We start from the raw sequence: 44,854 nt of genomic DNA, 5'->3' as shown, positions 1-44,854 counted from the left end.
GAGGCACCCCGGCCGGCGGGGGTGCCTCCCCCCGGGGGCCGGCCCGACCGCAGCACCGCCTCGCGCAGGCCCAGCAGCCGCGCGGGGTCGGCCCCGGCCGCCTCCGCCAGCGAGCGCAGGGCCGGGCGCGGCGGAATCTGGCGGCCGCTCAGACAGCGCTGCCACGACGACTTCGAGTAGTGGGTCCGTTCCGCGAGGGCCGCCAGGCTCAGCCCGGTGCGCTCCTTCAGCAGCCGGCAGTGCTCGGCCAGCGCGCGGGCCTCCCGTCCCAGGTCCTCCGGCAGCGGCGCCCACTCCCCCATGCTCCGGTCCGCCACGTCGCTCCCCCTTCACGATCGCGCCCGACCATCGTCGTGGCAGCGGCGGGGGCCGTACCGTTCTCCCGCTCTGTTCGATTCCGCGGGCAGCCGGAACGCCGCCCGCGGCTACTGCACAACCCGCAGCCGCCGTACGGCCGTACGCCCGGGGGCACCGGCCCGGCCGCGTACGACGACAGCGCACCCGCCGTCCCCGTACGACGACGGCGGGCCGCCCCTCCCGAAGAAGGGGCGGCCCGCCGTGGTGCGGGTGCGACGGCCGTGGTCTCAGGTGCGGACCGTGAAGTGCAGCGTGTCGTCCAGGAACGGTATCTCCAGCCATGGATTGGGCTGGGCCATCATCGCGAGCAGCACGATGGCCAGGCCCAGGACGCCGTACGTCACCATGTCGGTGAAACGGGACCGCACGGCGAGCATGCCCACGTCGGGCAGCATCCAGCGCATCGCCGCACCGCCCAGCAGCGCGACGCCGATCAGGATGGTGCCGAGGCGGAACGCGTCCAGCGCCGTCACCAGCAGCCCCAGCCCGACGACGGCCAGCACCACGAGGATCGGCCACTGCCGGGCGGGCGCGGGCGCGTCACCGGGCGCGGCTCGGCCGCCGCCCTCGGGCCGCGCGGTGTCCCGGGTGATCCGGGGGAACCGCCGGGTCGTCCGCAGCGGCCGGCCGGCGGCGTCGGGGGCGCTGACCGCGTCCCGCACGACCGGCTCGGTCTCCTTGTCCCGGGTGCCCTCGGGCTCGCCGTCAGCCGACACTGCGCTCCGCCGCCTCGACCACGTTGACGAGCAGCTGGGCACGGGTCATGGGGCCCACACCGCCCGGGTTGGGGGAGATCCAGCCGGCCACCTCGGCGACGTCCGGGTGCACATCGCCGACGATCTTGCCCTCGGCGTTGCGGGACACACCGACGTCGAGGACGGCGGCGCCCGGCTTGACGTCCTCGGGCCGGATCAGATGCGCGGAGCCCGCCGCGGCGACGATGATGTCGGCCCGCCGCAGATGCGCCGAGAGATCGCGGGTGCCGGTGTGACACTGGGTGACCGTGGCGTTCTCGCTGCGCCGGGTCAGCAGCAGCGGCATGGGGCGCCCGATGGTCACGCCCCGGCCGACGACCACGACCTCGGCGCCCTTGATCTCGACGCCGTAGCGGCGCAGCAGGGTGAGCACTCCGTTCGGGGTGCAGGGCAGCGGCGCCGGCTCGTTCAGCACCAGGCGGCCGAGGTTCATCGGGTGCAGGCCGTCCGCGTCCTTCTCCGGGTCCATCAGCTCCAGGATCCGGTTCTCGTCGATGCCCCTGGGCAGCGGCAGCTGCACGATGTACCCGGTGCAGGTCGGGTCCTCGTTCAGCTCGCGGACGACCGCCTCGATCTCCTCCTGAGTGGCCGTCGCGGGCAGTTCGCGCTGGATCGACGCGATGCCGACCTCCGCGCAGTCGCGGTGCTTGCCCGCGACGTACTTCCGGCTGCCGGGGTCGTCCCCGACCAGGATCGTGCCGAGGCCGGGCGTGACGCCCTTCTCCTTCAGCGCCGTCACGCGGGCGGTCAGATCGGACTTGATCGCGGCTGCGGTGGCCTTGCCATCGAGAATCTGGGCGGTCATGTCTCCCATCCTCCCGGATGACCCGCCCCTGGTTCCAATCCGGTTCCCCTCCCGGCATCCGGCGGCCGTCACCGCCGGTTTCCGCCCGTGATCAAAGAGGTTGCGCTTGCACAACACATGCGAAATGCCGCTGGACAAAGGTATGGCCGGTTTAGAACGATGAACGGCGGTGTCGCGGGCAGTATCCGGGGGGGACGGGACCGCATCAGTAGAACTTTCCTCCGATCGGTGCCCCGCTCGTCCCCGCACTTGAACAGACCGGAGGAAAGACCGCTCATGAGTTTCGGTGAACCGAACAGCCCCTACGGCCCGCCCCAGGGCCAGCAGCAGCCGGGTTACGGCTACCCGCAGGGCCAGCAGCCGGGCTACGGCTACCCCCAGGCCCCGCCCGCGCCGGGGGGCTACGGCCAGCAGCCCTTCCCGACGGCCATGCCCGGCACCGTCTCCACCGCCCGTGTGCTGCTGTGGGTCATCGTCGGTCTGCAGCTGATCGGTGCGGGCCTGTTCGCCGTCGGTGCGGCGAGCGTCCACGCCGCCAAGAACGACGCGCAGCTGAAGGACAACTCCAGCTTCCAGCAGCTCGCCGACTACTCGACCGGCTGGCTGTGGGCGATCACGGTGTTCGCCCTGGCCTGGGCGGTGTTCGCGGTCGTGCTGGCCCTGAAGTTCAACACCGGTGGCAACGGTGTCAGGATCACGATCCTGGTGTTCGCGATCATCACCGCGATCCTCGGCATCTACCCGTTCATCATCGTGGGCCTGCTCCACACGGTGCTCGCCATCCTCATCGCCGTCTTCGTCGGCAACGCCAACGGCTCCGCCTGGTTCAACCGGCCCAAGCAGCCGTCGTACTGACCGGGAATCCCGTACCGCGGCCTCCGGCTCCCCGTGGGGAAACCGGAGGCCGCGGGTGTGTCCGGGCCGCCGGAGTCCGGTGCCCGGCCCCGCTCAGTGGAAGAAGTGACGCGTGCCCGTGAAGTACATGGTCACGCCCGCCTTCTGCGCGGCCTCCACGACCTGCTCGTCACGGATCGAACCGCCCGGCTGGACAATCGCCTTCACGCCCGCGGCGATCAGGATCTCCGGACCGTCGGGGAACGGGAAGAAGGCGTCCGAGGCGGCGTAGGAACCGCGCGCCCGCTCCTCGCCGGCCCGCTCGACGGCCAGCTTGCAGGAGTCCACCCGGTTGACCTGGCCCATGCCGACGCCGACCGAGGCGCCGTCCTTGGCGAGCAGGATGGCGTTGGACTTGACGGCACGGCAGGCCCGCCAGGCGAAGGCCAGCTCCTTCAGCTCGTCGGCGGTGAGCGCCTCGCCCGACGCCAGTGTCCAGTTGGCCGGGTCGTCGCCGTCGGCCTGGAGGCGGTCGGTGGCCTGGAGGAGGATGCCGCCGTCGATCTGCTTGGCCTCCACCCGGTTGCAGGGGCCGTTCGGGGCCTTGAGCACCCGGATGTTCTTCTTCTTGGCGAGGGCCTCCAGCGCGCCCTCCTCGTAGTCGGGCGCCACGATGACCTCGGTGAAGATGTCGGCGACCTGCTCGGCCATCTCCTTGCTGACCGGCCGGTTGACGGCGATGACACCGCCGTACGCGGAGACCGGGTCGCAGGCGTGCGCCTTGCGGTGCGCCTCGGCGACGTCCGCGCCGGTCGCGATGCCGCACGGGTTGGCGTGCTTGATGATCGCGACGCACGGCTCGTCGTGGTCGTACGCGGCACGGCGCGCGGCGTCCGTGTCCGTGTAGTTGTTGTACGACATCTCCTTGCCGTGCAGCTGCTCCGCCTCCGCGAGGCCGCCGCCGTTGCCGTCCACGTAGAGGGCGGCGGGCTGGTGGGGGTTCTCGCCGTAGCGGAGGGTGTTCTTGCGCTCGTAAGTGGCGCCCACGAAGTCCGGGAAGGCACCCTCGGCGTTCCCGTCGACAGGCGCGTACGAGGACGCGAACCAGGAGGCGACCGCGACGTCGTACGAGGCGGTGTGCTGGAAGGCCTCCGCGGCGAGCCGCTTGCGGGCGGGCAGGTCGAAGCCGCCGCCGCGGACCGCGGCGAGGACGTCGGCGTACCGCTCCGGGCTGGTGACCACTGCCACGGAGGGGTGGTTCTTGGCGGCGGCGCGGACCATGGAGGGGCCGCCGATGTCGATCTGCTCGACGCACTCGTCGGGGGACGCCCCGGAGGCGACGGTCTCCCGGAAGGGGTAGAGGTTGACGACGACGAGGTCGAACGGCTCGACACCCAGCTCGGCGAGCTGCTGGCGGTGGCTGTCGAGGCGCAGGTCGGCGAGGATGCCCGCGTGGACCTTGGGGTGCAGGGTCTTGACCCGGCCGTCCAGGCACTCGGGGAAGCCGGTCAGCTCCTCGACCTTGGTGACGGGAACGCCCGCGGCGGCGATCCTCGACGCGGTGGAACCCGTGGAGACGAGCTCGACACCCGCCTCGTGGAGGCCTCGGGCCAGCTCTTCGAGCCCGGTCTTGTCGTAGACGCTGACGAGCGCGCGCCGGATGGGCCGCTTGGTGCTCTCGGCGGTCACTGGATAACTACCTTTCGTCCCTCAATGCGATAGCCGTTGCGGGCGAGTCGCCCCACGACCTCGACGAGCAGCCTTCGCTCGACTTCCTTGATGCGCTCGTGCAGAGCGCTCTCGTCGTCCTCGTCCCGGACCTCCACCACGCCCTGAGCGATGATCGGTCCGGTGTCGACGCCGTCGTCGACGAAGTGGACGGTGCAGCCGGTGACCTTGGCGCCGTACGCGAGCGCGTCCCGCACACCGTGGGCTCCGGGAAAGCTGGGCAGGAGAGCGGGGTGGGTGTTGACGAACCGCCCGCCGAACCGCGCGAGGAACTCCTTCCCCACGATCTTCATGAAGCCCGCGGAGACGACGAGATCGGGCTCGTGGGCCGCGACGGCCTCGGTGAGGGCCGCGTCCCAGGCCTCCCGGCTCTCGTAGTCCTTGACCCGGCACACGAAGGTGGGCAGCCCGGCCCGCTCGGCACGGGCGAGGCCCTCGATGCCGTCGCGGTCGGCACCGACAGCGACGATCTCGGCCCCGTAGGCGGACCCGGCCCCGGCGATGGCGTCGAGGAGCGCCTGCAGATTGGTGCCGGACCCGGAGACCAGGACGACCAGGCGTTTGGCCGCGGACTCGGAGGCGGTCTCGGCCACGGACTCGGCCACGGCGGGGCCCTTTCTCGGGAGAGCGTTCGTGCGGTCGCTCGGCGAGCGGAATGCCCGGGAGAGCGTTTGTATGGTCGTACGAATGCTTCGCGCCCCCGAATACGGGGAAGTCTACGAAGCGGTCGACCGGCAGCAACGATACCGGCACTCCGGACGGCCCCCACGGGACGGGGGCGCGGCCGGAAGGTAGCGTCTGCGGGGGAACCGCCCGGGGAAGCGGATCGACGCGGGGGAACGACGCGCCTGCGCTGAACGTTGATCCGGACGAGAACGCCTGTCCGGGCGTGCCCGCCTCGCGGCACACTCCGCCGACGAGCCGCCCGCCAGAATCACCAAGGGGAAGACGCACACCTGATGCCGGACCGCAGTCTCCGACTCCCTCCGCTGCTGCTGCGCGAGCGGCACCCCTCTCCCGTGCCGCCACGGGAGAGCGACGAGACCCCTGGGAACGGGGGTGACTCCGCGAGCGGCGGGCGGGGCCAGGGCGCGCCCGCGGACGACAACCCCTTCGCGCCGCCGCCGGAGGGGACCCCGGACCAGCCCTGGCGGCCGCGCCACTCGGCGTCCGGCCGGGGCAAGGAACAGGACGGCTCCGACGACGAAGGCGGACCTTCCGGGTGGGGCAGCCAGTGGAGCGACCGCCAGCCCGGCCCCGCCTCGGGCGGCCGCTTCGGCGAGCGCCCGGGCGGCTCCGGCGGACAGGGCGGTCCCGAGAGACCCGGCGGTCCGGGCCCCGCCTTGCGCTGGGACCCCACGGACCCCGCCCAGCGCCGCGCTCGCTATGCCCTGCTGTCCGGCATGTGGGCCTTCTTCTTCGCCCTCTTCAGCTGGCCGTACGTGGCCCTGCTGCTGGGCGCGCTGGCGGTGTACTGGGGCGCGAGCGCCTTGCGCGCCAAGCCCCGCACCCCCGACCCGAACAGCCCGGCGCCCCCGGCCCGTCCGCAGACGACGGCGGCGATCAGCGGGCTGGTCACGGCGACCCTGGCGATCGCGATGGTGGCGGCCACGTTCACGGCCCAGCTGGTCTACCGCGACTACTACACCTGTCTGAACGACTCCTTGACGGCCGTGGCGAAGCACTCGTGCAACGACCTGCTGCCGAAGGATCTGCGGGGGGTCCTGGGCACCCAGGACTGAGCCGAGGGCCGGCCGTCCGGTACCCGGTCCCTGCCGTTCCGGGGCCTCTCAGAGGTGCGGTCCGGGGGGCGGCGGAGGCTCGATCCCCCCGAAGTCCGACAGGAACGGGTCCACCTCCCCCGACAGCACCCCGTACGGCTGGAGATCGGGGTCCTCCCACAGCACGTCGGCCGGTGTGCGGGCCCCGGCCGGTTCCGGGACCGTCGGTGACGGCACCGAGGGCGCGGGCAACGCGGGGGACTCCCCCGCCGGCCGGCGCCACGGCCACCACACCCGCCGCCGTCCGCTCCGCTCCGGCTTGACGCTGCCGCGCAGCCGCCAGGCGCGCACACCCAGCGCCACCGGCAGTCCCGCCGCCACCGTCCAGCCGGCCGCCACACCGCCCACCTGCCACCCCACCGGCCCGAAGTGCGCCAGCACGGCCACCCCGAGCGGCCCTCCGGCCGCCTCCGCGAGGCCGCCGAGCAGCGCCCCGCACACCAGCGCGGCCACCGCCGTCGCCGCCGCCGTCCGGCCTGCCGGCCACGCCGTGTCCCGGTCCCGCCGTGGCTCCCCGCCCCGGCACGCCGCACCCGCCACGAACCACCCGACCGTCACCCCCGCCACGGCCGGCACCGCCCCCACCGCCCACGACAGCGGCCCGCCGCCCGCGGCCGGCACCGCCGCCAGCAGCGGAAAGGGGGGCAGGGTCGCCGGGGGCCGGCCCGCCGACAGCGGCCCCATGGCATGCCCCGCCCCCAGCACGAACCCGGGCCCGAGCGCATAAGCCGCGCCCCACACCGCCGCGTTCGGCACCAGCGCCAGGGCCAGCAGCAGTACCGCGCACCGCCCCGACCACCCCGCTGTGAGCTGGAGGAACGACGCCCGCGTGGCCCCGCCGTGCCACACCAGTGACGCGCCCACGAGCAGCGCGCCCCCGCCGACGAGCACGGCCGCCCCGGCCAGGGCGGCCCGCACGGAGACCGCCAGCCACCTCCGCCCGTCGACGTCCGCGGACCCGCCGGTCCCCGGCCCGCGCCCGGCCGGGGAGAGCCAGGCGAGCATCCGGCGCACCCACACCGGACCGTCCGGCCGCCCGTGCGCCGTCCACACACCCGCTCCCACCGCGACCACGGTGACCAGCGGCAGGCAGAGCGCGGTCCAGGCCCACGACGGCCGCAGCGTCCCGCCGGAGGCGTACAGCGCCGCCACCGCGCCGACGCCGAGGTAGCCCGCCGTCACACCGGGCCAGGCCGTACGCGCGGGGACGAGCGGCACGTCACCCGCCGCGCCTTCGACGCCCTCCACGTCCTCCACGTCGTCCCCGGCCACCGCGTCGCGTCCGGCCCGGTACAGCAGCCACACCGGCAGCACGGCCAGCAGCAGCGGTGTCATTCCGACGGGCGCGGGCACGCCGGAGAGCGTCTCCGTGCGGACGAGGACGACACCGTGCGCCAACAGCCAGAGCGAGGCCGCGAGACGCAGCGCGCCGCCGGGACCGTTGTCGGGGAACGGCGAACTGATCCACAGCAGGATCACGAGCAGGGCGAGCGAGCCGAGCCCCAGCGCGGCGGCGACGGCGCCGCCCAGGAGACTGCCGCCCAGCCCGGGCCATCGGTCGCGCGACCGGCCGGGAAGGGGCGACGGCGGGGTTCGGCGGTCGGTCCATGGGATCACGCCCGCCATGCTCCCAACGACACGCGCTTTCCCGTCGTAACAGGGGAAGCACCGATGTGTCGCTCAATATATGTTTATGTACTTTTTTGCACGGAAGGCCGCAAGCCACCCTGCGACGCAGGGTTCCGCCTCCCCGCAACCGCGGGGCAAGCGGCCCCCCGTGACGCCTCCGAGGGCCTTCGACGCGTTGTACGAGTCCTGCGTCCCCACCCTCGTACGACAGACATATCTACTCACCGGCCGCCCCCTGCTGGCCCGCGAATCGGTCGAGCAGGCCTTCGAGCAGGCCTGGCGGCGCTGGCCCGAGGTGGCCCTGGACCCCGATCCCGCAGGATGGGTACGGGCCGCGGCGCACGACTGGGCGCTCTCGCCCTGGCACCGCTTCCGCCTCCGCCACCGGCAGCCCGGTCCGCCGCCCACCGACCCGGACAACCGCGCACTGCTGCACTCGCTGCTGACCCTGCCGCCCGCGCAGCGGCGCACGCTGTTGCTCTACGACGGCGTAGGCCTCGGTCTGCCGGAGGCCGCGGCCGAGACCCAGGCGAGCACGCCCGTCGCGGCGGGCCGGCTGCTGTCCGCGCGGGAGGCGCTCACCGCGCTGGTACCGGACCAGGCCGCACCGCCCGTGCTGCACCGCAGGCTGAGCGAGCTGGCCGCCGCGCAGCCCCTGCGCGCGGCCAGGCCGCCCACGGTCCGCACCCGGGGCGAGCGGCGCACCCGGCGGTGGACCCTCGCGGCCGTCGCGGCCACGACCGCGGTCGTCGGCGCGACCACACTGACCCTGCGGATCGCCCAGGACCACTACGAACGTCCTGTGGCCCGGGGGACGGAGATCCGGGACCTGCCGCCGCGGGGAGCCGAGGGGCCGCTGTCCGAGGAGCAGCAGGAGATCCGCGCACTGCTGCAGTCACTGCTCCTTCGCGGGCCGGAACGACTGGCACCGGAGGCGCGGTGACGGGTTTTCGGCTCTCCGAACTCCTCGGCTCTTGGGCTCTTCGGCTCTTCGGCTCTTCGACTCTTCGGCTCTTCGGCTCTTCGGCTCTTCGGCTCGTGGCACTCGGTACGGGCACCTTCGGCACCCGCGCCGCCGCAGGAACCGAGCTCGCCGAGGCCCGCCGGATCCTTGATCGCTTCGCTGACGCCGGCGAACCTTCATCGACACCGCCGAGAGCTATCAGGCCGGCGAGTCCGAGGAGGTCCTCGGCGAGCTGCTGACCGGGAGGCGTGCGCGGTTCACTCTGGCCACGAAGTTCGCCATCGGCGTCGGCCCCGAGGCGGGCCTCATGGGCACCGGCAACAGCCGCAAGAACATGGTGCGGGCCGTGGAGGACAGCCTCCACAGGCTGCGGACCGACTACGTCGACCTGCTGTGGGTGCACTTCCCCGACTCCGTCACGCCCACCGAGGAGATCCTGCGCGGACTGGACGACCTGGCACGCCAGGGGAAGATCCTTCACACGGGGCTGTCCGACTTCCCCGACTTCCCCGCCTGGCGCACCGCCCGCGCCGTCACCCTCGCCGAGCTGCGCGGGCTGAACCCGGTGATCGGGGTGCAGTTCGAGTACAGCCTGGTCGAACGCACCGCGGACCGCGAGATCCTGCCCATGGCCGAGGCCCTCGGGCTCGGCGAGGCCCTGTGGTCACCGCTGGGCGGCGGACTGCTCACCGGCAAGTACCGCACCAGCAGCGAGGGACGGCTGACCGACTGGAAGCGTCTGGTCCACACCGAGGACGATTAGCAGAAGACGGCCGTGGTGGACGCCGTCCTGGCCATCGCCGAGGAGACCGGCGCCCGTCCCGCCCAGGTCGCCGTGGCCTGGGTCCGCGAGTACGCCGCGCGCGCCGTCACCCCGCTCGTCCCCGTCATCGGTCCGCGCACGCTGCCTCAGCCGGAGGACTACCTCGAGGCTCTCGAGGTCCGGCTGGACGCCGGGCAGTTCCGGCGTCCGGACGAGGTCAGCCGCGTTCCTCTCGGTCAGCCCCACGACCAGGTCGCCGCCCAGCGGTCCGTCGTCCTCGGCGGCGGCGACACCGCGGCCCGGTTCCGCACCCCCGTCCTGCCCGTGGCGTGATCCCGGAGCCCGACCGCGTCGAGACCCGGCCCCCGGTCGCCGCCTGCACCGACCGCGCACACGCCCGGAAACGCCAGTGGGCCCGCGCTCCCCGAAGGGAACGCGGGCCCACCCGTGGTTCAGCCACTGTGGCGTTCAGCCGCCCGGGGCCGTAGGGCCGGAGCTGCGAACGCCGGAGAGGAGGACTCAGCCGGCGAGGATCTCGCGGGCCAGCTTCGCCGTCTCCGTCGGCGTCTTGCCGACCTTGACGCCGGCGGCCTCCAGGGCCTCCTTCTTCGCCTGGGCGGTGCCCGACGAACCGGAGACGATGGCGCCCGCGTGACCCATGGTCTTGCCCTCGGGCGCGGTGAAGCCCGCGACGTAGCCGACGACCGGCTTGGTCACGTTCTCCTTGATGAAGGCCGCGGCCCGCTCCTCGGCGTCGCCGCCGATCTCACCGATCATGACGATCAGGTCGGTGTCGGGGTCGTCCTGGAAGGCCTTCAGCGCGTCGATGTGCGTGGTGCCGATGATCGGGTCACCGCCGATGCCGACGCAGGTCGAGAAGCCGAGGTCACGCAGCTCGTACATCATCTGGTACGTCAGCGTGCCCGACTTCGAGACCAGGCCGATGCGGCCCGGCTTGGTGATGTCGGCCGGGATGATGCCGGCGTTCGACTGACCGGGGGTGATCAGACCGGGGCAGTTCGGGCCGATGATGCGGGTCTTGTTGCCCTTCTTGCCCGCGTACGACCAGAAGGCAGCGGAGTCGTGCACCGCGATGCCCTCGGTGATGACGACCGCGAGGGGGATCTCGGCGTCGATGGCCTCGATGACCGCGTCCTTGGTGAACTTCTCCGGGACGAAGATGACCGTGACGTCGGCGCCGGTCTTCTCGACGGCATCCTTGACGGAGCCGAAGACCGGTACCTCGGTACCGTCGAAGTCCACGACCTGGCCCGCCTTGCGCGGGTTCACGCCACCGACGATGTTCGTACCGGAGGCCAGCATGCGCTTGGTGTGCTTCTGGCCCTCGGAGCCGGTCATGCCCTGGACGATGACCTTGGATTCCTGGGTGAGGAAGATAGCCATGGTTGTCTGTGACCTCGTCCCTTACTTCGCGGCCGCAGCCAGCTCGGCGGCCTTGTCGGCCGCGCCGTCCATGGTGTCCACACGCTGCACGAGCGGGTGGTTGCGGTCGTCCAGGATCTGGCGACCGAGCTCGGCGTTGTTGCCGTCGAGACGCACGACGAGCGGCTTGTTGACCTCTTCGCCCTTGGACTCGAGGAGCTCCAGGGCCTGCACGATGCCGTTGGCGACCGCGTCGCAGGCGGTGATGCCGCCGAAGACGTTGACGAACACGGACTTGACGTCCGGGTCGCCGAGGATGATCTCCAGGCCGTTCGCCATGACCTCGGCGGAGGCGCCTCCGCCGATGTCGAGGAAGTTGGCCGGCTTGACGCCCTTGTGGGCCTCGCCGGCGTAGGCGACGACGTCCAGGGTCGACATGACCAGGCCGGCGCCGTTGCCGATGATGCCGACCTCGCCGTCGAGCTTGACGTAGTTGAGGTTCTTCTCCTTGGCTGCCGCCTCCAGCGGGTTGGCGGCGGCCTTGTCGTGGAGCTCCTCGAACTCGGGGTGGCGGAACTCGGCGTTGTCGTCCAGGGAGACCTTGCCGTCCAGGGCGATGACGTCACCCGAGGCGACCTTGGCCAGCGGGTTGACCTCGACGAGGAGGGCGTCCGACTTGATGAAGGTGTCCCACAGCGTGACCAGGACGTGGGCCACCTTGTCGGCGACCTCGGCCGGGAACTTGGCCGCGGCGACGATCTCCTGGGCCTTGGCCTCGTCCACACCGTCGATGGCGTCGATCGCGATCTTGGCGACGGCGTCGGGGCGGGTGGCCGCGACCTCCTCGATCTCCATGCCGCCCTCGACGGAGGCGATGGAGAGGAAGGTGCGGTTGGCGCGGTCGAGGAGGAAGGAGACGTAGTACTCCTCGACGATCTCCGGGGCGGTCTCGGCGATCATCACCTTGTGGACCGTGTGGCCCTTGATGTCCATACCGAGGATGTCCGTGGCACGGGCGACCGCCTCGTCCGGCGTGGCGGCCAGCTTCACGCCGCCGGCCTTGCCGCGGCCACCGACCTTCACCTGCGCCTTGACGACCGACTTGCCGCCCAGCCGCTCGGTGATCTCGCGCGCCGCCTCAGGCGTGTCGATGACTTCACCGGCCAGCACCGGTACACCGTGCTTGGCGAAGAGGTCCCTCGCCTGGTACTCGAACAGGTCCACGCGCTTCCGTCCCTATCAGTGATCTCGCGGTTCGTTGGATGCGTGGGCGTGCCGCGAAGGGCAACGTGACGTCCGCATGTGTCACAAGGGAGGCGCACACGGTGTCCGAGCGCGCGGCATGTCCGTCTCGCAGGTTATCGCCGCTTGCGGTGGGGCTCTAAATCGCAGATCACACCTGAGCGGTGATACCTGTCACACGTGCACATCGCGGAAAGGGTCCCACCGGGTTGGGGTTGGCCCGGTGGGACCCCTGTGCCGCCCCGGGAGGGGCGCGGAGCGAGTGGTCCCCACCCCAATGGGGCCACTCGCCCGGTCCGCGGGGTTCGGGTGGGGCAGGCCGACGGCTTTCGGCCTGCCCCCGTGCCTCATTCCCCGCGGAGGCGTTCGGACGCCGTACGACGGTGCCGCACGGCGCCGGTCTCAGAGGGAGTACGTGCCGTGCGGCAGGTACTCCGGGGTGACGGACGCGGCGACCTCCTGGGCGCCGGTCACCGCGTGGCCGGCCGACGAGCCGCCCGCGGACCCGGCCGTCCCGGCCAGATCACCGGCGAAGGGCGCCACGGGCCCGGCGACCCCGTCCGCGAACGAGCCGGCCGCGACCGCGGCCCCATCCGCGAAGGGCAGAACATCGCCCGTGACGCCGTACGCCGAACGGGTGGTGTCGTCCGTCACCGGGTGGACGACGGGCCGCACGGCGGCGTTCGCCGTCCGCACGACCTCCTGTGCCGACCCCAGGGCCTCGTGCGCCGTCGCCACGACAGGCCGCACCGAGCCGGCCACGCCCTGCGCGAACGGCCCGACCTCGCCGCCGACGCCGTACGCCACCCCCGACGCACCCGCAGCCACGCCCCCGGTGAACGGCGGAACCTGCGCGGCGGTCCCGTCCGCAAACGGCCCCACCTCACCCGTCACGCCGTACGCCAGCCCCGTCGCGTCCCAGGCGGCCTGCCCGACGACCGGCACGACCCCGGCCACGGCGGTACGGGCGACCGGCGGCACCACCGCGGCGGCCGTCTCGCCGACCACCGGGGTGACCGTCCTGTAGGCCGCCGACTGCGTGTCCGCGACCGCCCCGTACGCGAGCGTCGACGCATGGCCCTCCGCGTGCCGAGCGAGCGGCTGGGCGTCCGCGACGGCCCCGGCCGGCAGACCCGCCGCGCCGCCGACGGCATGAGCGGCGACCGGCACGACCCCGGCCACGGCGGTACGGGCGACCGGCGGCACCACCGCGGCGGCCGTCTCGCCGACCACCGGGGTGACCGTGCCGGGCACACTGCCGACCGTCCCGAGGACCTGCTGCCGCACGCCCAAGACGTCACCCGTGAGATGGCCCGGGACCGCGGCGACACCGGCTCGGGCGGCGGCCTGCGCCTCCCCGGCCCGGCCCTGCGCGAGGGCGGCCACGTCCGCCGTACGGCCCTCGGTCCCGGCGAGCGTCTGCCGTGCGGCGCCGGTCCCGGCTCCTGCGGTGCGGCCCGCGCCCGCGACCGTGGTGTGCGCCTTCGTACGGACCACTCCGTCGACGCCCTGCGCCTGGGCGCGCGCCGCGTTCTGCACGCCCTGGAGCCTGGTCTGCGCGGCGGCGAGCGTCTGCTCCAGTTCGGGGGCGAAGGCCGACAGCGGACCGAAGAGGTAGTCGATCTCGTGCTGCTGCGGCGCGGTGGTCGCAGTGGTCACATCGGAGATGCTGGTGGCGGCCGTGGCCCGGGGGTGGTTCGCGAGCGCGGCGGCCCGGCCCACGCCTGCGTGCGCGGGGCCCCTGAGGTGGGACGGCCGCGCGGCGGACACCTCGGCGTCGGCATGACGGCGAGCCTGGTCCACGACGGGCGCGGCCTTCCGGACCTGCGACCCGCACGGCCGCTCGGACCGGTTCCCGGCCTGGTGGGCGAGGTGGGCGGTGGCGCCGGCGGCGGTGTGCGTGCCGTCCGTGGCGGTGGTCGCGGCCCGGGTCGCGGTGTCCGTCACGGCCGTACCGTGCGCGACCCCGGAGACGGCGTCCTGCGCATCGGCGACGACACCGTCCACGGTGCCGGTGACCGCAGCGACCGTGTCCGAGGTGTCGATGCCCGCGTCGGGTGTGGACACGGAGGACGCCGGCAGCTCGTCCGCGCTGGCGACGGCCGAGCCGAGCGCCCAGGCGCCGGTGACACCGGCGGCTATGACGATGGAGCGGCGGATGTTCTTGTTCATGTGTGCGTCAGATCCTTCGGGATTCCGGAATTCGGGGAGTTCGGGACCACCGCTGCCGAGTCCTGAGGCCGGCGCCGGCGTGGGGCCGACGGATCCATGGGCGATCCGGGGGACCGGCGGCCATGGAGGTGATCCGGCTGTGCGGCTCGGCCCGATGGCTTCCGTCCGGGGATGGCGGCAAAGGCGGGTCCGGACGGCGGGCTGACCTGTTTCGCCCCCGCGCGGCAGATCTCGCGGGGAGGAGGTGCTGCTGCCCTAGCCGGGGAACTCGGGAATGTCCCGGTGGCGGTCCCGGGTCGCGTCCGCGGTGACGACCGCGGTGGCGCCGGGCAGAAGCCGCAACGGCGCCCGGTGGTTGAACGCGACGGCGTGTCCGTCACTGTGTCGCGGCACACCGTCGTCGCCGACCGGCTGCGTGCCGGACACGCCCGACGGTGCATCGCCGGGCGACTGGTGCAGGGGCGCGTGCGCGGGCCGGGGAAGGCGGAGGGCGCGGTGCGCGTACTGCCCCGCCGCCGCATCGGCCACGGCGACCCGCGGCCCGGCCTCCCGCCGCTCCCCCGCCCGGTGGTGCTCAGCCTCGCCGGCCGCCCGGTCCCCGACCGACTGCCCGGGCAGGGTGTGCCCGGACGGCGCCGACACCCCGGGCACGCCCGGCAGCCCCGGCTCGCCCGGAAGCCCGGGGAGTCGGGGAAGTACGGGGAGCCCAGGCACCGACGGCAACGACGGGGCCGAGGGGAGGGCGGAGACGGACGGAAAAGCAAGGGAGGAGAGGGGCGGGAGGGACGGAACAGCCGGGAGGAGCCAGGGTGACGGTGCATCCACTTGTCCCCCGGACACCGTCCGCACCAGGGTGTCCCCCACCGGCCGCACAACCGTGGAGACCGCCCGGGTCACGGAGGTGACTCGAGTGACGGGCTCGACGGGCGCTCCGAGCGCCGGGGACACGAGTCGAACGGCGGACGCGGATCGGCCGCCGGACGTGGGGCCGGTGTGCGGCGTGGGCCCGGTGATCGGCATGGGCCGAGCAGTAGGCGTGCGGCCGGTGTTCGGCGCGGGGCGGGTGGCGGACGTGGAGGGGTGGGCGAGGGGGGAACCCTGCCGCAGCGCCCGTCCGACCGTGCCGCTGACGGCCCCTTCGATGTGCAGGACCGCCCGCTGGACCGGTTGCCGCGCCTCGGCGTGAGCCGGGGTGCGGGTCGCGGCGGGAGCCGTCGGAGACGTCGCGGCGGCAAAGGTTCCGTCCGCCGCGTGGGCCTGCCCCTCGCAGAGGAGCCCCAGTGCGAACAACCCGCCGACCAGCACCGCCAGATGCAGCGCACGTCGCCCCGCCGCTCCACGCATCACGCGCAGTGCGGCACCGGCGAAGGGCAGTGCGGCGGGCAGAGTCACGACGGGGGAGAGCCTCCGTGCGGCGGAACAAGGCGGTACGGACGACACGGCGCACCGCCGAGGTCGAAGCGCCGCCGATCCTCGCACGGCCCTCCCTCCGTTGCGCAAGTCCCCTGTTACCGATGGGTAGTCATGTCCGCTTTCCTCCTTGCATCAGACAGTGTCCTGTTTGTGTCGGACGGCGCCCTCTTTGCGAGGTGTCCCTCGCCCTGCTCAGACGGTCTCCGGCACCGGCAGGGGCCGCTTCTCGATCGCCGCCGCCATCACCTCCGGGAAGAGATCGGGCGTGCACGCGAACGCCGGTGTTCCCAGTGCCGCCAGCGCCGCCGCATGATCACGGTCGTACACGGGCGCCCCCTCGTCGGACAGCGCGAGCAGCGCCACGAACTGCACCCCCGACGCCTTCATCGCCGCCACTCGCTTGAGCATCTCGTCCCGGATCCCCCCTTCGTGCAGATCGCTGACGAGGACCACGACCGTCTCAGCGGGTCGGCTGATCCGCGACTGGCAGTACGCCAGCGCCCTGTTGATGTCCGTACCGCCGCCAAGCCGGGTGCCGAAGAGGACGTCGACCGGGTCGTCGAGCTGGTCGGTGAGGTCCACGACGGAGGTGTCGAAGACGACGAGCCGGGTCGCGAGGGACCGCATGGACGCGAGGACCGCCCCGAACACCGATGCGTACACCACCGACGCCGCCATCGACCCCGACTGGTCGATACAGAGGATGACCTCCTTCTTCATGGACCACGACGCCCGTCCGTACCCGATCAGTCGCTCCGGTACGACCGTGCGGTGCTCCGGCAGATAGTGCTTGAGGTTGGCGGCGATCGTGCGGTTCCAGTCGATGTCGTGGTGGCGGGGCCGGCGGACCCGAGCGCTGCGGTCGAGGGCTCCGGTGAGCGTGGCCCGGGTGCGGGTGGCGAGCCGCTTCTCAAGATCCTCGACAACTTTGCGCACCACCGCCCGTGCCGTCTCCCTGGTGGTCTCCGGCATCGCCTTGTTCAGCGAGAGCAGCGTGCCGACCAGGTGCACGTCCGCCTCGACGGCCTCCAGCATCTCCGGTTCCAGCAGCAGCGTGGACAGACCGAGGCGGTCGATGGCGTCGCGCTGCATGACCTGGACGACGGACGACGGGAAGTACGTCCGGATGTCCCCGAGCCAGCGGGCGACGGACGGCGCCGACGCCCCCAGCCCCGCCGAACGGTCCCGGCCCTGACGCTGCGCGTCCCCTTTTCCGTACAGCGCGGTCAGCGCCCCGTCCATCGCCGCGTCCCGCCCGGCGGGCCCGTGCCCGGTCCCGTCCGCCGAGCCACCGCCGAGCACCAGCCGCCAGCGCCGCAACCGCTCGTCGGACCCGGCCGCCCCGGTCGCCCCGGTCACGCCGGTCACGCCGGTCACGCCGTCGCCCCGTCCCCGGGAGGGTGTCGCCGCCCCGCTGCCGATCGCGTCCGTGCTCATCGAGTCACCCCCACCAGTTCGCCGCCGTCTCTGCCCCCGGTGCCGTCGAGATCGCTGCCACCGGGCTCGCCCCGCTCACCGCCCCCGGGACCGTCCAGTCCGAGCAGCAGCCGTATCACCGGGACCACCGCGTCCGCCCGCCCGGCGTCCGGGTCGGGCGCGAACCCGGGCACGCCCGCGCCGACGGCCACCGCGCCTCCCTGCGCCTTCGGCCCCCGTCGGACCAATTCGCCGAGGGTGCGTCTGACTCCCGGCTCGTACGCCGAGAACGTGCGCCGCAACAGCGGCAGTACGCCGGTGAACGCCTCCGGCGGCACCCCCGTCAGCCAGGCGTCCACCAGCCCGAGCAACCGCTCGTCGTGCACCAGCAGCATCCCGCCGGCGCCGCCCCCGACGAATCCCTCGATCCACGCGGCCGCGTCCGCCGGAGCCGTACCCGGCGACAGCGCGAGCCCCATGAGCCGCGCGGCATCGTCCGGCGCCAACTCCCCGTCGTCCAGCAGAAGTCGCACGGCGCGCCCACGGACGATCCCCGCTACGGTGTTCCGGTCGGACAGCACCCGCAGCACGGAGCGCCACCGCCCCCGTATCTCCCCGCCGGCCGCCGGGGCTCCCTCCGCCAGCAGCCCCACCGCTCCGTGCACCGCGTCCACATGACGGCGCATCTCCTCGGCCGCCTCCGTGTCGAGCGCGGCGCACGCCGGTGGCAGCCCGACGAACACCCGCTCCGCGAGACCTGCCGCGACCTCGGCAAGGGCCCGGGTGTCCGTGCCGCGCACATCTCCGTAGCGCAGGGAGCGGACCAGGGCGGGCAGGGCCCGGGCGAGGTGGCCGACGTCGGTGTCCAGGGCCGCCCGGTCGGCGAGCACCCGCATCACCACGGGCAGTGCGTCCGGGAGTTCCGCCAGGAGGCAGCGCTCGGCGAGCGTCGTGACATCGGCGAGCACCCGCGCGGCGACGGCGTCCGCCTCGGCCTTGGCGGTCGCGGCGCCGAGCACGGTCGTCCCCCACACCCCCGCCTCCGCGACCCGCACCGCCGACTCCGGCTCCCAGCACAGCCGCCAGGTCTCCCGGAACGTGCCCGTACTGCCGCGCGAGACCGTGGGCTCGCCCCAGCCGACACCGAGGAGACACAGCCGGTGCAGCAGCCGACTGCGCCCGGCGTCGGTGTCCTTGCGCAGGTCCAGCTCCAACTCCCGCTCCAGCGGCTCCGGTTTCAGCCGCAGCCGCTTCTGAAGCCGCGCGAGGTCCCGCTGCAAGGGCACGGCGGGCGCCGTTGCCGGAACTTCCCCCAAAACGTCGCCGACCACTAGGCGGTCGTGCACCAGCGCGAGCGGCACGTCGGAGCCCTCGCACATCACCGCCCGGGCGGCGTCGGTCGTCTCGGACAGTCCCGGCAGCGGGCGCCCGCGCAGCGCGGCGAGCGTGTCGGCGAGCCGCACCGCCTCGATGACATGCGCGGACGACACGATCCGGTCCTCCTCCCGCAGAAGTCCGGCGACCTTGGTCAGCCAGCGCTCGACGGGACGGTCGGGCGCGGCGAACAGATGCGCGTACCAGCCGGGCGACTCGATCCCCGCGCCGTAACCCCCGGCCCGGGACAGCCTCCGGTGGGTCCAGGGCACCCAGGTCATGTCCGTCCGCACCTTGGGCAGCCCCTTCAGCAGGGCACGGTCCGCCGAGACGGTGGTCCTCCGGCGCAGCGCGGGCACATGCCACGCCCCGCACACCACGGCCACCCGGGGGCCGAACTCCCGCAGAGACGAACGTACCTGGAGGCGCATATACGCCTCGCGCACGGTGTCGCGCCGGTGTCCCCCCGTCCCGTACTCCTCCCGCAGGGCCGCCATGGCCTCCTCCAGGACCGTGAACGGCGCGCGCGGGTCCCCGCTGCCCGAACCCCGGTGCTCGACGACGTCCTCCCACCACCGCTCGGGGTCGTCGTACCCGGCGGCCTCGGCAAGCACGGCCAGGGGGTCGACGCGGAGAGCATCACCGGAATCGTGAACCGAGCGGGACGCCTGGCCTCCGGGCACCGCCGCGGCGTCCCCGGGCACACCGGCCAACGCTCCGGGCTCGATGTCCCCAGGCGTCTCGTCTCCCGGCTCGCGCTCGACGTCCGCGGGCACTCCGTCCACCGCCCCGGACTCGACGTCTCCGGGTTCCCCCGCCGTCGTCGGCCCTTGCCCCTTGTCCCAGGCCAGCGTGTGTGTCGCCGGCAGATCGATGAAGCGGGCCGGGACTCCGTGCTCCAGGGCCCAGCGGAGCGCCACCCATTCCGGGGAGAACTCGGCCAGCGGCCAGAACGCCGAGCGGCCGGGTTCGTCCACGGCGTGGGCGAGCAGGGCCACCGGTGGGCGCATCTCCTCGTCCATCGCCAGCGGGATCAGGGCGTCCGCCTCCGGTGGCCCTTCGATCAGCACGGCCCTCGGCCGCGCAGCCTCCAGCGCCGCCCGCACCGCACGGGCGGAGCCCGCCCCGTGGTGCCGGACCCCGAGCAGCAGCGGCCCCTCAGCGGCCGACTTGCCCGGAGGCCAGTCCACGCCTGTCATGTGCTCCCTCTCACGCACCCGGACACCCCCGGTCCACCTGCCCCCGCCGCTGGGGCGCCGAACTCCCCCGCACCTGTCGGTCCCCTCGCCCCGCTCGCAAGACCCCCTGCGGGACGGAGCTCGCCGTTCATACGGTCACCTCCCGGCAGGCCCGGTAGAAGTCCGTCCAGCCGTCCCGCTCCCGGACCACCGCCTCCAGGTACTCCCGCCAGACGACACGGTCGGCCGCCGGATCGCGGACGACGGCGCCGAGGATGCCCGCGGCGACGTCACCGGCGCGGAGCACGCCGTCGCCGAAATGGGCGGCCAGGGCGAGCCCACCCGTGACCACGGAGATGACCTCGGCGGTGGACAGCGTCCCGCTGGGCGACTTCAGCTTCGTCCGGCCGTCCGTGGTGACTCCGTCACGCAGCTCGCGGAAGACCGTGACGACGCGCCGGAGCTCGTCCATCCCGTCGGGCATCACCGGCAGGTCGAGCGAGCGGCCGATCTGCTCGACCCGGCGGGAGACGATGTCCACCTCCGCGTCGGCGGTCTCCGGAAGCGGCAGCACCACCGTGTTGAACCGGCGGCGCAGGGCGCTCGACAGCTCGTTGACCCCGCGGTCGCGGTCGTTGGCCGTCGCGATCAGGTTGAAGCCGCGGACGGCCTGCACCTCCTGCCCCAGCTCCGGTATCGGCAGGGTCTTCTCGGACAGGATCGTGATCAGCGTGTCCTGCACATCGGCCGGGATGCGGGTCAGCTCCTCGACGCGCGCGACCCTCCCCTCTGCCATGGCCCGCATGACAGGGCCCGGCACGAGCGCGTCACGGCTGGGGCCGTGCGCGAGCAGCCGCGCGTAGTTCCAGCCGTAGCGGATCGCCTCCTCCGGCGTGCCGGCCGTGCCCTGGACGAGCAGGGTCGAGTCACCGCTGATGGCCGCCGCCAGGTGCTCGGACACCCAGGTCTTGGCCGTGCCGGGCACACCGAGCAGAAGCAGCGCGCGATCGGTGGCGAGGGTGGTGACGGCGACCTCGACGATGCGGCGCGGACCGACGTACTTCGGAGTGATCACCGTGCCGTCCGGCAGTGTGCCGCCCAGCAGATAGATGGCGACGGCCCAGGGCGACAGCCGCCATCGGGCCGGGCGGGGCCGGTCGTCCTGCGCGGCCAGCGCGGTGAGTTCGGCCGCGAAGGCCTCCTCGGCGTGCGGCCGCAGGGCCTCGGCCGGAACGGACTCGCTCAAGTTCGGTTCGACGGACATCGGATCAACGGACACACGCATGGCCACATCCCCCTCAGCTCGGCCGGTTCGGATCTGTCACCAACCGTGCACCACCCCACTGACAATGCGTGGTGACCTGCACAGACGTCCCTCGACCGGCGATTGTCAGTGCCGGGACCTACCTTCGAGACATGACTGAGCAGGGGGTGCGCTGGACCGCGGAACAGGTGCTGGCACTGGCGCCTGACGCCGCGTCCCACAAGGCGGGGAGCGAACTCGGCGCGGCCGGGCCGTGGTCGGAAACGGGTAGTTCGGACGAGGGGGCGGTGTGGGGACTGTGCAAGGGCAGCGGCAGCAGTCCGTACCGGACGGTCGTCGACCTCGCGGACCCGGGCGGTCCGGCGTACAAGTGCAGTTGCCCGAGCCGCAAGTTCCCGTGCAAGCACGCGTTGGGACTGCTGCTGCTCCGGGCGGGCGAGGACGGGACGGTGCCTCGGGGGCCGGCCCCGGACTGGGCGGAGCAGTGGATCAAGGGGCGTCGACAGCAGACAGGGAAAGAGCAGCCGGTCAGCGGCGCGGACTCCACGCGGACCGCTGATCCGGAGGCGGCCCGCCGCAGGGCGGAACGACGGGCCGAGCGGATCACGGCGGGGGCGACGGAGCTGGAGCAGCGGCTGGCTGACCTGCTGCGCGACGGCCTCGCCACGGCCGACCGGGACGGGTACGGCACCTGGGACGAGACGGCGGCCCGTATGGTCGACGCACAGGCCCCGGGACTGGCCGCGCGGGTAAGGGAGTTGGGGGCGCTCCCGTCGTCGGGTCCGGGCTGGCCGGTGCGCCTGGTGGAGGAGTGCGCGCTGCTGCACCTTCTCGACCAGGGCTGGCTGCGCCGCGAGCGGCTGCCGGACGGGCTGGCGGCGACGGTCCGTACCCGGGTGGGCCTTCCGGGCTCGCCCGAGGGTCCGCCCGTTCGTGACCACTGGCTCGTCCTGGCCCAGTACGACACCTCGGACGCCCGGCTGACGACGCGCCGCATCTGGCTGTGCGGCGCACACTCGGGCCGCACGGTGTTGCTCCTCTCTTACGGGGCGGCCGGACGTACCCCGGAGCCGACGCTGCCGGTGGGCCTGACGCTGGAGGCGGAGGTGTCCGCGTATCCAGGAGCGGGGCAGCTGCGGGGCGCTCTGGGCGAGCAGTTCGCGCCCCCGGGACCGGCGGGGATGCGGCCGCCGGGCGTGACCACGCCGGAGGCGGTGGCGCGGTACGGGCGGGCGCTGCGGGAGGACCCGTGGCTGGAGTCGGTGCCGGTGACCCTGGGCCGGGTCATACCGACGCCGGCCGAGGACTCCTGGCAACTGGCGGACGCGGACGGTGACACGGCGCTCCCCCTCACCCGTACGGCCGGTGCTCGCCCGGGCCTGTGGCGTCTGGTCGCCCTGTCGGGCGGAGCTCCCGTCACGGTCTTCGGCGAGTGCGGCCACCGCGGCTTCACCCCGCTCACCGCCTGGCCCGAGGGCGCCGGAGAGGCGGTCCCGCTGTGCTGACGACACCGAAGCGATACGCGAACAACAGGGAAGGGGCCGATATGGCCGGGATCACCGCCGTGCCGGACACGCCCTCCGCCGTGCCCTGGGATGAGCTGGTGACCGCGGCCCTGCTGGGCACCGACCGGCGCGCGCCGTCCTGGGCGTCCGGCCGTGAGGCGCCGACGGCGCTGCTGGACCTGGCCGCCGTGGAGACCGTGCGCCGCAGGGCCGGGCTGCGCCCGGCTCCGGCCGGGGCCAGGCCGGAGCCGGCAGCACCGGACCCTCGTCCGCCGCTGCCGCCCGCCGCGGCCCGCAGACTGGCCCTGCTGCTGTCCGAGCGCCCCGGCACGGGCGGCGGAGGCCGCCGGGGGGCGGCGCCCGACCTCATGGAGCTGCTGCCCCAGTGGCTGGCGCTGGCCGACGCGCGCGGTTTCGCGCCGCCCCCTCAGGCGCTGCCCGCGCTCCTGGACGCGGCCCGCGGGCGCACGGACCTGCGCCCCGCGGTGCTGTCCTTCGCCGGCCCGCGCGCGCTGTGGCTGGCCCGGCTCAATCCGGACTGGCGGTTCGCGCTGCGCTCCGCGCCCGGCGGCGGGTCCCCGCTGTCGCCGGAGGATCCCGAGCAGGCCCACCTTCTCTGGCAGCAGGGGCTGTTCGCCGAGCGGGTGACCCTGCTGGGCGCCCTCCGCGCCCGACAGCCCGCCGCCGCACGTGACCTGCTGGCCGGGACCTGGGCGACCGAGCGGGCCCAGGACCGCTTGATGTTCCTCGACTCCCTCCGCGCGGGTCTGGAGCCCGCGGACGAGCCGTTCCTGGAACAGGCGCTGTCCGACCGGAGCCGCAATGTGCGGGCGACGGCGGCGGAGTTGCTGTCGGCGCTGCCGGGTTCGGCCCTGGCGGGGCGGATGGCGGCGCGGGCGGCGGTCTGTGTGGCGGTCGACCGTACGGCGGGGGAGCCGGCGCTCGTGGTCGAGGCGCCGCACGAGTGCGATCCGGGCATGGAGCGCGACGGAGTGGTGCCGAAGCCACCGGCCGGGCGGGGGGAACGGTCGTGGTGGCTGGGCCAGTTGGTGGAGGCGGCCCCGCTCGGCACCTGGACGGCACGATGGAGACGTACGCCGACGGAGATCGTCGCGCTGCCGGTGGCGGACGACTGGCGGGACGAACTGCACGCGGCCTGGTGCCGGGCGGCGGTCCGACAGGGGGACCCCGACTGGTCCCGGGCACTGCTCGGGCCGCCTTCGGCACCGGAGGCCGGGGGTCCGGGCGCGGTCTCCCTGGCCGAGCGGGCGAAACTGCTGTCGACGCTGGGCGCGGACGAACGGGCCGAGTGGGTGGCCGGGTTCATCGCCACGCACGGACTGTCGGAGGCGTTCCAGTTGCTCGGGGTGTGCGCGGTCCCATGGGCCGCCCCGCTGGGCCGGGCGGTGGTGGACGCGCTCAACATCGCGCGGGACGCGGGGAATTATCCGTGGAGCTTCAGCGGGGTGATGGGGCTCGCGGAACGCTGTCTGGATCCCGCGGAGGCAGGCCGCCTCGCGGCGCTGACAGCGATACCCGACGAGCCGGAGGACGCGTCGCCGGGAGCGGTCGGCTACTGGGCCGAGGCCTTCCAGCGACTGACGACGACGCTGCGCCTGCGCGCGGCGATGAGGGAGGAGCTGGGAGGGCCGTGAACCGGCCCGCCCCAGGGGGTCCGGGGGCCCGGCAGGAGGTTGCCCGAACACCCGGACCCGGGCCCCGGAGGACTCAGGGCCGGATCCCGGCCCATGACCCCCGACGCCGTAGGGCTCAGGGCCGGACGTGCCGCCGAGGGACTCGGGCCCCGTAGGGCTCAGGCCCGGCAGGCCTCAGGCCCCGTAGGCCTCAGGCCCGGCAGGCCTCAGGCCCCGTAGGTCTCAGGCTTCCGCAGGCTGACGCACGTTCGCGCGGACCCAGTCCACGATCGACGCGGTCGTCGCGCCGGGCGTGAAGATCTCCGCGACGCCCTTCTCCTTGAGCAGCGGGATGTCCGCCTCCGGGATGATCCCGCCGCCGAAGACCAGGATGTCCTCGGCCTCGCGCTGCTTCAGCAGTTCGATCACCGCGGCGAACAGCGTGTTGTGCGCACCGGACAGGATCGACAGTCCGATCGCGTCGGCGTCCTCCTGGATCGCCGTGTCCACGATCTGCTCGGGCGTCTGGTGGAGGCCGGTGTAAATGACCTCCATACCCGCGTCACGCAGCGCCCGTGCGATCACCTTGGCCCCGCGATCGTGGCCGTCGAGCCCCGGCTTGGCCACCACCACGCGGATCGGACCGGCTGCCACACCCATCACTGCCTCCATGAAGCGACTACTCCACCCTGTACCCGATGTACCGCCCCGCCGCCACACCACGCACCGGTCGACACACGGGCCGCGAGCCTCGCGGCCCAGGCGTCCCGCGCCGCACCGACCCGGGAAGTGAACGAACGTTATCGCCAGCATCCCGCAACCGGCAGTTTCGCGGTGGTCACCGAGGGGGAAATCACACAATGGGACACGTTCGCCGCGCAGGGTCCCCCCTCCCCGCGGCACACGCGCCGCAGCATCAGCGGCCCGCGCGCCGTGGTCCGAGGGGATCGTGCGCACGGAGAGCCGCTTCAAGGCGGCCACCCACCGTCGGCCGGGCGCCGGGTGGCTGGCCCGCCGGCGAAAGGATTGCAAGGGCACGACGACAGCGGGAGCCGCACCCGTACGAGGAGGACGGGACTGCATCACGCGGACGGCGGGCATCTTTCGTCATCATGACGAGAAGGGTCACCCGCCGCGCCACCGGCTCATATGCCGCATTCGCGGTACGGCCGTAGCCACGGCAGCTGCCCCGCAGGACACCGCCAGACGGCTTTCCACAAGGGCACACGGGGGACGCAGGCGTCCTCGCGTGCGCCGACGGGAGGTCGGCCATGATGGTCACGCGGGCAGTGCAGCCCTTGCTTCCGCTGTGCCAGCGCATGTTTCCGAGCAGGCTGGCCGGTCTCTCCATGGCCCTGCTGAAGGCGACCGCCCTGGAGCTCGCGATACTCGCCGGACATCTGCTCCTCTACCCCTCGGGCATCATCCAGGAGCGCCATTCCTCTGCGCTCCCCATCCCACCGGGTGCCGCGACGCTGCCGACCGAGGCCAAGCCGCCGGTCATCCTGGTCCACGGGTTCATCGACAACCGTTCGGTCTTCGTCCTGCTGCGCCGCAACCTCACCCAGCACGGCCGACAGCACATCGAGTCACTCAATTACTCGCCGCTGACCTGCGACATCCGCACCGCGGCGAAACTGCTCGGCCGTCATATAGAAGAGTTGTGCGAGCGCACCGGGCAGCCGCAGGTGGACGTCGTCGGCCACAGCCTGGGCGGACTGATCGCGCGGTACTACGTACAGCGCCTCGGCGGTGACCTCCATGTCCGTACGCTCGTCACACTGGGCACGCCCCACTCCGGCACCCGGGTGGCACCCCTCGCGAACGCGCACCCCATCGTCCGCCAGATGCGCCCGGGCTCCGAGCTGATCGAGGAGCTGCGCGAGCCGGCACCCGGTTGCCGTACGCATTTCGTGAGTTTCTGGAGCGATCTGGACCCGCTCATGGATCCGCTGGAGACGGCCTGCGTCGACCACCCGGACCTGCTGGCGCACAACATCCGGGTGAGCGGGATCGGCCATCTGGCCCTGCCGGTCCACCCCGCGGTCGCGACCGGGATCCGGCAGGCGCTGGATCTCGCGCAGCCGGCGGCACCGACGGACGCCCCCGCCGGGGGCCTGACGGTGGCGTGACAGCCGCCCCGACACCTCCCGGCCACCCTCCGACCCTCGAACGTTCATCGAACGCAAAGCCAAACCCTTGCCGGGGACCGCCGAAACACGGCCGATTGCCCGTTTCCTGACGCAGGGAAACCTGCGGAAGATTGTCGCGCCCGCGTACCGCCGGGTACAGTCACCGCACTGCTCTGCCAGCCCCTGCTGTCGAGGCGAAAGAGAAGTTGGTGAACGACCGTCACCCGTCGGGGACCGCGACGCCCCCGACTCCGGCCCCCGATGCCACCTCGGCGCACTACGCGCCGTACGGCGTGCAGGGCGGCCAGTACGGTGAGTTCACTTCGTACGCCGATCCCGCCGCGAGCGCGTTCGGCGCCCACGGCCACACGGCGACGGCCTTCTCGGCCGATCCCCTCTTCGGTGACCTCCCGGGCCACGGCGCGACCGGCTCGTACGACACCTCCGCGTGGTCGACCGCCGGTCACCCGGGCCACGGCGCGGACACCCAGCTGCACGGAACCGGCACGCACGAGACGCTGCACTACGACCCGTACGCCGCCCAGCATCACGCCGCGTTCGACACGGGCAGCCATGACACGACCGCCTGGGCCGTCGGCTATCAGCACCTCGCCGCGGGTATCCCCGCGCAGGCCGGGCCCCCCGAGGCCACAGGCCAGTGGGACGCGGGCGCCTGGCGCGAGGCCGGCCGGTCCCACGGGACCCAGCAGTGGGACTGGGGCACGCAGGGGTTCGACACGGGGGCGTACGACGCCACCCAGTGGAACTCGGGCGCCACCGCCGAGCACGAGACACACGACCCGCAGACGGCGGCGACCGGGCACTTCGAGCAGGCCGAGGCCTTCGACCCGACGGGCACACAGGCCTTCGAGCACCCCGAGACACAGGTCTTCGACACCGCGGACACCTTCGACCACCAGGCCACCGCCGCCTTCGAACAGCTTCCGTACGAGCAGCACGCCGCGGACGACGAGTCGGAACCCCGGCAGGAGCCGTCCGGTGACGCGCCTCTGCTCGACGACCAGGAAGAGATCACTCTCGCGTCGGCCTCGCGTGCCGCGTCCCGCACGGCCGGCCGCTCCCGGCGCCGTACCCCGGCGAAGCGCTCCGCGCTGCTGACCGTCGCCGTGCCGTCGGCGTGTGTGATGGGGGTCGCGGGGATCGCCGCCGCGACCGTCGGCGTCGGCGGCGGGAGCGACCACAAGGAGACGACGGCGAGCGCGTCCGACGCGGCGCCGGTGAAACCGTCCACCGCGAACATCAAGCTGGACTCCCAGCTGCAGAACCTGTCCGCGGGCGCGAACGACTTCGCGGACCGGGCGAGCCGTACGCAGGAACGCATCGACCTCAAGGCCCAGCAGGTCGCCGAGCAGAAGAAGGCGGCGGCGGAGGCGGCCCTCAAGGAGCGGCTGCGCCCGAAGTTCGTACTGCCGGTCACCCAGAAGGGGCTCAGCGCCTACTTCGGCCAGGCCGGAGTCAACTGGATGTCGGTGCACACCGGTATCGACTTCCCCGTCTCGTACGGCACGACGGTCATGGCCGCGACCGACGGCACGGTCCGCACCCAGTGGAACAGCGCCTACGGCAACATGTTGATCCTGACGGCGAAGGACGGCACGGAGACGTGGTACTGCCACCTCTCCAGCTACCGCGTCGCGTCCGGGGCGGTCGTGAAGGCCGGCCAGCCGATCGCGTATTCCGGCAACTCGGGCAACTCCACCGGCCCCCATCTGCACTTCGAGGTACGGCCCAACGGCGGCGCCGCGATAGACCCGCTGCCCTGGCTGCGCAGCCACGGGCTGGACCCCACCTGATCGACCCACAGAGGTGAGCCCCCGTCGTTCGGCGAGGGGCTCACCTCTGTGGTCTACAGCTTCTCCACCGGCGCGTACCGCAGCAGCAGCCGCTTCGGCTTTGTATCCCCGAAGTCGATCGTCGCCTCCGCGTTGATGCCCGTACCCTTCACGCCGACCACCGTGCCCAGGCCGAACTGGTCGTGCGTGACGCGGTCGCCGACCGCCAGGGAGACCACCGGCCGCTCCGTCGCACCGCCCCGGCGCGTGGCGAAACCGGACGCGCCCGCGGCCGAGGACCGCGACCGGGCCGACGACAGCGAGGAGGACAGGGAGGCCGCCACACCCGAGACGGGACCCGAGGAGACCGGCGCGGACGAGGCGCCCGTCCGCTTCCACTCCACGTGCTGGTCCGGGATCTCCTCCAGGAAGCGCGAGGGCGGGTTGTACGAGGGCTGGCCCCAGGCGCTGCGCAGCGCGGACCGGGTGAGGTAGAGCCGCTCCCGTGCGCGGGTGATGCCCACGTACGCCAGGCGGCGCTCCTCCTCCAGTTCCTTGGTCTGGCCGAGCGCGCGCATGTGCGGGAAGACGCCGTCCTCCATGCCGGTCAGGAAGACCACCGGGAACTCCAGGCCCTTCGCGGTGTGGAGGGTCATCAGCGTGATGACGCCGCCGCCCTCCTCCTCGTCGGGGATCTGGTCGGAGTCGGCGACCAGGGCGACCTGCTCCAGGAATTCGGACAGCGTGGCCCCCGGGGTTCCGGCCCCTGGTGCCGCCGCGGCCTCGCCGCGCTCCTGCTCGAACTCCAGGGCCACGGCGGCGAGTTCCTGGAGGTTCTCGATGCGGGTCTCGTCCTGGGGGTCGGTCGAGGACTGGAGTTCGGCCAGATAGCCCGTGCGTTCCAGGACGGCTTCCAGGACCGTGGCCGGGCCCGCGCCCGACTCCACGATGGTCCGGAGGTCCTCCATCAGCGCGTTGAACCGCTTGACCGCGTTCGTCGAGCGGGCCGCCATGCCGTACGCCTCGTCCACGCGGCGCAGTGCCTGCGCGAAGCTGACCTTCTCCCGCTGGGACAGGGCGTCGATCATGGCCTCGGCGCGCTCGCCGATGCCCCGCTTCGGCACGTTCAGGATGCGCCGCAGCGGAACGGAGTCCTCCGGGTTCGCCAGCACCCTCAGGTAGGCGAGGACGTCCCGGACCTCCTTGCGCTCGTAGAAGCGGACGCCGCCGACGACCTTGTAGGGCAGGCCGACGCGGATGAAGACCTCTTCGAAGACACGGGACTGTGCGTTGGTGCGGTAGAAGACGGCGACGTCGCCCGCCTTGGCCTCGCCCCGGTCGGTGAGGCGGTCTATCTCGTCGGCGACGAACTGCGCCTCGTCGTGCTCCGTGTCGGCGACATAGCCGGTGATCCGCGCGCCCGCACCCGCGTTGGTCCACAGGTTCTTGGGGCGGCGCGACTCGTTGCGCTCGATGACCGCGTTGGCGGCGCTCAGGATCGTCTGCGTGGAGCGGTAGTTCTGCTCCAGGAGGATCGTGGTGGCGTCCGGGTAGTCCTCCTCGAACTGGAGGATGTTGCGGATGGTGGCGCCGCGGAAGGCGTAGATCGACTGGTCGGCGTCACCCACGACACACAGCTCGGCGGGCTGGAGGTCGTCCCCGCCGGGCGGTACGTCCACAGGGTGCTCGGACGTGCCGACCAGCTCGCGGACCAGGGCGTACTGGGCGTGGTTGGTGTCCTGGTACTCGTCGACGAGGACGTGGCGGAAGCGGCGGCGGTAGTGCTCGGCGACGTCCGGGAAGGCGCGCAGCAGGTTGACCGTCGTCATGATCAGATCGTCGAAGTCGAGGGCGTTCGCCTCGCGAAGCCTCGACTGGTACAGCGTGTACGCCTGGGCGAGGGTCTTCTCGAAGCCGTCGGCGGCCTGCGCGGCGAAGTCCTCCTCGTCGATCAGCTCGTTCTTCAGGTTGGAGATCTTGGCGCTGAACGACTTGGGCGGGAATCGCTTGGGGTCGAGGTCCAGGTCACGGCAGACGAGCGCCATCAGACGCTTGCTGTCGGCGGCGTCGTAGATCGAGAAGGAGGACGTGAAGCCGAGCCGCTTGCTCTCGCGGCGCAGGATGCGGACGCACGCGCTGTGGAAGGTCATCACCCACATCGCGTTCGCGCGCGGGCCGACGAGCTGCTCGACGCGCTCCTTCATCTCGCCCGCGGCCTTGTTGGTGAAGGTGATCGCGAGGATCTGCCCGGGATGCACACCCCGCTCGGCCAGCAGATAGGCGATGCGGTGGGTGAGCACCCGGGTCTTGCCGGAGCCGGCGCCGGCGACGATGAGCAGGGGAGAGCCGGCGTGCACGACCGCCGCGCGCTGGTTCTCGTTCAGCCCCTCCACCAGGGCGCGGGGGTCGAGGACCGGGCGGGGCGCGCCGTCGCGGTAGTGGGTGTCCCGGGCCGGCGGCGCGTCGAAGCGCCCGCCGAACAGATCGTCCGGAATCGGCTCCGGAGTGTGATCGTCCTCGGGCGGCGGGGACTCCTCCTCCGGGGCCGAGTCGGCCTGAAGGTCCGCCAGGAAGCTGTCGTCAAAGAGGCTGCTCATCGCTCTCCGAGTCTAGGGCGCTCCACCGACAACCGGCCGCCGTCCCGGAAACTCCGCGCCCGGACCGCACCGGCGCCGCACGCGTCACCGTACGGGCCTGCCCGCTCACGGTACGCGCCCGGCGCATGCCTCCGTAGCCGAGATCACGGAAATGTATCGGGCATATCTCGCATCAACCTTCACAGGAGCCACAGCAGTTGGCTAGCGTGCGGGCGGGCCGCACGACCCCCACCGGCGAACGTCGCCGGGCCGTGCGGCCTCCGCCGAGTCCGGTGCGCCGTGTGGCGGCCGGAGCCGGGGACCCACCCGACCTGGGGTGAATCGGCCGAGTGTCCTCGGGGACTCGGCCGTAGGGCACACACCTTCCGAACCACCCGCCCGAACCCGACAGCTAACCCGGTAGGCGGTGCACGGAAGGAGACGCCTTTCATGGCGCCGCACCGCAAGTCCCGCCCCTCGGGCCCACGCCTCGCGGGCATACGCACCCCCGCCCTCGCGACGGCGGCCCTGACCTCCGTGGCGCTGCTCTCGCAGACGGCCCAGGCCGCGCCCTCCGCCGACGGCAAGCCCGGCATCGAGGAGGTCGAGAAGAAGGTCGACGACCTCTACCGCCAGGCGGAGTCGGCCACCGAGAAGTACAACGCGGCCAAGGAGCGATCGACCGAGCAGCGCAGACACGTCGACAGGCTCCTCGACGACGTCGCCCGGCGCACACAGAAGCTCAACGACGCGCGTGAGCAGCTGGGTTCGTTCGCCGCCGCGCAGTACCGGACCGGGTCCTCGGCCCCCGACACGGCCACCTTCCTGCTGGCCGACAACCCCCAGGACTACTTCGACCAGACGCAGCTGATGAGCCGGCTCACCGGCCGTCAGAAGGAAGCGGTCGACCAGTACGTCACCGACCAGGCCGCGACGATGAAGAAGCGGCGGGAGGCCGCCGACAGCCTCCGGACGCTCACCGAGTCGCAGACGGCCCTGCGGACGGCCAAGACGGACGTCCAGGACAAGCTCTCCGCCGCACGCCGGACGCTGTCCGAGCTCAACGCTCAGGAGAAGGCGCGACTCGCCACCCTGGAGAAGCAGAAGCAGGAGGAGGCCCAGCGCCAGGCGGATGCGCTGGCCCGGCAGCAGGCGGCCGAGCAGAAGGCAGCCCAGCAGTCGTCGCCGAGCGCCTCGACCGGCTCCACGGGGTCCTCCACCACGAACCCCTCCTCGGGGTCCGCCGCGACGGACTCCTCGAACGCCACGCAGGCCGCGAAGGTCCTCGCCTTCGCCCGCGCGCAGATCGGCAAGCCGTATGTGTGGGGCGCGACGGGCCCCGGGTCCTACGACTGCTCGGGCCTGACCCAGGCCGCGTGGAAGACCGCCGGGGTCACGCTTCCGCGCACCACGTACGACCAGGTGAACGTCGGCACGACGGTGCCGCTCGCCGACGCCCGGCCGGGCGACCTGATCTTCTTCTACGACGACATCAGCCACGTCGGCATCTACATCGGCAACGGCATGATGATCCACGCTCCCAAGCCGGGCGCCTATGTCCGCGAGGAGTCCGTCTACTACGGCGGCGCGTCGATCATCCACAGCGTGGTGCGGCCGGCCTGAGTCCTACGGCGCCGGGTGCTGTGCGCCGCGCGGGCACGGCCGGGTGCGCGGGGCTGCCTGCGGGCTTCACGCGCGCGTGGGGTTGTTTTCGGGCTTCACGCGCGCGTGCCCCGCACGCAAGCCGGGCGCACGTCCCTAGCATCGGGCGCATGTCTGGCACCTCCGCGCTCCGCACCTGGCGGGCGCAGCGCCCGCCCGCCACCGGGGCCGCCGTGATGGCGACCGGCATCCTGTCGGTCGGGCTGCACCAGACCGGGTACGAGCTACTCTCCCGTATCGCCCTCGCGCTGGCGGGCGTCGCCTGGCTGGGAGTGGCCGCCGTCATCGCTCTGCGGCTGCTGGGGGCGCGCCTGGAGTGGCCGGTCGGCTCCCCGGCCGCGCTCGCGGTGGTCCCGGCCACCGCCGTGCTGGGCACCCGGTTCTCACTCCTGGGCCGGCAGCAGCTCGCCGAGGCGCTCTTCGTGCTGGCCGTCGTGCTGTGGGCGGCCCTGGTCCTCCCGGTCGTACAGGACTGGGAGCGCGGTATGTCCGGGGCGGTGTTCCTCGGCTGTGTGGCGGCGGAGGCGATCGCGGTGCTCGGGGCGGTGCTGGCCGCGGCTGTACGGGTGACCTGGCTCGCCCATCTGGCGCTCGTGTTCTTCTGGTTCGGACTGGTGTTCTACCTGATCGGGCTGTGGTGCTTCGACCGACGGCAGGTGACGGCCGGGGCGGGCGACCAGTGGGTGGCGGGCGGTGCGCTCGCCCTCTCCGCGGTGGCCGGGTCGCGGCTGATCCACGCCGCCCACTCCGGCCTCTACCTCTGGAACATCGACGACACCGATGTCCTGCGGAGCGTCACCATCGCCCTCTTCGCCCTCGCCTTCGTCTGCTACTGCGTGCTGGCGACGGCCGAGCTGCGCCGGCCGCGCCCTCGCTACGACGTACGGCGGTGGTCGACCGTCTTCCCGATGGGGATGACGGCGGTGGCGGCGTTGTCCGTCGCCGGCGCCCTCAACGCGTCCTGGCTGCGCGGCCCCGGTCAGGTGCTGCTGTGGATCGCGGTGGCCGTCTGGTGCGCGGTCCTCGTGGGAGCCGCCGGGTCCGTGGCGGGCGGCGTCAGGTCCACAGCACGGCGATGAAGACGTTCACCGTGGTCAGCGCGCCGACCAGGGCGAAGAGGGGCTTCTCGACCTGTTCCTCGTCGCGCTTCACATAGACCAGGCCGAGGATCACGATCAGCAGGGCCAGCTTGATGCCGATCTTGATGGTGTTGATGTGGTGGTGTTCCGCCTGGTTGAGGCCGACCAGCGCCACACCCGTGACCAGCATGGTCAGCGCACCGTGCAGCATTCCGGGCACGAAGCGGGCGGTGCCCCGGCCCATCGCCTTCATCTGGGTGAGGAAGCCGCCGAGGAGCGCGGCGATGCCGACGATGTGCAGGCCGACGAAGAGATGGATGAGTACGTCCATGAAGCCGGAGCCTAGTGAGGGGCGCGAAAGGCTCTGACACCGGGCCACGAGGTGTGACGGCGGCTACAGCGCTGGGGGCGGCACGGTCTCCCGGACGCCGCCCCGAGGCACCCGCGAGGGCGCATATATGCGGCCTATAGCACTCCGCGACCTCCCTGTGTCGCGGAACCGCCGCAATGGTCATCGCACAGCGTGAAGTCGGCGGCCTCGGATCGGGATCGCGGTCGCATACGGTCACCGTCAGTCCGCTGGAGCCACTTCCGTACATTGCGTCACGGTGCGGTCACGGTCCGGTTTAGCGTCCTCCACCAGGTGACCGGCTCCCCACCGCCGCCCGCGCCAGGGGCGGCCGCCGGGACCACCGCCGAGAAGGTCCGGCGGCGGCCTGCTCCCCCTGTGCGGGCCGCCGCCGGACGCGTGGCCCCGTCCGTCGCCCCGGCGGTCGTAGGAAAGGACGTGACGGTTCAGGTGGCAGCGCACCGTAAGCCCAGGCAGCGTTCGCTCGGCGGGACCACGGTCCGGACCGCCGCCACGATCGCCCTCGCGGGAGCAGCGACCGCGACCGGCTTCGACGGCACCGGGTACGCCGAGCCCCCGCTCTCCCCGGCCCAGGCCAAGGCCGAGGTCGACAGGCTGTACCGGGAGGCGGAGGTCGCGACCGAGAAGTACGACGGGGCGAAGGAGCAGGCGGACGGGGCCCAGCGACGGCTGGGCGCGCTCCGGGACGAGGCGGCGCGTCGCATGGACCGGCTGAACTCGGCCCGCGAGGCGCTGGGTTCCGCCGCGGCGGCGCAGTACCGCGGGGGCGGTGTCGACCCCACGGTGCGGCTCCTGCTCTCCTCGGATCCCGGACGGTACCTCGACGACGCCGCGTTCGCCGAGCGGATCGACGGCCGGCAGGCGGCGGCCGTCGCGCGGGTGCGCGCACAGTTGCGGGAGATCGAGCGGCTGCGCGGAGCCGCGCGCGTGGAACTGGCCTCGCTGACCTCGCGCCAGGCGGAGCTTCGGCGGCAGAAGCGGACGGTCACCGAGAAGCTCGGCGAGGCGCGGCTGCTGCTGTCCCGGCTGACGGAGAGCCAGCGCGCGCAGCTCGCGGGGCCCGTGTCCCCGTCCGCGGGGCGCGGCCTCCTCGGGGCGGTACCGGCGTCCCAGGCCACCGCGGGGGCACCCGACGCCCGGGCGGCGGCCGCGGTGTCGTACGCGTACGGCAAGCTCGGCAGCCCCTATGTCTGGGGCGCCACCGGGCCCCACGCCTTCGACTGCTCGGGACTGGTGCAGGCCGCGTACCACGCGGCGGGCATCTCGCTGCCCCGGACGACCTACGCCCAGATCGGCGCGGGCCGCCGCATCCCGCGCTCCGCACTCCTGCCCGGCGACCTCGTGTTCTTCTACTCCGGGGTCAGCCATGTGGGCATCTACGTGGGACACGGCCAGATGATCCACGCACCGAACCCCTCGGCGCCGGTGCGGCTGGCACCGGTCGACGAGATGCCGTTCGCGGGGGCCACCCGGGTGGTGTGAGCCCCCGGCTCCCGGGCGACGGTCCGTCAGACCAGTCGGCGTGCCGTCGCCCAGCGGGTCAGTTCATGGCGGTTGGACAGCTGGAGCTTGCGCAGGACCGCCGAGACATGCGACTCGACCGTCTTCACCGAGATGAACAGCTGCTTGGCGATCTCCTTGTACGCATAGCCGCGGGCGATGAGGCGCAGGACCTCGCGCTCGCGCTGGGTGAGACGGTCGAGGTCCTCGTCGACGGGCGGGGCGTCGGTCGAGGCGAAGGCGTCGAGGACGAAGCCGGCCAGGCGCGGGGAGAAGACGGCGTCGCCCTCCTGGACACGGAAGATCGAGTCGACGAGGTCCGAGCCCGTGATCGTCTTCGTCACATACCCTCGGGCACCGCCCCGGATCACCCCGATCACGTCCTCCGCCGCGTCCGAGACGGACAGCGCGAGGAATCGGACCGGCCGCTGGGCGTCCGCCGTCAACGCGGCACAGCGGCGCAGCACTTCGACACCGCCGCCGCCCGGGAGATGGACGTCGAGGAGGACCACCTCGGGCCGTGCCTCGGTGATCACCGACACCGCCTGGTCGACGTCCGCGGCCTCCCCCACGACCTCGACGCCGGTCCGCTCGGTCTGCCCTATCTCCGCCCGGACGCCCGTACGGAACATACGGTGGTCGTCGACGAGCACGACCCGCACGCGCCGCTCCCCCGTGGCCTCGCCCGCGCGCTCCGGCTCCACCGGGCCGGCCGGCTCGTTCGCGTCGCTCATGTCGTAGTCTCCGCCCTCTCCATCTCCAGCTCGACCTCCGTGCCGCCGCCGGGCACCGCGCGCAGCCGTGCGGTGCCTCCGTGGCGCTCCATACGGCCGATGATCGATTCTCTGACACCCATGCGGTCCGCGGGTATCGCGTCGAGGTCGAAGCCGGGGCCCCGGTCGCGGACGGACACGAACACGGTCCTTCCCTCGACCTCGGCGTAGACCTGGACGGCGCCGCCCTCGCCACCGTACTTGGCGGCGTTCACCATCGCTTCGCGCGCGGCCTGCATCTGCGCGCCCGTCCGTTCGTCGAGAGGGCAGTCGCCGACGACGACGACCTCGATGGGGACGCCGTGCTTGTCCTCCACCTCCGCCGCGTTGCGACGGACGGCCTCCGCCAGAGTGCGGGGCTCCTCGTCCTCGTCCTTTCCGGTGCCCTCCGGTTTGTAGAGCCAGGCGCGCAGGTCGCGCTCCTGGGCGCGGGCGAGGCGGCGTACCTCGCCCGCGTTCTCCGCGTTGCGCTGGATCAGGGTCAGGGTGTGCAGGACCGAGTCGTGGACGTGGGCGGCGACCTCCGCGCGTTCCTGGGCGCGGATGCGCATCAGCCGCTCCTCGGACAGGTCCTGGGACATCCGCACCAGATACGGTCCGGCGAGCAGCGCTATGCCGACGAGGACCGCGAGCGCCGCCTGCAGGACGGAGCCGAGATGGGCCGCGGAGCCCTGCAGCACGAAGATGCCGGAGACGCCGGCGGTGACCAGCAGGACACCGGCCGCGGCGCGCAGCAGGGTGAGGGTGCGCCGACGGCCGCCGACCTCCATCCAACGGGCCCGCCGTGCGTTGTCCGCCTGGCGCCAGACCAGGGCGACGCCCGCCGCCACGAGGACGGCCGGGATCAGATAGGCCTTGGCGCCGCCGCCGAGATTGACACTGCCGACGAAGGTCAGCGCCACGACGACCATGAGGAGCAGGGCGACGATCTGGCCCCGGTCGGGTCTGCGCGCGACCAGTCTGCGACGGCCGTCGGGCGAGGTCTCGGTGCCGACCAGCGACGGGGAGCGGCGCTCGTCGACGCCGCCGACGCCGAGCGGGACGAAGAACCAGAACGCGGCGTACAGCAGTGCGCCGAGGCCGTCCGCCATCATCAGGCCCACGAACACGAGGCGCACCCAGACCACGGGCAGCCCGAGATGCCCGGCGAGCCCCCGCGCCACTCCTCCGAGCCAGCGTCCGTCGCTGCTGCGGTAGAGCTTGCGCGGCGGCCGCGGTTCGGCGAGGGGCACTCCTGCGGCGTCCGGCATGCCATCGATGGTCACACGAGCGGTCGGCCGGGACATCAGGGTGGACCCCCTAGACTCCCCTGATCTTCGCATCGGGGCGGTCGAACACTTCCCTTGACGGTTGTCAGGGCAGATTTCAGGGTTCGGCCAGGGTCGTCCCGACTGCCGCGAGGCGGCTGCGGAGGCGACCATGGACGCATGACGGATCAGCGGCACTCGGCAGCGGGGCGAGGTCCCGGCACGGGGCACGGCTCCGCGGCCGGTCATGCTCCGGATGCCCGGGGAGAGGAGCCGCGCGCACACGAGGACCCGACCGTAGGGCAGGATGCGGCCGTGCGGGAGAACGGGGCCGAGTACGGGAACGCGGGCGACAGCGTGAGCAAGGACAGGCACGAGGACGCGGCCCGAGACCCGGACCCGGCCGGGCGCGAGGACGCGGGCACGCACACCACGGCGACCGGACGCGAGGACTCGGGCCACGGCTCCGACGGGGCCGGACGGGAAGGCGCCGGCGTGCGCGAAGAGAGCGGGGCGCGCGGGGAGGCGCCCGGAGGCGAGGGCACATCCCCCGAGGGCGAGGCCGAGACGGCCGAGGGCGAGGGTCCCTTCCGGCGTGACCGGCGGTACAAGATGCTGGCCGGCGTCTGCGCCGGGCTCGGACGGCAGTGCGACATGGACCCGGTGATCTTCCGGATCGGGCTGGCGGTGCTCTCCGCGGCGGGCGGCCTCGGCCTGATCTTCTACGGCTTCTGCTGGCTCTTCATCCCCTACGAGGACGAAGAGGAGAACGAGATCCGCAAGCTGCTGACCGGCCGCGTCGACGGACAGGGCCTGGCGGCGGTGCTCTTCGCCCTGGTGGGCTGCGGGGTCTTCCTGTCGATGCTCAGGAACGGCGGGGTGCTGGCCTTCGCCGCCGTCCTGTCCCTGCTCCTCGCGGGCGCGGGGTACTGGTCGCGGCAGCGCGGCGCACCCGACCCGGACCCGCTGGCCGCCCAGGCGGCGGCCGACGCACCCCCGGAGGCGACGGCACCGCCCGTCCCCGCCGGCTCCCCCTCCTGGTGGCGCGACCCCATCGTCAAGGACGGCACGCATGTGGGGGGCACGGGTTATCTGTGGGGCCCGAGCGACACCCCCGGCCGTGATGTCGCGGCGGCGGTCACCATCGCCCGCGGCACCTCGTACGGACAGCAGACCCGCACCAAGCCCCGCCCCGAGCCACGCGGTCCGCGCTGGATCGGCGGCTGGGTGTTCCTGTTCGCGCTGCTCGCGGGCGGCCTCGGCACCGGCCTGACGTGGCACGGCCAGGCCCTCGGCACCAGCCTGCAGACGGGCCTGGCGTGTGCGCTCGTCGTGTTCGGCACGGGCATCGCGATCAGCTCGTTCCTCGGGCGTACGGGTGCGGGCTCGATCTTTCTCGCGATGCTCACGGCGGCGCTGCTCGCCGCGTCGGTGGCGCTGCCCAAGGACATCGGCACTCACTGGACGCACACGACATGGGCGCCGGTCTCGGCGGCCGCGGTCCAGAAGCGATACGACCTGGGCACCGGCGAGGGCACCCTCGATCTCAGCCGTGTGAAGCAGACGGGGAACCGGACGGTGACGACCCGGGCGGAGGTGGGCGTGGGCAAGCTGAAGGTCGTGATCCCCGAGGACGCGACGGTGAGACTGAAGATCGACACCGGCGTCGGCGACATCCGGTTGCCGGGCGACTCCAGAAGGGACGTGGACGTGGAGACCGGCAAGCACAAGCAGCTGACGCTCTCTCCCCCCGCGGGGACCAAGAGCATGGCCACACTCGGCCTCAGCCTCGAGGTCGGACTGGGCCGAGTGGAGGTGACCCGTGCTGCGTCATGAGTTCCAGCCCGGACGGCTGGTCGCCGGTGCCTTCCTGGTCGCCGCGGGTGTCGTCTTCGTCGGCGACGCGAGGGGGGCCTGGGAGACGCCGTGGTTCGCGATCGTCCCGATCGTCTGCGGCGGGCTCTGTCTGGCGGCCGTGACGGGGATGCTGGCCCGCGCGATACGCAGGGGCCGCTCACCCCGTCGGCAACCGCACACCGAGCGGGGCGGGGCGTCGACTCCGTAGCCGACGTCCGCCCCGCCCCTCGCGAACTCCCCGGGCTCAGCGGTAGAGGTCCGGGCGCTGGCGTTGGCGGCGGCGGCCGCGGAGGGCGGCGTCCAGGGAGAGGACCGGGGCGCCGGCGAGGACCAGCGGCAGCCAGGCCATCAGATAGGCGAGGTCGTTGCCGTAGTAGTAGGGGCTGGAGGCCCAGCTCACGGTCAGCCACAGGCTCAGGGAGATGAGCGCGCCGCCGAACGCGGCGAGGCGGGACAGCAGACCGACGAGCGTGCCGAGGCCGACGGCCAGCTCACCGAAGGCCATGGCGTATCCGAAGCCGGAGGGGTTCTTCAGCGCGAGATCGACCAGTGCCGGGATCGCGGAGGAGTCGCGCACGGCGCGCATCAGGTCGCCGATCGAACCGGAGCCCGAACTGTGCAGGAAGGTGCTGCTGGTGAGCTTGTCCAGGCCCGCGTAGATGAAAGTGACGCCAAGGAAGATCCGCAGGGGAACAAGTGCGTACCGGGTGGCGGTGTCCCGCCAGGAGCGGTTCTCCTCGATATACGAAGTGTGCGAGTCCGTACGCATGCCTTGAGCCATCGTCTCCGCCGCCTCTCGCCTGCCAGTGGTTGACCCCTCAACAGACCATACGTGCGAAAGGGGACGACCGCTCAACCGGTGTGCGCCGACTTTTCGGGATCCCGTGTCCGGAAGGCTCCTTACCCGGACTGCCGTCGGCGCGAGCGGCCCCGGTCCCGGGCCCGCGTTCCTTCTCCTTCCCCAGCGTTTCACCGTGGCGGGCCGGTCGTCGCCCGGAGTGGGCCGAAAGGCGGAAGCCGGTCTCCGTCACTCCGCCCCGTCACACCGCCCCGTCACTCCGTCACTCCGTCACGTCGATCGTCACGCGGTTGGTCTCCACCCCGGCCGCAGTGACCACCTGGACGTCGACCTTGCCGGGTTCCACGTCGGCCGGTACCGGGACCGTCAGCAGCGTGTCCGTCGGGTTGCTGAAGCCGCCCGGGACCGGGACCAGGGGCACATGGACATGGACCGCGCCGATACGAACCGCCATCCGGGACAGCCGGCCCGCCGACTCGGCGCCCGGCGGCACGAAGCCGGCGCCGCGGATCTCGATGTCGTCGCCCGTACGGATCGGCGCGTCCAGATCGCCCGCCTCCCGTGCCCGGACCACCGAGAGGACCACCGGGCGGCCGCCCTCGGCATACTTCCCGGCGAGGTAGGTGGCCGCGGAGACCAGGACCAGCAGAGCGAGACCCCACGGCAGATCGGGGAGCTGGTCGGGGCGGCGCGCCAGCCGCACCGCCGCGAAGACCAGTGCGACCCCGCTGATCAGCAAATACTGGGTGTCCGCGAAGCTGCCCCGGCCGGAGTCGTCCGTGAGCAGGTCCGCCGCACGCGGCCGGTCGGCCCGTACCTTCTGCAGACGCTGGCCGAGGACCCGCAGCCCCACCACCCGGCGGACCAGGACCGCGATCCCGCACACCACGGCGACCACGGTCACCACGCCCGCCCCGCGCGCGAGGTCGAGCCCGGCGATCAGCGCGTCGCGCCGGTCGTGTGCCGAGGCCACCGCAAGCTCACCGATCAGCACCAGCAGCGCGTACACGACGAACAGCACCCAGGCCGCCGCCACCGCACGCGAGGTCGACAGCCGGTTGTCCTCGCCGATGACGGGCGCGAGCGCCCCGCCGCGCGCCCGGTGCAGATATCCGGCGGCGGTCAGCGCGGCACCGGCCAGCACGGCCGCGACCAGTCCGGCGGTACGCGCCGCGGTCCATCCGGCCCCGATCGCCGTCAACGCCTGCGCCAGCAGCAGGATCCCCACCGCGCCCCACACCACGATCGCCGTGAGCCGCCACAGGCGGGCCAGCCAGGCCTCCCCGTCGGCCCGGCTCCGCTCGGCGACCAGGTCCGCGGACTGGGTCAGTTCGTCGGACACCCACTGGCGGGACGCGGACGCGGAGTACGCGACCGCCGGGGGCAGTCCCCGCCCGGAGGCGAACTCGTCCCGTTTCGCCAGGAATTCGGCGACCGCGCGCCGGTGTCCCTCGCGCGCGCCGTGCGGGCAGTCCCCGCAGGTGCAGCCACCCTGGTGGGCACCCGAACCGCTGCCGCGCCCCGCACCCTGTCTCGCCTCCTGCACCGCCACGACCGCTGCCGCCTTCCCGCGCCACATCACACGTCGCATCCGTCACCGCAACTGGCATGCGACGACAGCGAATTGTGCCGTACGGAACACACCTCGCGTCCGTCAGGTCCGGTCAGGGCGGGTGAAAGAACAACCGCTCGATTGACAGACGGCAGACGACAGACGCCGTCCGCCGTCGAGAACTCCCGAACGGCGTGGGCCCCGACTCCGAGCCCTGGACCGTCAGCTCAGCAGATCGGGCTCGCTGCGGCTGATGTCCTGCCACAGCGGCTGGTAGTTGATCCAGGCCACCAGGTCCCCGCCGAGCTGCTCCCGGGTCGCCACCGCCTGCCGGTGGTCGATCAGCACGGGCCGTCCCGCGGCCTTCGCGGTCAGCTGCACCTGGCAGGAGCGTTCCATCGACAGAAACCACCAGGCCGCCGCGTCCACCGAGTCGCCCACGGTCAGCAGCCCGTGGTTGCGCAGCACGAGTGCCTTGCGGGTGTCGAGCGCGTTCGCGATCCGGCGGCCTTCCTCGGCGTCCACGGTGACGCCGGTGTAGGCCTCGTAGACGGCGTGGTCCTCGTAGAAGGCACAGGACTCCTGGGTGATCGGGTCCAGCAGATCGCCGAGCGCCGCGAGCGCCCGCCCGTGCACCGAGTGGCAGTGGGCGACGGCGACGACGTCGGGGCGGACGGCGTGCACCTGGGCATGCATGGTGAACGCCGCCTGGTTCACGTGGTAGCGGCCCTCGATCACCTGCCCGTCCTGGTTGGCGAGCACCAGGTCGCTCACCGTGACATGCCGGAACGGCATGCCGAACGGGTTGACCCAGAAGCAGTCGCTGAACTCCGGGTCGCGGGCGGTGATGTGCCCGGAGACGCCTTCCTCGAAGCCGAGCCGTCCAAAGATCCGCAGTGCGCCCGCGAGCCGCTCCTTGCGGTGCGCCCGTTCGTCCTCGACCGACTCGTGCATCGGCGGCATGGCGAACGTCAGCCGGTCGGTCGGCAGGGGCGGGGGCGGAGTGGGGCCGTGCATGGGTCCTCCGGCACTGGATTGCTTGACGGGCCGGAAGTTACCGGCGGTCAGGCCCGGATGACAGCGCGGGTTTGTAAAGATGACGCACCCACCTGATATCCGACAGAAGATGTCCGGATTCGGCGCAAGACTCGCCCCATGACGACAACAGACCCCATGGGGGCGAACTGGGCGGCCTTCGCCGCGGCGGAACCCGATCTCGCCACCACCGTCGAGGCACGCTTCAAGGCGTTCACCCACCATGTCCTCGCGACCCTCCGCAAGGACGGCTCGCCGCGCAGCACCGGACTGGAGGTGCGCTTCGTGGACGGCGAGCTGTGGTTCGGCATGATGCCGGACTCGCTCAAGGCGCTGGACCTGCGCCGAGACCCGCGTTTCGCGCTCCAGGCGAACCCGGGGCCGGGCACGGAGATGGGCGGCGGGGACGTGCGGATCAGCGGGCGGGCCGTCGAGGTCGAGGACCCCGCGACGAAGGGCGCGTATGCGAAAGAGGTGGAACCGCCGCAGCCGTTCCACCTCTTCCGCACCGAGCTGACGGAGGTCGTACGGATCTCCGTCGAGGACGACACCTATCTGGTCGTCGAGGCCTGGACGCCCGGAGAGCCGGTGCGCACTCTCAGGCGGACATGACCCGGGAGGTCCCCGGGATCACTCCCACTCGATGGTCCCCGGCGGCTTCGAGGTCACGTCGAGGACGACCCGGTTGACGTCGCGCACCTCGTTGGTGATCCGGGTCGAGATCTTCGCGAGCACCTCGTACGGCAGCCGCGACCAGTCGGCGGTCATGGCGTCCTCGGACGAAACCGGGCGCAGCACGATCGGGTGGCCGTACGTCCGGCCGTCGCCCTGGACGCCGACGCTGCGGACGTCGGCGAGCAGCACCACCGGGCACTGCCAGATGTCGCGGTCGAGGCCGGCCGCCGTCAGCTCCTCGCGGGCGATGGCGTCGGCCTCGCGGAGCAGGTCGAGCCGCTCCTTGGTGACCTCGCCGACGATACGGATGCCGAGACCCGGGCCCGGGAAGGGCTGGCGCTGGACGATCTCCTCCGGCAGGCCGAGCTCCTGGCCGACCATGCGGACCTCGTCCTTGAAGAGCTTGCGCAGCGGCTCGATCAGCTGGAACTCGAGGTCCTCGGGAAGGCCGCCCACGTTGTGGTGGGACTTGATGTTGGCCGTGCCCGTGCCGCCGCCGGACTCGACGACGTCCGGGTAGAGGGTCCCCTGGACGAGGAACTCGACGGGCTCGCCGCTCTCGCCGGCCTCCGCGATGATCTCCGCCTGGGCCTGCTCGAAGACCCGGATGAACTCGCGGCCGATGATCTTCCGCTTCTCCTCGGGGTCGGAGACACCCTGGAGCGCGGTGAGGAACCTCTCCTCGGCGTCGACGACCTTCAGCTGAACGCCGGTGGCCGCGACGAAGTCCTTCTCGACCTGCTCGGTCTCGCCCTTGCGCATCAGGCCGTGGTCGACGTACACGCAGGTCAGCTGGGAGCCGATGGCTTTCTGGACGAGGGCGGCGGCGACGGCGGAGTCCACCCCGCCGGACAGGCCGCAGATGGCGCGCCGGGTGCCGACCTGCTCGCGGATCGCCTCGACCTGCTCCTCGATCACATTTCCCGTGGTCCAGGTCGGGGACAGGCCCGCGCCCCGGTACAGGAAGTGCTCCAGCACCTGCTGGCCGTGCGTGGAGTGCATGACCTCGGGGTGGTACTGGACGCCGTAGAGCTTCTTCTCGTCGTTCTCGAAGGCGGCGACCGGGACGAGGTCCGTGGAGGCCGTGACGGCGAAGCCCTCGGGGGCGGCGGAGCACGCGTCGCCGTGGGACATCCAGACGATCTGCTCGGCGGGGGTGCCCTCGAAGAGGGTGGAGGACGGCTTGGAGACGGCCAGCTCCGTGCGGCCGTACTCACGGGAGCCGTTGTTGTCGACGGTGCCGCCGAGGGTCTGGGCCATCAGCTGGAAGCCGTAGCACATGCCGAAGACGGGGACGCCGGCCTCGAAGAGGGCACGGTCGACGGTCGGGGCGCCCTCCTCGTAGACCGACGAGGGGCCGCCGGAGAGGATGATCGCCGCCGGGTTCTTGGCGAGCATCTCCTCGACCGGCATGGTGCTCGGCACGATCTCGCTGTAGACCCGGGCCTCGCGGACGCGGCGGGCGATGAGCTGGGCGTACTGCGCGCCGAAGTCGACGACCAGGACGGTGTCGGGGGCGGCGGCAGCGTGGGTCGCTGATGACACGTGGTGCCTTCCGGCGGTCGGGCGGGGGGTCTGTGCCATCGATTCTAACGGGGTGCCCGCGG

35 protein-coding genes, 1 pseudogene and 1 riboswitch are annotated in these 44,854 nt (G+C 72.7%); of the genes and pseudogenes, 14 read left to right on the top strand and 22 right to left on the bottom strand.

Translation table 11 applies throughout. From position 1 onward, the window contains the following. The 3 genes from AB0L95_RS29885 to AB0L95_RS29875 all read right to left on the bottom strand — a co-directional run. Positions 1-317: helix-turn-helix transcriptional regulator (locus tag AB0L95_RS29885; RefSeq protein WP_365166734.1), on the bottom strand; the 317-nt coding region annotated here is incomplete at its 3' end. Between the two features lie 267 nt (positions 318-584). Beyond that, positions 585-1,073, bottom strand: coding sequence for a DUF3017 domain-containing protein (locus tag AB0L95_RS29880; RefSeq protein ID WP_365166732.1), 489 nt, complete (start codon positions 1,071-1,073; stop codon positions 585-587). After that, positions 1,063-1,917: a bifunctional methylenetetrahydrofolate dehydrogenase/methenyltetrahydrofolate cyclohydrolase gene (locus AB0L95_RS29875; RefSeq protein ID WP_365166730.1), complete on the bottom strand. Its 855-nt coding sequence runs from the start codon at positions 1,915-1,917 to the stop codon at positions 1,063-1,065. The genes AB0L95_RS29880 and AB0L95_RS29875 overlap by 11 nt, the downstream gene beginning before the upstream one ends. Positions 1,918-2,193: 276 nt before the next feature. Here AB0L95_RS29875 and AB0L95_RS29870 point away from each other — a divergent pair, with 276 nt between their 5' ends. After that, positions 2,194-2,772 carry a hypothetical protein gene (locus tag AB0L95_RS29870; RefSeq protein ID WP_365166728.1) on the top strand — a complete coding sequence of 193 codons (579 nt, stop codon included), beginning with the start codon at positions 2,194-2,196 and terminating at the stop codon, positions 2,770-2,772. Between the two features lie 93 nt (positions 2,773-2,865). Here AB0L95_RS29870 and purH read toward each other — a convergent pair whose 3' ends face one another. Both purH and purN read right to left on the bottom strand, forming a co-directional pair. Further along, positions 2,866-4,440: a bifunctional phosphoribosylaminoimidazolecarboxamide formyltransferase/IMP cyclohydrolase gene (purH, locus tag AB0L95_RS29865; RefSeq protein ID WP_365166726.1), complete on the bottom strand. Its 1,575-nt coding sequence runs from the start codon at positions 4,438-4,440 to the stop codon at positions 2,866-2,868. Beyond that, positions 4,437-5,084, bottom strand: a complete 648-nt coding sequence (gene purN, locus AB0L95_RS29860) for a phosphoribosylglycinamide formyltransferase (protein WP_365166724.1) — start codon at positions 5,082-5,084, stop codon at positions 4,437-4,439. Before purN ends, purH begins: the two co-directional genes overlap by 4 nt. A 354-nt stretch (positions 5,085-5,438) precedes the next feature. Between purN and AB0L95_RS29855 the strand changes: the two genes are divergently transcribed. Beyond that, the gene (locus AB0L95_RS29855) at positions 5,439-6,221 is read left to right on the top strand and encodes a hypothetical protein (RefSeq protein ID WP_365166722.1); all 783 of its coding nucleotides are present in this window, start codon (positions 5,439-5,441) and stop codon (positions 6,219-6,221) included. 48 nt (positions 6,222-6,269) lie between these two features. Here AB0L95_RS29855 and AB0L95_RS29850 read toward each other — a convergent pair whose 3' ends face one another. Then, positions 6,270-7,886: a DUF6350 family protein gene (locus AB0L95_RS29850; protein WP_365166720.1), complete on the bottom strand. Its 1,617-nt coding sequence runs from the start codon at positions 7,884-7,886 to the stop codon at positions 6,270-6,272. A 151-nt stretch (positions 7,887-8,037) separates the two neighbouring features. On the opposite strand from AB0L95_RS29850, the gene AB0L95_RS29845 reads away from it, so the two are divergent. Further along, the gene (locus AB0L95_RS29845) at positions 8,038-8,832 is read left to right on the top strand and encodes an RNA polymerase subunit sigma-70 (RefSeq protein ID WP_365166718.1); all 795 of its coding nucleotides are present in this window, start codon (positions 8,038-8,040) and stop codon (positions 8,830-8,832) included. A gap of 199 nt (positions 8,833-9,031) precedes the next feature. Next, positions 9,032-9,949, top strand: a pseudogene (locus AB0L95_RS29840) (aldo/keto reductase). A gap of 186 nt (positions 9,950-10,135) precedes the next feature. Here the strand turns inward: AB0L95_RS29840 and sucD are convergent. The 7 genes from sucD to AB0L95_RS29805 form a co-directional block, all read right to left on the bottom strand. Further along, the gene (gene sucD / locus AB0L95_RS29835) at positions 10,136-11,020 is read right to left on the bottom strand and encodes a succinate--CoA ligase subunit alpha (RefSeq protein WP_365166716.1); all 885 of its coding nucleotides are present in this window, start codon (positions 11,018-11,020) and stop codon (positions 10,136-10,138) included. A 21-nt stretch (positions 11,021-11,041) separates the two neighbouring features. After that, the gene (gene sucC / locus AB0L95_RS29830) at positions 11,042-12,223 is read right to left on the bottom strand and encodes an ADP-forming succinate--CoA ligase subunit beta (RefSeq protein WP_365166713.1); all 1,182 of its coding nucleotides are present in this window, start codon (positions 12,221-12,223) and stop codon (positions 11,042-11,044) included. Between the two features lie 420 nt (positions 12,224-12,643). Then, positions 12,644-14,413: a hypothetical protein gene (locus AB0L95_RS29825; protein WP_365166711.1), complete on the bottom strand. Its 1,770-nt coding sequence runs from the start codon at positions 14,411-14,413 to the stop codon at positions 12,644-12,646. A gap of 255 nt (positions 14,414-14,668) precedes the next feature. After that, entirely contained in the window at positions 14,669-15,805 is a 1,137-nt protein-coding gene (locus AB0L95_RS29820; RefSeq protein ID WP_365166709.1) for a hypothetical protein, read from the bottom strand. A gap of 213 nt (positions 15,806-16,018) precedes the next feature. Beyond that, on the bottom strand, positions 16,019-17,263 hold the full coding sequence (locus AB0L95_RS29815; protein ID WP_365166707.1) for a VWA domain-containing protein: 1,245 nt from the start codon (positions 17,261-17,263) through the stop codon (positions 16,019-16,021). Further along, positions 17,260-19,815, bottom strand: a complete 2,556-nt coding sequence (locus AB0L95_RS29810) for a DUF5682 family protein (RefSeq protein WP_365166705.1) — start codon at positions 19,813-19,815, stop codon at positions 17,260-17,262. Before AB0L95_RS29810 ends, AB0L95_RS29815 begins: the two co-directional genes overlap by 4 nt. Before the next feature lie 127 nt (positions 19,816-19,942). After that, on the bottom strand, positions 19,943-21,079 hold the full coding sequence (locus AB0L95_RS29805) for an AAA family ATPase (protein WP_365166703.1): 1,137 nt from the start codon (positions 21,077-21,079) through the stop codon (positions 19,943-19,945). A gap of 131 nt (positions 21,080-21,210) precedes the next feature. Between AB0L95_RS29805 and AB0L95_RS29800 the strand changes: the two genes are divergently transcribed. Both AB0L95_RS29800 and AB0L95_RS29795 read left to right on the top strand, forming a co-directional pair. Then, positions 21,211-22,563 carry an SWIM zinc finger family protein gene (locus AB0L95_RS29800; protein ID WP_365166701.1) on the top strand — a complete coding sequence of 451 codons (1,353 nt, stop codon included), beginning with the start codon at positions 21,211-21,213 and terminating at the stop codon, positions 22,561-22,563. Positions 22,564-22,604: 41 nt separating this feature from the next. Next, complete coding sequence (locus tag AB0L95_RS29795; protein WP_365166699.1) at positions 22,605-24,218, top strand: DUF5691 domain-containing protein; 1,614 nt, start codon at positions 22,605-22,607, stop codon at positions 24,216-24,218. A gap of 222 nt (positions 24,219-24,440) precedes the next feature. Here AB0L95_RS29795 and AB0L95_RS29790 read toward each other — a convergent pair whose 3' ends face one another. Next, complete coding sequence (locus tag AB0L95_RS29790; RefSeq protein WP_365166697.1) at positions 24,441-24,857, bottom strand: cobalamin B12-binding domain-containing protein; 417 nt, start codon at positions 24,855-24,857, stop codon at positions 24,441-24,443. Positions 24,858-25,468: 611 nt separating this feature from the next. On the opposite strand from AB0L95_RS29790, the gene AB0L95_RS29785 reads away from it, so the two are divergent. Further along, the gene (locus AB0L95_RS29785; protein ID WP_365166694.1) at positions 25,469-26,329 is read left to right on the top strand and encodes an alpha/beta fold hydrolase; all 861 of its coding nucleotides are present in this window, start codon (positions 25,469-25,471) and stop codon (positions 26,327-26,329) included. 209 nt (positions 26,330-26,538) lie between these two features. Next, positions 26,539-28,143, top strand: coding sequence for a peptidoglycan DD-metalloendopeptidase family protein (locus AB0L95_RS29780; protein WP_365166691.1), 1,605 nt, complete (start codon positions 26,539-26,541; stop codon positions 28,141-28,143). A 53-nt stretch (positions 28,144-28,196) separates the two neighbouring features. Here the strand turns inward: AB0L95_RS29780 and pcrA are convergent, their stop codons facing one another. Next, positions 28,197-30,719, bottom strand: coding sequence for a DNA helicase PcrA (gene pcrA, locus AB0L95_RS29775; protein WP_365166689.1), 2,523 nt, complete (start codon positions 30,717-30,719; stop codon positions 28,197-28,199). 251 nt (positions 30,720-30,970) lie between these two features. After that, a riboswitch (cyclic di-AMP (ydaO/yuaA leader) is annotated at positions 30,971-31,140 on the top strand. A gap of 8 nt (positions 31,141-31,148) precedes the next feature. Here pcrA and AB0L95_RS29770 point away from each other — a divergent pair. Both AB0L95_RS29770 and AB0L95_RS29765 read left to right on the top strand, forming a co-directional pair. Continuing rightward, positions 31,149-32,321, top strand: a complete 1,173-nt coding sequence (locus tag AB0L95_RS29770; RefSeq protein ID WP_365166687.1) for an NlpC/P60 family protein — start codon at positions 31,149-31,151, stop codon at positions 32,319-32,321. A 149-nt stretch (positions 32,322-32,470) separates the two neighbouring features. Further along, positions 32,471-33,439 carry a tellurite resistance/C4-dicarboxylate transporter family protein gene (locus AB0L95_RS29765; RefSeq protein WP_365166685.1) on the top strand — a complete coding sequence of 323 codons (969 nt, stop codon included), beginning with the start codon at positions 32,471-32,473 and terminating at the stop codon, positions 33,437-33,439. On the opposite strand, the gene AB0L95_RS29760 is transcribed toward AB0L95_RS29765, so the two are convergent. Next, complete coding sequence (locus AB0L95_RS29760; RefSeq protein WP_365166683.1) at positions 33,417-33,770, bottom strand: hypothetical protein; 354 nt, start codon at positions 33,768-33,770, stop codon at positions 33,417-33,419. The two genes, AB0L95_RS29765 and AB0L95_RS29760, sit on opposite strands and share 23 nt — an antisense overlap. Positions 33,771-34,238: 468 nt before the next feature. Between AB0L95_RS29760 and AB0L95_RS29755 the strand changes: the two genes are divergently transcribed. Further along, the gene (locus AB0L95_RS29755; protein WP_365166681.1) at positions 34,239-35,291 is read left to right on the top strand and encodes a C40 family peptidase; all 1,053 of its coding nucleotides are present in this window, start codon (positions 34,239-34,241) and stop codon (positions 35,289-35,291) included. A 26-nt stretch (positions 35,292-35,317) separates the two neighbouring features. On the opposite strand, the gene AB0L95_RS29750 is transcribed toward AB0L95_RS29755, so the two are convergent. Further along, positions 35,318-36,043, bottom strand: a complete 726-nt coding sequence (locus tag AB0L95_RS29750; RefSeq protein WP_365166679.1) for a response regulator transcription factor — start codon at positions 36,041-36,043, stop codon at positions 35,318-35,320. Continuing rightward, a complete protein-coding gene (locus AB0L95_RS29745; protein WP_365166677.1) occupies positions 36,040-37,368 on the bottom strand; it encodes a PspC domain-containing protein in 1,329 nt (442 codons plus the stop codon). The genes AB0L95_RS29750 and AB0L95_RS29745 overlap by 4 nt, the downstream gene beginning before the upstream one ends. A gap of 141 nt (positions 37,369-37,509) precedes the next feature. Between AB0L95_RS29745 and AB0L95_RS29740 the strand changes: the two genes are divergently transcribed. Together AB0L95_RS29740 and AB0L95_RS29735 are read left to right on the top strand one after the other, a co-directional pair. After that, positions 37,510-39,165 carry a PspC domain-containing protein gene (locus AB0L95_RS29740; protein WP_365166675.1) on the top strand — a complete coding sequence of 552 codons (1,656 nt, stop codon included), beginning with the start codon at positions 37,510-37,512 and terminating at the stop codon, positions 39,163-39,165. Further along, positions 39,152-39,394 carry a hypothetical protein gene (locus AB0L95_RS29735; protein ID WP_365166673.1) on the top strand — a complete coding sequence of 81 codons (243 nt, stop codon included), beginning with the start codon at positions 39,152-39,154 and terminating at the stop codon, positions 39,392-39,394. Before AB0L95_RS29740 ends, AB0L95_RS29735 begins: the two co-directional genes overlap by 14 nt. Positions 39,395-39,430: 36 nt before the next feature. Here AB0L95_RS29735 and AB0L95_RS29730 read toward each other — a convergent pair whose 3' ends face one another. The 3 genes from AB0L95_RS29730 to AB0L95_RS29720 form a co-directional block, all read right to left on the bottom strand. Then, positions 39,431-39,955 carry a DoxX family protein gene (locus AB0L95_RS29730; protein WP_365166671.1) on the bottom strand — a complete coding sequence of 175 codons (525 nt, stop codon included), beginning with the start codon at positions 39,953-39,955 and terminating at the stop codon, positions 39,431-39,433. A gap of 292 nt (positions 39,956-40,247) precedes the next feature. Next, complete coding sequence (locus AB0L95_RS29725) at positions 40,248-41,537, bottom strand: hypothetical protein (protein ID WP_365166742.1); 1,290 nt, start codon at positions 41,535-41,537, stop codon at positions 40,248-40,250. Between the two features lie 222 nt (positions 41,538-41,759). Then, positions 41,760-42,554, bottom strand: a complete 795-nt coding sequence (locus AB0L95_RS29720; protein ID WP_365166668.1) for a class II aldolase/adducin family protein — start codon at positions 42,552-42,554, stop codon at positions 41,760-41,762. Positions 42,555-42,710: 156 nt separating this feature from the next. Here AB0L95_RS29720 and AB0L95_RS29715 point away from each other — a divergent pair, with 156 nt between their 5' ends. Further along, a complete protein-coding gene (locus AB0L95_RS29715) occupies positions 42,711-43,184 on the top strand; it encodes a pyridoxamine 5'-phosphate oxidase family protein (RefSeq protein ID WP_365166740.1) in 474 nt (157 codons plus the stop codon). An 18-nt stretch (positions 43,185-43,202) separates the two neighbouring features. On the opposite strand, the gene guaA is transcribed toward AB0L95_RS29715, so the two are convergent. Further along, positions 43,203-44,792, bottom strand: a complete 1,590-nt coding sequence (gene guaA / locus AB0L95_RS29710; protein ID WP_365166666.1) for a glutamine-hydrolyzing GMP synthase — start codon at positions 44,790-44,792, stop codon at positions 43,203-43,205. Positions 44,793-44,854: the final 62 nt, after the last annotated feature.

It is taken from the genome of Streptomyces sp. NPDC052036 (assembly GCF_040680495.1).
Taxonomy (GTDB): domain Bacteria; phylum Actinomycetota; class Actinomycetes; order Streptomycetales; family Streptomycetaceae; genus Streptomyces.
The sequence above is the reverse complement of the archived record's forward strand: the minus strand, read 5'-3'. Positions and strand labels throughout refer to the sequence as shown.

What these genes read in the sequence shown, in the direction of transcription:
- AB0L95_RS29810 (WP_365166705.1), bottom strand. Translation starts at nt 19,815, where the DNA reads ATGACAGGCGTGGACTGGCCTCCGGGCAAGTCGGCCGCTGAGGGGCCG.
- AB0L95_RS29850 (WP_365166720.1), bottom strand. Translation starts at nt 7,886, where the DNA reads ATGGCGGGCGTGATCCCATGGACCGACCGCCGAACCCCGCCGTCGCCC.
- AB0L95_RS29740 (WP_365166675.1), top strand. Translation starts at nt 37,510, where the DNA reads ATGACGGATCAGCGGCACTCGGCAGCGGGGCGAGGTCCCGGCACGGGG.
- pcrA (WP_365166689.1), bottom strand. Translation starts at nt 30,719, where the DNA reads ATGAGCAGCCTCTTTGACGACAGCTTCCTGGCGGACCTTCAGGCCGAC.
- AB0L95_RS29770 (WP_365166687.1), top strand. Translation starts at nt 31,149, where the DNA reads ATGGCGCCGCACCGCAAGTCCCGCCCCTCGGGCCCACGCCTCGCGGGC.
- AB0L95_RS29815 (WP_365166707.1), bottom strand. Translation starts at nt 17,263, where the DNA reads ATGAGCACGGACGCGATCGGCAGCGGGGCGGCGACACCCTCCCGGGGA.
- AB0L95_RS29745 (WP_365166677.1), bottom strand. Translation starts at nt 37,368, where the DNA reads ATGTCCCGGCCGACCGCTCGTGTGACCATCGATGGCATGCCGGACGCC.
- AB0L95_RS29730 (WP_365166671.1), bottom strand. Translation starts at nt 39,955, where the DNA reads ATGCGTACGGACTCGCACACTTCGTATATCGAGGAGAACCGCTCCTGG.
- AB0L95_RS29805 (WP_365166703.1), bottom strand. Translation starts at nt 21,079, where the DNA reads ATGCGTGTGTCCGTTGATCCGATGTCCGTCGAACCGAACTTGAGCGAG.
- AB0L95_RS29720 (WP_365166668.1), bottom strand. Translation starts at nt 42,554, where the DNA reads ATGCACGGCCCCACTCCGCCCCCGCCCCTGCCGACCGACCGGCTGACG.
- AB0L95_RS29715 (WP_365166740.1), top strand. Translation starts at nt 42,711, where the DNA reads ATGGGGGCGAACTGGGCGGCCTTCGCCGCGGCGGAACCCGATCTCGCC.
- AB0L95_RS29760 (WP_365166683.1), bottom strand. Translation starts at nt 33,770, where the DNA reads ATGGACGTACTCATCCATCTCTTCGTCGGCCTGCACATCGTCGGCATC.
- AB0L95_RS29750 (WP_365166679.1), bottom strand. Translation starts at nt 36,043, where the DNA reads ATGAGCGACGCGAACGAGCCGGCCGGCCCGGTGGAGCCGGAGCGCGCG.
- AB0L95_RS29790 (WP_365166697.1), bottom strand. Translation starts at nt 24,857, where the DNA reads ATGGGTGTGGCAGCCGGTCCGATCCGCGTGGTGGTGGCCAAGCCGGGG.
- AB0L95_RS29795 (WP_365166699.1), top strand. Translation starts at nt 22,605, where the DNA reads ATGGCCGGGATCACCGCCGTGCCGGACACGCCCTCCGCCGTGCCCTGG.
- sucD (WP_365166716.1), bottom strand. Translation starts at nt 11,020, where the DNA reads ATGGCTATCTTCCTCACCCAGGAATCCAAGGTCATCGTCCAGGGCATG.
- AB0L95_RS29875 (WP_365166730.1), bottom strand. Translation starts at nt 1,917, where the DNA reads ATGACCGCCCAGATTCTCGATGGCAAGGCCACCGCAGCCGCGATCAAG.
- AB0L95_RS29825 (WP_365166711.1), bottom strand. Translation starts at nt 14,413, where the DNA reads ATGAACAAGAACATCCGCCGCTCCATCGTCATAGCCGCCGGTGTCACC.
- AB0L95_RS29870 (WP_365166728.1), top strand. Translation starts at nt 2,194, where the DNA reads ATGAGTTTCGGTGAACCGAACAGCCCCTACGGCCCGCCCCAGGGCCAG.
- AB0L95_RS29800 (WP_365166701.1), top strand. Translation starts at nt 21,211, where the DNA reads ATGACTGAGCAGGGGGTGCGCTGGACCGCGGAACAGGTGCTGGCACTG.
- AB0L95_RS29855 (WP_365166722.1), top strand. Translation starts at nt 5,439, where the DNA reads ATGCCGGACCGCAGTCTCCGACTCCCTCCGCTGCTGCTGCGCGAGCGG.
- AB0L95_RS29785 (WP_365166694.1), top strand. Translation starts at nt 25,469, where the DNA reads ATGATGGTCACGCGGGCAGTGCAGCCCTTGCTTCCGCTGTGCCAGCGC.
- AB0L95_RS29765 (WP_365166685.1), top strand. Translation starts at nt 32,471, where the DNA reads ATGTCTGGCACCTCCGCGCTCCGCACCTGGCGGGCGCAGCGCCCGCCC.